The sequence below is a fragment of the Borreliella mayonii genome, assembly GCF_001945665.1.
Classification (GTDB): domain Bacteria; phylum Spirochaetota; class Spirochaetia; order Borreliales; family Borreliaceae; genus Borreliella; species Borreliella mayonii.
Genome location: NZ_CP015795.1, coordinates 1 through 53359 on the forward strand (window position 1 = coordinate 1; position 53359 = coordinate 53359).

The following is a 53359-nucleotide window of genomic DNA, read 5'->3' on the forward strand; positions in this document are numbered from 1 at the left end:
ATAATATAATTTATTAGTATACTAATAAATATTAAAGAATGCTAATGCACACGATATTAATATAATATATAAACTTAAAGCAAGTTACAAGTTAGTCTATATAAATAGCTTTTAGTAAAAGTTTACTGGAAAGCTCTCAAACTTCTATTTTTTATTAAAAAATTCTAAAATTATTTCTTTTTTATTAAAAAATGAAATAATAATATTATTTTGCAATCTTGATATGCAAAATACGACAGTCCTCACTAATCATAATACAATCTTGCTTTTTAATGTGAATTATCTATTAAAAACTTTTGCTTGAAACAAAAAATCATAAAAATAAAAAATACTACATTATCAAAGAACTTTTAAAAAAATAATTTGGTTGTAAGCATTAATTTAAATTAATAATTAAAAATTATATAAACATAAAAACAAATTAGAAAGTTAAAGTCTAAAAACATTATAAAAACTTACTTAATACAATTAAATTTATAAATAATCTTAAAGGATTTTTAGAAGAAAGAAATTAAAGATCAACTCCTTTAAATCATAAAACATAAATAGCACTTTGCTAAAACTTGAACCCAATTTTAAATTAGGTTCAATAATAATAAAAACAATAATCCAGGCTAAACAAGAAATAACTATAATAAAATTCAAAGTTTTAAGACAATAGCCTATTAAACCTGAAATCACGAGACCCTTCTATAATAACTTAACAGCCACTTGCCGCCCTACTTATTAATGCATAATTATATCTAATAAGCTTTTCAGATTTATTAAACTAGAGAGGTTTACTCTTTTATATTTTAACTTCCTGGTCAAAAAAATCTCAAAGGGTGTGGATAACTAGTAGATAGTATTATTCTCAAAAAAAGTTTTAAATTAAAATAGTTACATTTCAGTCTAAAAACTATATTAAGAATTAAATTCAATCATTCCACATTTTCATTCTTTATAGCCTCATTATCACTTATCCGCAAATAATAAGCTTTTAAAAAGACCTTAAAAGACTTTAAAAAACCCCATTAAACATCTAGGAATCTTTCTTTATCCTTTAAAAACTTGCTTTTAAAGCTTAAGAATATAAATTAAAAGTAAAAGAAGACTTTTAATTTATATTCTTAAGCTTTAAAGATTTAAAAAATCCATTACTACAGCATTAAACAAACTCAATCTAAACTTTGTTTGCTTGCAACAAACTGATATTAATTTATTATAAATTGCGCTAATATTTTACTTGTCAAAACTTACTATTAGGAGATAATAAAAATATGAAAAAAATTTTAAAATTAATATTAATTTTTGGGCTGACAATGCAAATCTTTGCTACAAAAGAAAAACAAGACGGAATTAAAAAACAAGATAAAATTGAAAAAAGCATTGAAAGTTTCAATAAATATGATAAAGAGAAAAAAAATCCAATTGGGCCATTCCTTTTAAATTTATTTTTGCCTTTTGGAATAGGATCCTTTGTCCAAGAAGATTATATTGGTGGGGGTTCAGTGCTTGGATTCAATTTATTAGGAGCAATCCTTTGTGTAAATGGAATTATTATTAACCTTAGTGAAAAACAATTAACCGGATACATACTAATAGGGGTAGGAGCAAGCATGCTTTTAACATCCTATACAGTTTCACTTATTATTCCATTTACATTTGCAAATAGGTACAATGAAAATCTTAAAAAAAGACTCAGCGCTGAGCTTGCGGGGTTTGAGCCCAATTTTGATCTTGGAATAAACGGATTTCGATTATCGTTCAAAAAAAATTATTAAATAAATGTAAGATAACAATTTTTAAGATCTAATATTAAAAAAATTAATTTGCCTACAAATAGGGTATTAATACTAATACTCTATTTGTAGGCTTATCAATTATACTTAAAAAATCCTTAAAATCCATTAATATTCAACCCAATTAAGAAATCATCTCAATGCCAAATTGATACAATATTTTTAACAATTATTAATAACAATTATTAATTAAAATGTTCTAAACATAATATTAAAATGCTATAATTACTAATTATTATTAATAATTAAAATACTTTTTAAGGAGACTATTTTGAAAAAAACAATTATTATATTTATAATATTAGCATTTCTGTTGAATTGCAAAAACAAAAATAATTATACCGAGCTAAATAACAATCTAGATGAAAAATCTCAATCCAAATCAAATCTAGTTGATGAGGATAGAATTGAATTTAGCAAAGCAACATCTTTAGAAAAATTAATAAGTAGATTAAACTTAAACAACACTGAAAAAGAAACACTAACATTTTTAACAAATTTATTAAAAGAAAAACTAATAGACCCAAATATTGGATTACATTTTAAAAATACTGGTGGAGATGAAAGCAAAATAGAAGAGTCTGTACAAAAATTTCTATCAGACCTAAAAGAAGATGAAATAAAAGAACTGCTTGCAAAAATTAAAGAAAATAAAGATGCAAAAGAAAAAGACCCTGAAGAGTTAAATACTTATAAAACCATACTTGCTAGTGGATTTGATGGAATTTTCAATCAAGCAGATTCCAAAACCACACTTAACACCCTAAAAGATACCGTATAAACCAAATCAAGTTAAATTTATAATTAATTTTAAAAGCTAGTGGTTTTAAACTGCTAGCTTTTAAAAAAACTTTTTAGTCAATCAATGAATTAAACGCAAAACTTGCGCTTTTTATCTTAGGATATTTTTTAATTATTTTTTTCATAGTAACATTAAAAAGCTGAGAATCAAGTGAGATTCTGTAAACTTTTTCATTTTTTGGATATTGCTTAGACTTAATAATAATCTCAGCAATCATATCGCTCCAAGTTCCATTGCTATAAAGAGAAACAAAAGCTTCAATCACTTTTTTAGCATCACTAGAACCAAAAGGATATGCGGTTACAAGCCCAGATTCAACTGATTTTTCAGACATTGGAAGTCCTCCAAAAAGTCCACCTTTATTTTCATTAAAATTTATATCACTTCCTTTGCTTATCAATTTAAATCCAGAAATAGAATAAAGCGGATCACTCTCACTAGTAGTTTCAAAAATTATCAAAGGCATAGCATAAGAAATGTAGCCTCCATCAATAGGAGAAACAAGATAAGAATACTTAATCCCCTTAAGCTCTTTAATAAAATCTCCGCGCTCGCCAAACAAATCTCTGGCTTTAATTTTTATCCAACGAACAGCAACCGGCCATACAAGCATATTTATTAATTTTGTTCCCTCTAAAAACTCTATTTGGTTGTAATCAATAAATTTATTTTTATTCTCAAACGCTTTTAAAGTCTCATGATTTTTAGAATCAGACGCTAAACCAGAATCATCTGAGAATCTTCTAAAATTCATTACACCCAAAGCTCTTTTTTCTTGAACTAGCATATCTGATCCACCTTCTCCAACAAGCTTACTACCCTCTCTCTTCATTTTTGAATTATCGTCTAAATAACAACCAAGAATCAAAACCACAACAAATACAATGACTATTTTCAAAATGCTCCCCCTTAAAACTTTTATCTAATATTTAAAATTTTTAAATTAAATTATTAGAAGCAAGTGTAGACCAATTAACAAAAAAATCAAAACAAAAACTTAGCGCCTGCTAATCTCTTTTATTAAGCTGTTTAACATGCGATTTATATAATCATAAAGTTTTTTATTTTTGCCAATATTGTTGTAATAAAGTTTAAAAATTTCTAAAAGAGTATTTCTAACTTTAAAAATCAACACTCTTTTGCTTTTATTTCCAATAGAACCTAATGCTTGTTTAAAAGATTTGCGTGATTTATCCATTTCCTTTAAAAACCCGTTAACATCGTAATTTAATGTTATTTCTTCTAGCTTTCTCAATATCAACCTAGAATATTCCTTTCCAAGCCTTTTAAATAAATCATCAAGATTTTCAAAATCTAATTCTCCGCCTAGCAAAACCCTGCAAAATTGCAAAGTCTCTTCTTCTTCGTCTGTTAAATTTCGCTTCCAATTTAAATACCAATCAAGCTCTGACTTTGTAGTAAGAGAAAAATTTTTTAATTCAAGAAGCTCTTTGCTAACACTGCCAATTTGTTGATCGATTGTTTTTTCAAGAGCAACAAGAATATCTGCGCTTGAACCATTAGCATTAATCTTGGTTAGATAAAATTGTTGACACAAATTCATATCTAGAAGAGAAATTTCATCTTCTCTATCACTTTTGTCTGAATAATTTTCAATCAATCGCACTAAAGTACTCATTTTATAAGACAAATCTTCCCATCGGTTTTTCCCTATATCAATCAAAAACTGATTTATATCTTTTTCGCTGTAACTATATTTTGCCAATACTTCATCATTGTTTAAAAGCCATCCACCAAGAGCGTATCTATTCTCATCATTTTGCAAAGATTTCTTGAAAAATTCAAAATTTTTGTCTTCTTCCAAATTTAAATGAGGAATCAAAATCTCATCATGAGCATTTTTCAGCAAAGCTTTACCGTATCTTGACTTACCAATACTGCGCTTTGAAGAAATCTCTTGCAAAGGCTCAGAATTATCTAAATTGTCAAAATCATTGCTCGACTTATCCAGGTCTTTAGGCATTAAATTTTCAGAATTTTTTAAAGTTTGCAAATCCTTTTTAATGACTTTAGATTTTCTTAATGCTTGGCCATTCTTTTTGCCTTTAAAATTACTTAAATTAGAATCTTTGAGCTTATTGTTCCTAGAATCTAAAGATTTTTTTTCATTGCTTATTAAATTTCGCTTATTGTTAGAAGTGGTACTTTTTAAATCTTCTTCTAAAGATTTGCCCTTACAATTAACAAACAACAGAAAGCTAATAATAAATGCAATTCCTATTTTATTCATAAATTAAATTTCCTCTATTTAATTATTGGTTTAAATAAAAATATAGCTCACTTTACATACACTAAATGTATACATTCTTTTATTCCTTATTATAAAAGGAATTGGGCTTTAAGTTGTTTTAATAACTGGTTTTTTAAAACAAAAAAATCAGTTAAAATAACTTAAATAAAACCTTAAGCCTAAATTAATCCAATAATACCCTTTAAAGCAAATAAGTATTAATAATCTAATTTATTTAAAAATCTAAAAATTAGATAGTTAAATTAAAATTATTAATATCAACCCAAATCATAAAAATTTAAACTCTCAAATCTAGAAACATTTGCAACAAAACAAACACAAACATAAATAGATAGATTAACTCTTAACATAAGAGTTAATCTAATAATTGATTAAAATAAAAAAGTTAAAACGAAGCAGATGCATCATAGTTTTTCACAAAATTACAAGCATCTTTAATGCTTTTAGTAGTCATAAAAGATTGTCGCAAATTATCTATGTAAGTTTTTTCAACCTGTAACAACTGCTGCTTAGCATTGGCAACATTTGGATCATTCGAGTTCTCAAGAGCTATTTTAGCTTTTCTTTTAGCCTGTAAACACTTAGCAACAGTAGCAAGCATTTCTTTTATTTTCTCTTCATTTAAATTAAAAATTTGATTAAACTTATCAGGATTGCTATCAAGAACTGCCTGCTCAAGAAAAAATAAAGCTTCTTTTTGATCATCATTTAAAGAGTCTACAAAAGACATTTTAAGTTCTTTATCTACTACGCTATTAGAAGAATTTAAAAGCTTTGAAGACTTTCTTCTAATGTCAGAATAATTAAATTCTTTACAAGAAAAGAATAATAAAATAATAAATAATAAAATATTTTTCATACAGTCTCCCGCACTGCGATTACGCAAATATTTAAATTTAAAAATTAAATAAACTTTTTTAAAAAAAATATAAATTATAATATATCTCAACATTTAAAATAATAAACATTTTGTAAAACTTTATAGTAATATCTAACAAAATATGTTAGAATGACTTTGGTAGTTAAAAATGGAAATTAAAATTGATGAAAAATTTAATATAGTATTTAACAATGGTCTTAAATTAATAGAAAACATTGAAGAACAAAAGGAACGTTTATTTTTTTTACCTTAAGACACCAAAAGGCAGCTTAAAAGAAAATCCAAATTATAGATTTGACTATAACTTTTACTTTAAACTTTGCAAAGCTAATAAACTAGAATCTATTAAAATTTTTTTTAAACCTTTCAAAAGAACTTAAAATAGACCTTATTAAGGTAAAACCAACCATTAAAAACATAACAATAAATTTTTTCTTTTTAGGAAAAGAAACTTTAAAAATGGATTTTAAAATATGAGTATAATTTTTGACAAAAACTTAGGAATATTGGAAAAACAATAGAAGAAATTCAAAATGAAAAAAAACATATTTTGAAAACAAAATACGGCATAAACATTAAAGACAATTCAATTTATGACATAATAAACTTTCCAAGCTCAAGCATTGATAAACAAATATCAGAAGTCTTAAAAGAGCTTTTTTCTAAAATAAAAGAAAATGGAAGCTATTTTAATGCACTCAAAGAAGACTTAAGCACACCCAAAAGCTCAACTTATGAAGCAATAAGAAAAGCCTTGCTAAATGTTGAAGGGGTTAAACACATAAACATTTTAAGTGGGCCTGGAACAATCAACCTATGCTTAATATTGCAAGAAGATTGCTTTAAAGACAAAGAAAAAAATCAAATCAAAATTGAAACTAAACAAAATATTTGGCAAGCAATATACTGTACAGCGCCAAGCGGAACAGTTTTTAAAGGTGACGTTGAGATTGAGTTTTTAAACAAACACAATCAAAAAAAACATACAAATTCAGCTTAGGCAAAAAAAATATGCATATCTTAAAGCAGTCTACAAAACAGAAGCAAAAGACGCAATCTAGAAAGAAATAGATGCTCAAATTAGAGACATTTACAACAAAATATTAACCGAAAAATACATTGAAATGGGAACATCTCTTAGATATCAAGACTTTCTTGCACCAGTTAGCATTATCAGGGGAATAAAAGAAATGAGAATCGGAGTTTGCATTAAAAGTGATGACATAAAAAAAATCACACAACTTAGTGACAGTAATTTTGCATTCAATAAAGACGAAAACACCAGTGAGAATGAAATCATTATTTTTGATACAAACAAAATACTACTATTAACAGGGAATAAAAATGAATAAAGAAATACCAAAATTTTTAGAAAATACCCAAATTGAAAAATTTATTTACAATGAGCTTGATTACAAAAAAGAAATATTAAAAGAACTAAAAGAACTGCTTGAAAACTTTAACACAATTAATGTTAAAAAGAGTATTAACTCTAAATTTATTGCATTACTGATGCTTTCAATATTTAATGCATTTCACTTTAAAAAAGAGCTAGATAAAAATCTTGTTAATTCTTTAGACGCTATTATTTTTGCAATCAAATCCATTGGCACTGACAAGAGTTTTATTGTACTCTTTAAAGCCTTTTTACACGCAAATGTAGAAGTCAGCTCAAACGAAGACGCTCCAGGTGAAATAATAATAAAATTGCTTGGAAACATTAAATCGCCGATTGAATTTAATATTGCAGCAAAAATCAAAACAAACTAAAAAAATAACCGTAAAGCACTCTGGATTTAAAAAGGCTCTAACTTCTAACTATATGCCAAAGATTACAAAAACTCAGTATATGAATTTATTAAAATATTAATTCCTATAGGAAGAATAGTTAAAATCATAGACAAAAAACAAATGGAAATAAAAGGCACAAGAACAAAAAAATTTGGCACAATAGAGCATTTTTTTGATTTACCGCCTACTAGCGTGTAAATAACAATTTAAAACTAAAAGAAATTTAAAAAGGAGAATTTATGAATACCAACGAACCACAAGAGAGTGTACAAATAAAGACTTAAACAGAAAAACAAAGGTTAATCAGAAGCGACCTTATTCCTAGTAGAAGATACTTGCGCAATCACATATAAACATCTCCTAGAACAAATACAAAACGATACATTTTACAACAGTGAATTTGGGTGCTTTAAAAAAGCAATAAAAGACGTAATTAGCAAGGAACTTTTAGAAAATAAAGAATATATAAAAAACATTTACATTAAAGTAATCTCTAAGCTTTTAGAACTAAGCGAACCACTTGAAAACATAGATTTTGACACTGTTTTTTAAAAAAATTAAATCTACGTTTATTTCAAGCTTAAAGCATACAAACACAAAGCCGTCTTCAAACAAAATTTCAATTTACAACTCAAACACAAAAGATATTGAGCTTATTCAATTTGAAATTTTGATTGAAAGTTTAAAAGAGGTTCTTGCAGAAAAATCTGAAATAAATAAACTCAAAAATGATTTAATCGGTTATTTACAAATAAACGATTTTACAGATAAATTCCGAAACTCTTTTAAATCAATACCCAAACAAACTTTTGATACAAAAAATGAACAGCTTGTAAGCTGCTATCAAAACGGAATCCCACAAGTTGTAGACGTTCCTATCTGGTGGCAAGGAAAACCACATGGCTTTGGAGAACTACACACAATAGTTGATGATGCTACAATAATAGAATTTCAATATAAGAACAAAGCTATAACTGTTGTACTTAAAAACAAAAGAAGCACATCAATTGTAATAAACGAATCATACAAAAACAATTACATTTATTTACAAATAAATGCAGAAATTAGATATTCAAGCTCAACAGAAGATCACGATAAACAATTTTATCTTCAATTTGAAAAAAGCTCTGCAAAAATTCTAATAGCTTCATTTTCTTCTCAAAACATGCCCACACTTAAAACACCAATTTACAACGGCTGGTACTACGTTGGATCAGGCAAACTAAGCATGGGAGAAGAAATGCCAATACTAAACAAAGTATAAAAATAAATAAAAGGAGATATTTATGGATACAATACTTATTTTTTTGTCAACAATTGACAACACAAAACTAATTATATTAGGAGGATTTATTGTGCTGGCAATAATACCAATAATTTTGGCAATAAAACCGCCTTTTATAGAAAATTTAAATGTTCTTATTAAAAAATTTTTAAAAAATACAAATAAAAAGGAAACAAAATGAATATCAAATCTGGAATTGAGGCTTTAAATAATTTATATGATTTTCTAAAAAGTAGTGATTCCCCAACAGAAATCAAAGTGGAAAAGGGAATATATTTAGGACTTAACCTTTACAACCTAATAATGAGCATCTACAAAGACAAAATAACAACCCTTGAGAAGGAAGAATCAATAAAAATATTAAATGAAATTGAAAATGTTAATAATAAAATTACTCAACTTATATCAAGCATTAATGATGAGAGAGACGCAAGCATTATTGAACATTTAAGAGAAGAGAGAAATGAACTAATGACAATCAAAACTCAAGCACTCCAATAACAAATAAAAGGGTTCTCAGAAAATCCAAGCACTACTAATAATAAGGCCCAAAACCTAAAAGAAAATAAAGGAGATAAAATTGCAAATTAAAAATTTCCCTTTTTTGTTTTTATTAAACACCCTTATAATCTTTTCATGCTCTACAATAGCAAGCCTTCCAGAAGAACCAGAGCGCCCAAAAGATTCAATATTAAAGGCTTTAAGCTTATATGAAGCGCATCTTTCAAGCTATATTATGTATTTACAAACATTTCTTGTGAAGACTAAACAAAAAGTAAATAATAAAAATTATCCTGAGTTTAAACTTTTTGACACCAGTAAATTAGAAAAAGATCAAACTCTCAAATCAATCAAAACAAACATTGCCAATTTAAAAAATCACATTGATAAAATAAAACCAATTGCAATACAGATTTACAAAAAATATACCCTAACACCTTAAAAAAAGACATTTAATTTTTCTTTTTCCTACAGCCCCACTTATGGGACTTTTTTTAATAAAAGTCTACATTAAAACTAAACTTAATTAAAACTAAACTTAATTAAAACTAAACTTAATTAAAACTAAACTTAATTAAAAGTTATTATCATTTTATTTTTTTTTTAATTTTCTATTTGTTATTTATTAATCTTATACTATAATTATATTTGTATTAAGTTATATTAATATAAAAGGAGAATATATTATGAAAAAATATTTATTGGGAATAGGTCTAATATTAGCCTTAATAGCATGTAAGCAAAATGTTAGCAGCCTTGACGAGAAAAACAGTGTTTCAGTAGATTTACCTGGTGAAATTAAAGTTCTTGTAAGTAAAGAAAAAGACAAAGACGGCAAGTACAGCCTAATGGCAACAGTAGACAAGCTTGAGCTTAAAGGAACTTCTGATAAAAATAATGGATCTGGAGTACTTGAAGGCGTAAAAGCTGACAAAAGTAAAGTAAAATTAACAGTTTCTGACGATCTAAGCAAAACCACACTTGAAGTTTTAAAAGAAGATGGTAAAACATTAGTATCAAGAAAAGTAACTTCTAAAGACAAGTCATCAACAGAAGAAAAATTCAATGAAAAAGGCGAATTAGCTGAAAAAACAATGACAAGAGCTGACGAAACCAGACTTGAATACACAGAAATTAAAAGCGATGGATCCGGAAAAGCTAAAGAAGTTTTAAAAGGCTATGCTCTTGAAGGAACTTTAACTGCCGAAAAAACAACATTGGTGGTTAAAGAAGGAACTGTTACTTTAAGTAAGAACATTTCAAAATCTGGAGAAGTAACAGCTGAGCTTAATGACACTGACAGTGCTGCTGCTACTAAAAAAACTGGAGCTTGGAATTCAGGCACCTCAACTTTAACAATTACTGCTAACAGCAAAAAAACTAAAGACCTTGTGTTTACAAAAGAAAACACAATTACAGTACAAAAATACGACACAGCTGGCATTAAATTGGAAGGATCAGCAGTTGAAATTAAAACACTTGATGAACTTAAAAACGCTTTAAAATAAGGAGAATTTATGAGATTATATTTACTAGGCTTTACTTTAGTATTAGCTTTAATAGGATGTGCACAAAAAGGCACTGAGCCAAAAAATACTTCTGGAAAAAACAATGATCAAGAAATTATAGACTCAAGCAAAGCAGAAAAAGACGATAAACAAACCCTTCCTGCAGCGACAGAAGACTTAGTGTCTTTGTTTAATGGGAATGAAGTTTTCGTAAGCAAAGAAAAAAATAGCTCCGGTAAATATGATTTAAGAGCAATAATTGATCAGGTTGAGCTTAAAGGAACTTCCGATAAAAACAATGGTTCTGGAAACCTTGAAGGTGTAAAACCTGACAAGAGTAAAATAAAGTTAATGGTTTCTGACGATCTAAACACAGTAACCTTAGAGACATATGACGCTAGCAACCAAAAAATTTCAAGTAAAGTTACTAAAAAACAGGGGTCAATAACAGAGGAAACCCTCAAAGCTAATAAATTAGACTCAAAAAAATTAACAAGATCAAACGGAACTACACTTGAATACTCACAAATGACAAATGCTGACAATGCTACAAAAGCAGTAGAAACTCTAAAAAATGGCATTAAGCTTGAAGGAAATCTTGTAGGCGGAAAAACAACAGTGGAAATTAAAGAAGGTACTGTTACTCTAAAAAGAGAAATTGAAAAAGATGAAAAAGTAAAAATCTTTTTAAATGACACTGCATCTGGTTCTAATAAAAAAACAGGTAAATGGGAAGACAGTACTAGCACTTTAACAATTAGTGCTGATAGCAAAAAAACCAAAGACTTGGTGTTCTTAACAGACGGTACAATTACAGTACAAAACTATGACACAGCTGGCACTTCCCTTGAAGGATCACCAAAGGAAATTAAAGATCTTTCAGAACTTAAAGGTGCTTTAAAATAATAATAAGTAACCTCCCCCTACAAAGCATCAGCTAGTGTAGGAAGGGTTTATTACAACCTAAAAATTGAATTTATATGTTTTTCAATTTGTTACTTCTAGAAGAAGTCTCTTAGGAGGCTTCTTCTCTTTTTAAAAGAGAAAACATAACAATAAGCAAGTCAATATCCATTTTAAGTCTTTAACCTTTAAGTCTTTAAAATTAAAATAAAAAGCTTTAATAAACTGAATGCATGGCCAAAATTAAGAAAATCAATAGGGCTAATTCCTTCACTCAAGCCTAACTCTTGAATGAAGAATAAATAGAATAATCTAAATTTTTAATAAAATTAAACCCATCTCTAATAGCTCACTATCTTAAATAAAAAATAACGCGTAAAAATAATTTACTCCTAATATAAGTTTATTATTTATTATATTTTATTACAAAAATTTACTTTTGTAAAGTACATTTAACAAATATGTATTAAATACACTTTTTTTATATTTTTTATATAAAAATACTTTACTTTTTTAAGAAACTGTACTATTAATTAAGTTATAATTAAAGAAACTACTTATATTAGGAGTATAAAATTGAAAACATTAAAACAAAAATCACCAAGCACTACAAAAAGGGCAAAGAACTTCCAACACAACTTGATTGTATTAATCTCTACTCTTAACTTTATCAACTTAAATTTAAAAAAATATACGCAAAAAAACATACTTTATTTTCTAAATAAAAACCTTGAAAGAAATAAACAAAACCCCATAAAACTCAAAACACTGCAAAACTATTTATACACACTAGAGAAAAAATTCAAAGTCACACTAAACTACTGTAAACATTTAGGAAAAAATTCTGGAAGTGAAACTTATTATAAGCTTAAATATGAAAAAGAAAAGTGCTATTTAATAATTAACACATACTTTAAAGAAAAAGTAATCAATAAAATCAACGAATTTACGCAAAGAATAGAAAAATTTAATCAAATAAATAGTAGTGTTAAATGGGAGTGTATTAATAATACTAATAATATATATAAATATAAAGAATATAGAAATATACAAAAAAATTCTAAAAAAACAACAAATGTCGAAATACTAAAAAAATATTTAAGTAAATGTAATTTCAAAACAGAAATTCCATCTATAATAATGAACTTAAAAACTACAACCAGAATTAAAATCTATCATTTAAGAAACCTAAAGCACATTGAAAATGATCTTAAAGAAATAGATCCTAAAAACATTGAAAAACACATATCAGACGCAATAAAAGAAAACGCAAACAATCCAGGGTATCTGTGTAAATTTTTCAAAAACAGTGGATACAAAAAGATAATAGATAAAATAAAAGAAACAGAAAAAAAATATAAAAGCAAAAAAGAAATTTTAAAAAAAATACTTGAATCAAAAATAAAAGAGTTAGAAAATAAACAATATAAAAAAGAAGATCTTGAAAAATTTTTCAGAAAAACATACGAAATTTATAAAATAAAACCACATTTCATAATAGAATACAAAAAATATCCAGATTTATATGAGTTAGTCAAAAGAGCAAAAAAAGAAATTCCCAAAATCCAAAACAAAATGGTAAAGTTAAAAAGTATAAAAAACAACATTTTTAGTATATTATTAGAACAGTTAAGGCATAAAGTAGATAATGATAAATTAATTCCTACTTTAAAAAAATTCATTGAGAATGAGCCTGACCTTAAATATAGCAAGGTATTTGACAATTCCTACTATAATAATTTGATTGAAATAGTGAGCTAGAGAGAAAATGTACAGCTTAGCTTTACTATTAAGGAAAAAGGAAAAAAATGACGGCTTTACTTGAACGATTAAAGCAAAAGCAAAAAGAATTAAAATTAAACACAGAAAATAAACCAAAGTTCAAAAAAGAAAAAAAGGCTAATGTCTTTTCTAAGATTGAGGAGGTTAAGGGCAGAAAGATATACCATACTAAAATCTTTAATGACTTTTATACATTTGGAATAAGTAAAAATGAACCTACAAAATTTTTCATTTCTTTGAGGGGAATCTTTAACATAGAAGACATAAGTATGTTTCATTTATTCTCTTTAAGAGAAGACGATGAATTTATGGGAATTTATTATGGAATAAAAAAGCTTGATAAAGCGTTTATTGTAAAGAATTTCAACAAGAAAGAAACTTATACTCTTAGAAAATGTGAATATATTGAATTTAAGTTTAAAAAAGGTTCTGTTTTTTGTTATTTAAATGGTCTTCATATTTTACTTAAAAAGGATAGGATTAACAGCCCTTATTACAACACACTTTTAAATATTATTTTAGAATTAGAAATCGAACTATACACTTTTTATAGCAAAAAATTGTCAAAAGGGGGAATTATTCCTGAATGGATAAAAAAGAGACAAAAGTAATAACAGTTGCAAGCATAAAAGGTGGTGTTGGCAAGAGCACAACAAGTTTAATTTTTGCCACATTGCTTTCAATCAAATGCAAGGTTCTTTTAATAGATATTGATACTCAAGCTTCAACAACAAGCTATTTTTTCAATAAAATTAAAGACAATAATGTAGATTTAATAAATAAAAATATATATGAAGTCTTAATATCAAATTTGCATATAGATAATGCGTTAATAACAATTAACGAAAATTTGGATTTAATTCCAAGCTATTTAACATTACATAAATTCAATTCAGAATCTATTCCATATAAAGAATTTAAATTAAAAGAGCAGCTAAAGCTACTTAGCAATCATTACGATTATATAATACTTGATACAAATCCCAGCTTAGATTTTACTTTAACAAATGCTCTTGTGTGTAGCGATTACATAATAATACCAATAACAGCAGAGAAATGGGCTGTTGAAAGTTTAGATTTGTTTACTTTTTTTATGAACAAGTTATTATTGGCTTTGCCAATGTATTTAATTAATACTAAATTTAAAAAAAACAACACTCATAGAGAACTTTTGAAAGTTTTAAAGAAAAATAACAATTTTTTAGGCACAATATCTGAGAGAGAAGATTTAAATAAAAGAATAGCAAAAAATCACATATTTGATTTGACGAAGGATTACATAATAGAGTACCAAAATACGCTTACTGCGTTTTTAAATAAATCAAGTTGCGTACACTAAGTGTACTCAATTGTAAAGGAGGAGTATAAGTGTATATAAAGATAAATAAAAGAAATTTATCTGAGAGTGTTAGAGAAGAAGAACAGGCTCTTGTTCATTATAATAAGCTTAAAGAAAAATTAAATATTAATTTTCAAAAAGAAATTTACTGCAAATTAGAAGCAATGAAGGTTTTAAAGGAAATCAAAGATAAAGAATATTATAAGCTTGATAACTATTCTAGTTTTGATGATTTTGCAAAAGACTATAGACTTGCTAGAACCCAAACATATAAGTATCTTAAAATTGCAACAGCAATAGAAGAAGGAGTAATCGAAGAAAAGTATGTGATTAAAAACGGAATTAATGATACAATTTGTCTTCTTAAAACAAAAGAGAGCCCAAGTTTAAAAAAATCTAACCAAAACTCAATAAAACCACTAAGATTTCAGCTTAAAAAGGAAGAATCTTATTTTTTTTATAAAAAAAATTCCAAGCTTACAAGCTTTATTTTGGAAAAAATTTTTTTTGAGGAAAAAAATTTTTTATTAAAAATAATTAAAGAATTTGAAACTTATAGAAATAAACGAAAATGAAATATTTATTTGCAAAACTTGAAAAGTTAGTGTATACTTTATAGGTACAGACTGACACGCAATGTGTCGCTCTTAATATAAGGACCTGTTACCTTAAAGGGTTTATTGAGCATTCTTTTAAAAGAAAGTCCAATAAACCCTTTAACTTTTAATTTAAAGTTTTTATTTTTTTTAATAGTAATTTTGGAAAAATTTAGAAAAGTATTTACAAAACATCAATTTTTTTATACTATAGTATTAGTAAAAACTTATATTAAGGGTTAAGATGAAAAGGCTTAATAAGATCAAAAGGAAAGAATAATACAAATTTTTAATTGAAACCCTTGCCATTAAAAACAATGGGTTTGAGTGGCTTGTTTCTAATAATATTAAAGATTCTTAAACCCGAATGTTTATCTTATTAAGCTTTTAGATTCTAAAGTTTAAATAAAAATTGGTCAGGAATGTTTAATTAATGTTTATTGGAAAAATATTACAAAGCAATTCAGAACTTTTTAAAGACATTCAAAAGTCCGGGTGTTATTTTTTATCTTTGCACTATTGGATATTTGTTTTAACAGGTCTTGATTTTACGGCAAAAGACATTAATTTAAATTATCAGCGGTTTTTGGAATTGGGTTACATTAGAAATGATTGTTATATTTTAAATCCATGCAAAATTCTTGGTTGTTATAAAATATTTTCTAAGGTTAGACATGAGAGTCCGTTTTATTTGCCTAAAGCTGGCAGAGAGTTTGAAATAACAGAGATTAAGCTAAAAGATCGAGCCTTTGTTCATTTTCTTGTAATGGATAATAATAAGGTACTTTACGATAGCCTTGATTTAAAGTCTAAAGGAAAGAAATTACAAATAATATCAAAAAGAATATTTAATTATTTTATTTGAAAATATTGATGTCATTTTATAACTTTTAGTGTTTTCATAGCATTTTTAAATTTTAAACCTTTTGGGTTAATTGCTTTAACTTCTTTTAGTTTTTGAATGCTGGTTAAAGAGCTTAATATTTGTTGTCTGTATTTCAAAACTAACATTTAAATTGTAAGACCAAACAGCCCAACACAGGCGGTTGTTTGGTCTATTGTTTTAAGTTAAGTGTAAAAATAGTGTTTATTTGGTTTTATTATCCTTTTTTTGCTTTGCTTTAACCCTTTGCAATTTTTCTCTCATTTTTTTTGCAATCTCAAGTATTCCTTCAGCTGTAGTTGGAGGATTTTTTTCGGCCTCCTCTGAGATTTTTGTTTTCATGTCTTGTATCCCAATTCTTTCTAATGGTTCTGAGACTTCAAACATTAAGTCATACATTGCTGAGAATTCACCACTATATCCAGTTTCTTTAAGTTTAGCAGCCTCCTCTTCTATTGCTGTTATGAATTTTTCTGCTACGGCAATAGCGCGTAGTTTTGCTTGTTTTATGAAATCCCCGAAATCCCCTGATCCCGCTACCTTACCACCTGTTGCACTGCTTGTGAACGCGTCAAAATTTACACCTTTTGCGGCAGCCTCTTTTTTAATTTCATCTATTTTATCTACAATATCTTTAGCTGATGTTTCTAATCTAATTTTTGTTTCTCCTGATAATCCGCATGATATAAGCAGGTTAACAAGTAAAGTGAGTTTAAGTAAATTTTTAAAGGTTTTATTAGTTTTATTATATTTAGTCATAATGTTATCCTCTTTTTGAATTTTAATAAAAGCAATAAATCAATTAATATTATTAAATTATAAATATTAGGACGAGCTAAAAATTTTATTTTTAGTCCATTCTAATGACAATATTTTTATTTCTTTTTTTTGCTTTTATTATTTTTTTTCTCCTTATTTTCAATATTTTGTTTTACCTTAATTGCTTCAAGTTGGTTTTCTATTTGAACTTTAACCTCAAGCAATCTTTCAGCTGTGTTTATAGGGTTACTTTTGGTGTCTTCCAAAACACGGGTTTTTATGCCTGTTATTCCAACCTCTTCTAGTGATTCTGCAACTTCAAGCATTAAATCAGACATACCCAAGAATTGATCACTGTTTCCAGTCTCTTTAAGTTTTAAAGCTTCTTTTTCTATTGTCTTAAGGAATTTTCCTGTTTCGCCAATGGCTTGTACTTTTGCTTCTCTTAAGGCAGGTCCTCCATTTGTCACTTTAGAGCCGGTTTTACTGTCTGTAAAAGCTGCAAAGCGCACACCTTTTTCGGTGGCTTCTTTTTTTATTTTTAAAATTTTGTTTTTTAAATCCTTCGAGGATGATTCAAGTGCCAGCTTTGTTTTTTTTATTAATTCAATATTACATGCTATAAATAGAGCACAAAACAAAGTCGTGGCTGTTAAATTTAATTTTTTCACCTTGTTACCTCCTTTTATATTAAATTTAATTAAATTTAATCCTAAATTTTAGCCCACTTTATTGAAAATAAAATAAAATAAAAATTAGTCAATAAAGTTGATATAAAAAGTTAATATAATTTTTAAATTTGTACCGAATTGCAAAACTTTTATTTTAAAGCCCTGTAAGTTTAAATTTTATTTTTGTTAAGAGGCATAAATTTGTTTTATGCAAATATAGTAGTAACATTGTTTGGAACTATAAGTTAACTTGTGTAAGCTAGTTTATAATTTTGAGATTTATTTCCAGTTTGTCAAAATATTACAAATTGGTTATTTTGTAAATTAAATCAAAGATCTAAAAGAATTTAGATCTTAAAAATGAAAGAGAAGCCATGCTCCCGCAATTTTTTGGCTTCTCTTTTGAGTATTTTGACTATTTTGACACCCTTTTAATTAAGGAGCAGGAGTAGGATTATCAGGCTTACAAGGTATAATAACGTCTTTTAGGCCTTTAAAAATTGTCCCGTTTTGTTTGCTCCAGAGACCGTTTTTCCCTTTAATTATTATATCTAGTAAATTTTCATTAGTTGTATTGTTTCCAGCAGTTCTATTAAGCGTTTTAATCCTTCATTTTACTCGTTAACAACTATTCCTTTGATTTTTATTTCTCACTCTTGAGTAATACCTTATATCCATATTACAGGATAATATTCCTGCTGGCAATAAAATATATTTTAAACAGTTCTTTTCCCTTTTGCTATTTATTTTTATTAATTTTATTATCTTTAAAAAAGATATCTCGTTAATTAAATTATTCACAATAAAAAACATTAATTTTTCTTGAGTTTTTAAAAGAGCTTAATTAAAATAAGATGAGCTTAATTAAAATAAGATAATGATATTTAAAAATAGAAAAGAAGAATATTTTTTTTTATTTAAAAAAGGTTTAAAAGATTTAGACATTGCTCAAATTTTAGGTGTTAGTGAATCTTTTGTAGCAAAAACCCGAAACAAATATTTTAAATCAGGCGATTCTTTTTGTAAAAAGAACTGTTTTTCTAGCGCTAGCGACTCAGCAGCAGAAAGCATCTCTAAAACATCTTTTAATGAGGATAATTTTAACAACTTGGTACTAATTGCTACAAAAAAGGCTTGTGAGTTGGAAAATGCTAAAAATGAGACTGAAAGGTTATTTTACGAGACAGTTTGTTCTTTTATTGATTCTTATCACAGATATAAAAATCTCAGTTTAGCGCCAATAAAAAAATATGCATTAATCTTGGATTTAAAAATTAGTAAACTTCAAAGCGAGATTAGCGCCAATAAAAAAAGGGGTCTTAAAGGCCAGGAAAGCCTTGAGGCAGAGCTTGCCGATAAGATTAAAAAAGAGAGAGAAGAGGCTGAAAAAAGCTTATTACTATTTGCATGAGAGAGGATTTTGATGCTCTTGTTAAGCTTAAATCTGTTTTAAGTGGTAAGAATTTAAAATTGGAGTAAAATTTGAAATTTTCAAGATCCTTAACATTTCTCAATCTTCAGAAAAAGTTTAAAAATAAGTTTAATATTAACATTTTGGATTATATTAAGCCAAAATCAACCAACATTTGTTTTAAAGATTTTGAAAATAAATACTTGACTGCTAAGCAAAAAGAAGTGCTTTTTGATATAGAAAGTCACAATTATTCAAAAGTAATATTTAGTGGCGGGATTGCAAGTGGAAAGACGTTTTTAGCCTCATATCTGCTTATTAAAAAGCTGATTGAAAAAAAATCTTTTTATGAGTAAGATACTAATAATTTTATTATAGGCAATTCTATTGGCTTGTTAATGACAAATACCATAAAGCAAATAGAGAAAATTTGTGGTTTGTTAGGAATTGATTATCAGAAAAAGAAAAGTGGTCAGTCTTTTTGTAAAATAGCAGGTCTTAAGCTTAGTATTTATGGGGGGGGGGGAAACAGAGATTCTTTTTCTAGGATTCGTGGGGGTAATAGTGCAATAATTTATGTAAATGAAGCAACAGTAATTCACAGAGAAACTTTGCTTGAGGTAATTAAAAGGCTTAGAAAGGGTAAAGAGATTATTATTTTTGATACAAACCCGGAAAGCCCAGCTCACTATTTTAAAACAGACTATATTGAAAATATAGATGTTTTTAAAACATATAATTTTACAACGTACGACAACCCTTTAAATTCAGCAGATTTTATTCAAACTCAAGAGAAACTTTATAAACATTTTCCTGCTTATAAGGCTCGTGTGCTTTACGGAGAGTGGATTTTAAATGAATCTACACTATTTAATGAAATGATTTTCAATCAAGATTATGAATTTAAAAGCCCAATAATGTACATTGATCCTGCATTCTCAGTAGGCGGCGGAGACAATACGGCTGTTTGTGTTTTAGAGCGCACTTTTGAGAAATTTTATGCATATATTTATCAAGATTAAAAACCAGTAAGCGATAGTTTAATGCTTGGTTCTATTCAAGTTTTAATAGAAAATTTTAATGTAAATACTGTTTACATTGAGGAGAGAGATAGTATCAAAGGGGATGGAATTTTAACTAAAGCAATTCTTTTCCTAAGAAACAAGAGTATTAATTATTTTAAAGTTGCCCCAATAAAACCCTTAAGCAATAAATTTAAAAGAATATGTGCTCTTATTCCTTTGTTTGAAAGCCGCAAAATAGAATTTTTAAAAATAATAAGTAAAAATGTAGTATCTGATATTTACAGCTACAAAGGAGACGGCAAAACAAAAGATGATGCACTTGATTCTCTTGCAAATGCTTATCTTCTTTTGAAGCTAAATTATAAAGAAAAATTATTTCATTTAGGCAAGTTTAAATATTTATAATTTGATCTATATTTTTATTTATAAATTTAAGTTTGTTGTGATTAATAATTATTTAAAAAGTTTTTGTTCTGATTTTGCTAAAAATTTCTTTTTACCTTAAATCTAGGCTAAAGCAATATTAAATAAATTTTAAAACAATTAAAATATTATTTTAAAAATACAATAATTTGTAAAAAATAGAAGACCAATATTTAATCTTTTAAAAGTTTTGAAAAAAATTTTTTTAAAGCTTAATTTTTTGGGAAATATTATTGATATGATTTATAATTTACTTTTTATTATTTTTTATTTTAAGGAGTTGCCACGAAAAGCAGATTTTTTTATGCTTGTTATCAAGTCTTAATTTTTTTTAATTGTAATGCTTTTACACAGACTTAATGGTGACTTTAAAAAAAATAGCTAGAATTTAAAATATTTTGAGCAATTTGCTTTTTAAAAAGAGAATTTATTTTGCATCAATTTTGATTAGATTTTATTTTATTAAGTTTGCTAAATCTGTTAGCGCAAGGTATTTTTAAAATTTATTTATTAAATCTATTCAAATGTATTTCAAGGAGAGAGAAATATGAGAATGGCTGGGTTTCTTTTTTTTTTAATGTGTCTTTTAAGTTGCAGTTCTTTTAATAAATTGGGCAATAAAAGCTTATTGTCCAAAAATAAGCAAAAAGTCTCGAATTATAACAAAGAATATTATCAGAAAAACAGAGAAAAACTTAAATTAAGAGCTAGAGAGCGATATCGCAGAAACAGAAAAAGTTAAATTGACTAGAAAGAATTAAACTTATTAAATATTTTAAAATACTTTTAATATTAAGCAATGTATTTAAATTGATTGGTGGATTTATGTAAAAGATGTGTGGTTTTTAGTTATTTGAAATAATTTTTTGCTTTTGAAATAAATTAAATTTTAATTAGGAGAATATACATGAAGAGATATATTTATGTATATATATTTGCAATAATAGTAAATTCTTATTATTTAAATGATTTTTCTAATATGGAAAAAAGCAATTTTAATAAATATGATTTAAATTTTTCTAAGCTTTCTTTATCTGAAAGAGAAAATGCTATTTTAAAAATTCAAAGAAAATTTAAAAGTTTAACTGATAAAATAAGTTCTAGAATATCTAATTATAGCGAGATTAAAGTTAGCAATTTTTTTAGCGAATCTAGTGAACAAAAAATTAATCTTTTAAATAAAATTTTAGAGATTTTAAAAGTACAACACGGGTTGATGGAAAAAAGTAGCAATAGTTTAAGCAAGCTTAGCATGTTAAGTGGAAGCAATTCTGCTATTCTTGATCCACAGCCAGAATTGAAACTTTTAAATCAAAAATATTCAGATATAGATGAAAAACTGAGAGAAATATGTAATTACATTCTTAGTAACAGTATTGACTTTAATAAGGTTTTAAAGGATTTGGTTTATTTAAAAGAGAGCTCTTTAGCACTAATACAAAAATAAGTTTTTTATAAATAGAGTCATTAATTTTTGACTCTATTTATAAAAAAGCATTTATTCTTCTAAAGGTTTTATTTCTGATATGGCAAATCTTTCTGAATTGTTTGTATTCCATCCTGTCCATTTATCATTTTTAAAAAGATAGTTTCCCGCAACACTGTATATTGGAATTATTGGATAATCATTTTCAATAATTATTTCTTCTATTTTTTTTAATATTTCTAATCTGAGTTTTTCATCCACTTCAAGATCAGATTTGCTTATCAGCTCGTCAAGTTCAGGATTTGAATATCCGTAAGATACAAAATGTGAACTTTTAGTTTCAAATAAATTAAAGAATGCCATGGGATCTAAATAATCTCCTTGCCAGGACCTTACTGAGATCTCATATTGGCCTTTTAAAATATTTGATATGTGGTTAGCCCATGTTTCAGGTTCAATTGCTACATCAATATTTAAAACTTTTTTCCATTGGCTTTGAATAAAATTAGCAACTTCTTTTTCAAGATCATCTTTATTGTATTTTATTGTAAGAGTTGGAAAATTTTTCCCATCCGGATATCCAGCTTCAGCTAAAAGTTTTTCTGCTTTTCGTGGGTTGTATGGCTTTAGCCTTTTCCCGTAATTATAGTTGTTAATGTTTGGACTTATTTTTCTTGTTGCTTTAAAGTTGTTATCAAGCACTCTGTAAACCAATGTTTCTCTATCAACTGCAAGAGATAATGCTTCTCTTACTTTTGCATTGTCAAGAGGTTTGACATTTGTGTTTAATGAGAAAAACCCAATTTGGTTAATGTCAGATGAATAAAAATCTTCTCTTAAGATAAGCTCATTAATAAGGTTTAAGGGGATATTATTAAAAATAGCATCAATTTCATTGTGCTCATACATGCTGTAAATTCTGCGAGCGTCATTTATGGTAACAAATATAAGCTCATTAATATCAACGTTTTTAGCATCATAAAATTTTTTATTCTTTTCAAGAGATATTTCTTCGTTTAAGATTCTTCTTTTTAACTTAAAAGGTCCGCTTGTAACCATGTTTTCCGAGTTTGTCCATTTATTTCCAAACTTTTTAACAACGTGAGTAGGAATAGGCATAAATATTGGGTGTGTAAGCATATCAAGAAAATATATTGTTGGGCTAGAGAGAGTTATTTCTAGAGTTTGCTCATTAATCACCTTTACTCCAACTTCATCTGCATTTAATTTTGTTTCGTAAAATTCTTTTGCATTTTTTATCTTTGATATTAATAGGTTAATATTTGGCACATTAAGCTCATTTTCTAAGGCCATTATGTAAGAGTCTCTAATAGTGCTTGCTGTTATTTTAACGCCATCACTCCAATAAATGTCGTCTCTTAAATAGAACGTATAGCAAGTATTGTCATAAGAAATGTCCCAATTTTTTGCAAGTCCTGGCCTGTATCCACCTGTTTTAGGATCACCCCTTAAAAGCCCGATAAATAGTTCGTTTATAATTAAATTGCCCAATCTATCGCTACAAAATTGTGGGTCAAGCGATGTTGGTTCGTTTCCAATTCCAACGCCAAAGACAATATCATCTTTTGCTTTAGAAGTCGTGCACGAGATTACAACAGCAATAATTAATATTAAAATTAATCTCTTATTTTTTATTTTGTTATTCATTTTTCCATCTCCTCATGGCATTTTAGTATTTTATAGCAAATTATATTGCAATATATTTTTTTAAAATACATTTTATACTGTTGGTAAATACTCCAATAAGCCTGTTGTTTTTTGTTTATTTGTGAAATTAAAAGGTTTTAGCTTATTTTTAATGCAATTAAAGCTTTCAATTAAAGCTTGAGATTTAGCAAAGAATATTCTTTATTTAAAGGGAAAAGACGAAAAAAGAGACACATTATTAGCTTTAAAACTACAAATAGAGCCTTAAGGCTCTATTTGTAGTTTTAAAGAAGTTTTCAATGAATTGTTGATTTATAACAATAGAAAAATATATATCTCTCTTTGTTTTTTCCAAATAAAATTTAAATCTTTATTTAGGTGTTGGGACCTTTAAAGTAAATAAAAATTTAAGTTTTAATTTCCTTTTTATTATTAAAGAATAAAAAATTAAAGAGATTGATTTTTTATATATCTTGAAAAATCTAGAAAATGAACTATAATTACGACTTATTTTAGCGGAGGTTTTGATGCAAAGGATAAATATTTTATTAATGTTATTAGCGGTGTTTTCTTGTAAACAGTTTTGCGATGTTAAGTCGCTTACAGAAATTGATTATGGGGATGGCATTCCTATTGTTGTTAGCGATGTAGTTAAAGATTCGTTTGTCAAAGAGATTTCTTTAACTCCCAAGGAAGCTGAAAAGTTAGAGACTTTAAAGGTCTTTTTAAAAGATGCAATGGATTCTAATGGTAGAGAAGACAATTTAAAAGCTGTGTACGAGAAATCTTATAAAGAATTTTTTGATTGGCTTTCTAAGGATGTTAATAAGCAAAAAGAGTTTGTAAGCTTTTTTGACAATATTTCTAGCATTTTATCTAAAGCAGTAGATGCAAGCAAAAAGCAAAGACCTACCGAGCAGCAATCTTTAGGCTTTAAAGAATATGTTTGTTACAAAATCAAAAATAGCAAAGGCGGGGCTTTAAGTTTATTCTTTCAAAAGGTAGCTGATGCATTTGGTGTTGATGAGTACAAAAATGGAAATGATGAGAGTGTTAAAAAACCTGAGAAATGTAATGAAGAGATTTTTAAAGTAATTAAAAGAGTGTTTACCCAAAGCGAGAGTAACAACGAATTGAAAAATTTAGAAAATTGTGCAAATGTTTAAATATTTGAGATATGCTTTTTATAAAGACAGGTTCTAGTGAGAACTTGTCTTTATACTTTTTAAACGACTTTTAAGGACTTTTAAGATTATATCTTTATTAGGGTATGAGTGATAATAGCAACAACGCAAAGATCAATTTTCAAGATTTTAAATTTAATAATGTTGAATTTGCCAAAGAATTATCAATCCGGGTTATTAATTCTGCTTTAGAAGTAGAGACTAATTTAGATGAAATTTTAAAGACAAAGAATTTGCATGATGCTCATTTAAGGGTCCAAAAATCAAAATCAAGACTTATTTCTACGATTAATCTAGCTAAAAAGCTAAACAATTATCTACTCTTAGAATTTGATAAAATTCCTGATCTTGATATTCCTGTAACATTTAGCATTGTTGACAAGATTTTAAAAGTATTTTATTGGACAATAGTCAATTTTGATTCTCATACAGTAAGTGAAATTGAATTAATAGGGCTAAAAGAGATTGATTTTTTAAATGAAGATGAAGAAGGAATAAAATCAGCTGAAGAAGAGATTAGTAGTATTAAAAATTCAAAGAAAAGAGAATTTCTCTGTGAGCTACTTTTAGTTATTAAATCTACATTTCAAGCAGATAGGGCCTTAATAAAAGCAATAAGAGCATCCCTTTTAGCGACAGCTTTTATTGCTCAACGGGGAATAGAAGGCAAGCAAATTTTATTTTTTTATGTTTAGTTTAAGTTAATTGGATTTTCTGTATTTCAATATTAAAAGGTAGAGAAACAGCTCTCTACCTTTTTAATATTTATTGGGATTGGATAAAGTATTAATTTTCTTTTTAATATCATTTTACAATGTCTATCTTTTAACAATGCGAGCAAAAGTAAGCAGAATATTTTGTAAGTTTTACTTACATTCTTTAATTAATATTAGCATAAATACTCTAAAACATATTAGTTTTTTATAAAATTTTAAACGAATTTTAATATTTATATTTTGTATATTATTATTTAATAATAATTATCAAATAATAATAATTTGTATAAAAAACTGTTTTTGATATAATAATGTATAATGATATTTAAAAAAATGATTAACGAATTTAAAATGGAAATAAAAAACAATAAATCTAAAATCAATCCTGTTAATGTTTACAGATATTCAATTTTTTTTAGGAATTACATAGATAGTACAGCAGAAGATGCGCTTAAGAATGGAATTAATTTAAGCTTGCTTGAAATGTCTTGCTTAAAAGAAGGTAGCAGTCTCTTATAAGTTTAAAGGTACAGCTAAAAGAAGCTCTTCTTGAAGCAATGATAAGCTATAGATTTAATGGAGCAGACTATATTTTAGTAAAACCCAAAAGTGAAGATGAAGATTTAAGCAAAAAGGTTAACAGTGAATTACCCACAGGTTTTAAATATTTAGATTTTCAAAAAATTATTAACAAAAGAGATTCTAATTACATAGAATATTTCTCTAGTTCAAAAGATTTAGATGGTTTTGAGAGAGCAAGGGTTGTAAAAATAGATAAAAGCAGAGTAATAATTTATGAAAATTATGATTATGTTTTAGGCACTCACGAACCCGCTTATACGCAAAGCTTACTGCTTAACATTTGTCTTTTAGAGCAAATTTATTTAGAAATAGAAAAAAGAATAAGAAATTATAATTTTTTGTTTTATAAAGATGAACATTTAGTAGGGCTTGTTGAATCATTAGAGATTGTAAAAGAAGAAATTAATATTTTGGCAAACAGTAAAGACAAAATATTTTCTACTTTTTTTAAAGCTCAAGAGCCAAATAAAACTTTTCAAGCATTAAGTAGCGTTTCTGATCAGCTTAGCAGAGAGCTTAGCAAGATTAAAAGCACTCTAAATAATGATGGAATTTTTTATACAGCATCAGAGAATGCGTGCCTTGAAGTAATAAAATATGATTTAGAGTCTTTAAAAGACGCATTTGAACTTGTTAAAGCAAAAATTGGAGCTGATACTAAAGAGCCTTTAACTAGAAGTTTTAATGAGCAAGTAAAAGGACTTGGTAGTAGCGGCAAGGGAGACAAAAGCAATTATTATGATTATTTAAAAGGTGTACAAGAATCTGTTTCTAATGCGTGCAATCTCAAGCTTAACAAATATTACAGATTAAATTTGAAGTTTAATGAGCTTGAAGCTTTAAGCTATGAGCAAAGACTTGAGAGGGATAATTTGCTTCTTGATGTTTATTTTAAATATTTAAAGCTAATTAAAAATGAAAATCTAAGCGACAAGGCAAAAGAAAATCTAAAAGAACAATTAAGTTTAGTTATTTAAAAGGAGTAATTATGAAAAAAATAGCTTCAAGCGCAGACAAAGACAACCAATAAGATTTAAAAGAGTCTAAAATCAAAAACAATGAAATTTTAAGCGATGCTTTGATTGATGAGTTTTTAGAATATAAAAATCTCAAAAGTGCAAGTAATAACTTAACTGATAATTTTTCTCACAATGACTTAAGAGAATCTGTTGAGATAAATAAACTTGCAAATAATAATTTAAGTTTTGAATACAATACAGAAAATCTTTTAGCAAATGGGTATTCTTTTAAAGAGGTTGTCAAAGGACAAGCTGAAGAGCTTATTAGAAAGTATGTAAAATCAGCTCAAATATTAGCAGTAGCTGGAACTGACAACCTTGATAAGATTGACTTACGTTCCCGTGCAATACTAATAAGAGTTGCAAAGACTAACATTAATCAGAACAAAAATTCAGAAAATTCATACAAAGTAATAAATTTTCAAGGAATAAAAGTAGATCAAAAAAATAATTTAAGATCTGAGAATGTTTTTTTTAACACATATCATGATTTAAGAAAAGCAATGTTTAATCAATGGGAAGAGCTTAAGAATGAATTTTTTTGTAATAAAAAAGCATTAGCTTAAATTATAAAAATTTAAGCTTTTAATGAAAAATTTAAATAAAAAATTAATTTAAAAAAAAGGAGATTATTAATGAGTGATTCAATTGATTTTCAAAAAGAGATAGAAAAACTAAAAGCATCAAAAGTAGAACTTGAGAGCCAGCTTGAAAGTTTAAAGAAAAATCAATCTCAAAAAATTGTTTTAGACAAGCTTCAAAGCGTTAATGCTAGCAGCTACCTCGTGTTTGAGAGTAGTCATAAATTTCAAGATGGGGGGCTTTATTTTGCTCAAAAAGGCGGACTTAAAAGCTCTCCTGCTGATAAGTTTGAAAATTACCAAGCGCAAGATTTTTGTTACAAATGTGGGGTTAAGCTTATTGTTAATGGCTCACATTTGCAAATAGCAAGAGGCGGCGGTAATGATCTTTATGGGGTTTGTGTCGACTTTGACGATTTTTCAAGAACCGGTACGGTTGTTACAATCACTTGTAGTTTTGAATGTGTTTTGATTACTAAAGACAAAACTATCAAAGCATCAGACAAATTAGTAATAAACAGCTAAGGGGTTTTAGAAAAATTTGGCAAGAATGCAACAGTTATTCACGCTTTAGCATTAGGTCCTGCTGAAGAATTAAAAGATAGAAGAAATGTTTATGGCGTTAGAGTTCTTTTTTTGGTCAAGCAAATAAAAGATGCAATTTAAAAAAGGAGAATTTAAAATGGATGAGAGCATATTAAATAACGACGAGTATGTAAACACAATAAGGGATGTTTTGGTTAAAGAATGTCCAATCCCTGAATATTATCATTTTCTAAATTCACAGCAAATACAAAGTAGCAATATTTCTCTTGGAATTGATAGAATTATCAAGTGGTATTCTAATTTAACAGACATTCCTACATTAAAGGTTAATGATTTTAACACAGTCTCAACAATAAAGTTCCAAAGACAAGTAGTAAAAATTAATTATTTACCTTTTCAGTATGCATTTACTTACTATGCACTAGATGGAAAAGTTAACGTAGAGGCAAACACAAATATTAACATGAGAGAAGGACTTTTGGGAGCAATAACTGAGATACAAAAGTTAATGAGTGTGCATTATTTAAAAGGTGGACTTACACTCTCAAAAGATAATAAAAGAACTCTTCTTGTTGATGAGTCTAGCAATGAAACTATGTACGGACTTTTAAATCTTCCAAATCAAATAGACAAAACAGTTGAACAGACAAACATATCAGATCAAATAAAATCAATAAATGATGATCTTTTAAAGATTAATTTAGAAGATGAGAGAAAGGTGCCTTTTAAAATACTTACAAGCAGTAAAATCAAAGGTCGTTTGCTTGAAAGGCTTCCAAACAACAATTATTCATACAAAGACATGCTTTTTGATTTTATAAGTGCAATTAATAATGATGCAAATATTGAGCTTGAGACTACAAATTTATTAGACGATGAAATTTTAATATATCCAAGAAGCAGCAAACTACTACTTTTAAAAGACGGTCACCAACCGATATTAAATTCATACACAGAAATTTCAAGTAGCAATTTTAGAACAAGTTTTCTTGACTTTTCTATTGGAACAATTTTGGCAACAAAAAATTCAATTCTTAGAATAAAATTTGAGCTAAAAAATGAATGAAAGCAAAGTAGATACCAATCAGGCTTTAAATGCAAATTTAAAAACTCTAGAAAGCGAGAACCTAGGATCACTGCAAACAGTGTATGAGCAAATACTTAGTCTTTTAATGCTTGATGTTAAGGATCTAAGCACCAAAGAATTTTCTTTATATTTAAATTTACTTGAGAATATTTTAATTCTTAAGAGAATAAGAATTAAAAGTTTAAATGATTTTACAATGTTTGTTCTGATTTATTATTTTATTAACTGCGAGCTAAAAAAAAGAAACAGATTAAAAGGTTTTAATAATCCGGTTAAGTCTGAAAAATTTAAAGAGATATCATTAGGGTATTTTCCCACAACTTTTGACAACAGCAGCAGTTGTGGGGGTGATTTTTGTAAATGTTTAGATAGTTTAATAGAAGATTTAAGAGCAAAAGGTTTTCTAATAGGAGTAGTTAAATGAAATCTTTAGAGATGATTAATGCAAGTTTAAGTGATATTATAAATACATATTCACAAGAGCTTGTTTTCTGTAAATATAAAGCAATCAAAGATCCAATTAATGCATCTTATGAAACTAGATTTAAAAGTTCTGATGCTATTATTTTTAAAGGAATGTTTTTATTAATAAGTCCAGAAGAAGTAGTTGAGATCGAAGGTGTAAATATTTTTGATAAAAATATTTACGCCAAGGTGTATACTCTTGAGAATTTGAAATTTGAGTACGGAGATTTGGTTAAGGTTTTTGATGATTTTTATTCGATCTTGGGCGCGCAAAAGAGCTACAAAGAAGGTCTAAATTATAATACTCTGGTTTTAAGGAGCTCTTGTTGAGTGTAAAAATTAAACTTAAAGACATTTCTTTTAATGCAGAAAATAGCATTAATATCAAATCGGAAGAACTTAAAAGAGAGATTAATTTCAAACTAGCAAAGTTTGCTTACAAAGAGTTTTATTCTAATATTTTTTCAAACAAAGGAATAAAAACAGCTTTTAGGAAATCTATTCAAAAAGGACTTGTTGAAATAAAAGATCAGTTTAGGGTTTTTTGCAATAATTATTTACTTAGCAGACAAACAGGCCTTAGGTCAAAAAGAGCTTTTAAGACCAAAAAGGCCAAAGAGGCTAAAGAATTTAAAAGCTTTTTTAAAAGCATTGAAGCACAGTCTCTTGAAGGTAAAAGAAAAGGACAATCATGATTATAGGACTAAATGAATCTGTACAGTTTTTAATAAAAATACTTACGAATTTTAAAAAATATTTGGATCTCAAAGAAATAGAATTAGAAATCTTAAATACTTATAACCACCCGTATTTGGAAAAGTTTGCTACAAATGCCAGTAATTTACTTGTATTAAAAAGCGAGTCTTTCGAGGGGCTTACTCCTAGAAATCTAGGGGGTAGAAATTCTTGTAAAGAATCTAATGAGTTTAGATTAAGGTTTTCACTTTATTTTTTAAGTTTTATTTTATTTAAAGCTTACAAAGATTCTTATGAGATCATTTGCAAAGTGTATGAACACTTTTTAGAATTTTTACACGAGAATAGATTTAAGTTTGAATTTACAAAAGAGCTTGATGGTTGTTCTTATTTGCTTTTAACTTATTATCTGTGCTCGATTAGCAATTTAAATAATGACGGGCTACTTGGCGTTTCGAATATGCATGCCAATATGTGTTTTAGTTTTAATCAGATTTTTGTTGCAAATATACAGGTTTTAAAACAAGAAAGATAAATTTTAAAAAAAATAAATTTAAAAAAAGAAGGATAAATGCCAAAAGATACAATAAGTGTTAGTTTAGTGCAAAATAGATTAGCTTTAAACAATATCAATTATTACAATCCGCTTTTAATTTACAAAAGCAATGTTTTAGCAAGCAAATGTTTGGCATTAAGTGTTACAAATTTTGAGGAGTTGCTTAAAAAGCTTGAGATACAAAAGACCCAAGAGCTTGATTCTTTTAAGAAGAAAATATCAGAAGAACAGATAAGCTTTTTACAAAAATCAATGGGTGATTTTTGGGGGCAAGACGGACTTAAGTCTGTTGATTTTTATGTTTACAATCAGATTAAAGAGATTAAAGATTTCTTAAAATCCAATTTACATCCGTTTATAGTTTTTGTAAATCAAGCAGAAGATACTATTGGTAGTGATTTTGAAGAGCTTAGAAAAGCTTGCAATTTTATTGTAATTTCTACTAAAGATGGCAACTTTCCAAATTTTTTAAAAGGCAAAGACAAAAGTGAGCTTAAAAATATTATTGCTGTTTACGGAGGCATTCAAAATTTGCACCTTAAGTTTACAGCACTGTATTTGCATCAATCAAGCATTTTCCATGCTGTTAATCCTTATGGTATGATTTTAAATTCTGCTCCTATTTATGATGATTCTCTTATTGATTCTCTTAGAAAATCCAATATTAATTTTTATTCTCTTTTAAATGAAACCGGCAATGATGGCATTTTAGCTTTCAAAGAAGGAGTTAGTCTCTCAGGTGATCCGATTGATGAGGCTTTTACGCTTTTTTATATTAAAAATGAAGCAATCAAAGAGCTTATTCGGATTTGGAATAAAAACAATAGAGCTAACAGTAAGCTTGGTGCCTTAAATTTGGATGGCAATTTGCCAAACGAATATACAGCAGGGCTTGAATGTTTTTTTTCATGAACTTAAACAAAAAGGCCTTATTATTTCTTATAAGCAGATTAGACTTAAAATTAATTCTTCTGAAGGTTTAAGCTTAAGCTTGGAAGTTGCACTTAAGTACAATGACAGCTTCAATAGCGTTAATTTAATAATAACAACACAAGAGATAAACGAATATTTAAGGAGAGCATCATAATGAAGGAATATTATTCACTGGATTTAATATTTTTTAGCTTTAATGACAATTTAATAGACAACAGGTACTCTTTGGTATAGCACAGAGCCTAATGTAATGGCCAAGGTAAGCACAGAAGACAGAAATTTTCCAATTCCAAGCTTTAGAGATCCAAGAACCGTTGTTCATATTTTTGATTTAGAAGTAAGCAAAGGATCTTTTGATTACAAGCTCTTAACAAAGCTAGGCAATGAGCAATTTTACGAGAATGTACCAAAATCTAAAAAGTTAAAAAGACTGGTGTTTAACGATCAGATGGGACTTAAAATTATTTCAAATAGTGCATTTTTTGCAGAAATACCAACTAGAAAGTATTCAGCTGATAATGATACGGTTAAGTTTACAATTCATGCAATCAATTGTGATGTTGAGAAAGCAAGTTAAAAGCAATTTGATTGAACAATAAAAATGTTTTAAAAATGTTTTAATTAAAGGATGCGAATTTAAAATGAGATATAAGTTAAAAATATTAACCAGATCCAAAACACATACATACGTTTTAAAAGATATTCCCATGTATGAGTGGGACAGTGTGTTTTAGGATTTGATGTTGAAAGAGATGAACTGATTGGCAAACTTAATGATCTGCGAACATTAAAAGAAATAACTAAATTAATGATCTCAAGAGGGCTTTTAGATGAATTTTACGAAATTATAAACAAAGAGAGAAGATATTCTGAACTTTACAAGTATGCTTCTTCCCACAATTCTTTTTTCAGTTCAGTATTCACTTTTTGAAACAATAGAAGGTTTTAAAAAGCCCGGTTTGGTTTACATTGAAAGCTTTCAAGATAAAAACGGCGATTACATTAAATATCACTACATTGACGAGCGCTGGAGTTATGATTTTTTAATTACAAGCAATTCTTCAGGCTTAAATCAAGAAGATTCTTTAGAAACTGGTTTTGATTCTTTATTGCAAGAAGGTGGCAATGAATAAGCAAGAGATTGCAACCAATTATTTTAAATACATAGACTATTTGACAAGAGAAGCTAATAAGTATTATTTTCCTGTTGTAATGGGCATTTGCACATACAAAGATGTTAAAAAAATGAGCTACAAAGAGCTTGTAGAGGTTGACCGAGTAGCTAATTTAAAGCTTAACAAGGAAATATATGAGAGGGTTTTGTCCTTTAGTAGCATGTTTTAAAGGTTTTTATGTACGAAGAAAACAATAATGATAAATTCACAATTACATTAGAAGGTATTCTTGACAAAAATGCCACAAAGAGTAATTTAAAAAAAGAGTTTTTAAGTCTAAAAAGGGAAAATTTTTTCAGTCAGATTCTTGGTGGTTTGAGTGGGAAAAGTAGTAAAGATTTTTTATCCTCAAGTTTTGAAAGGCTTAAAGGTCTTAAAACTCCCAAAAGTGACAATCTGCAAAAATCAGCAAGCTTTAGGTCTTTGAATGTTTTGGGCAAAGATAATTCTTTTAAGGATTTTCTAAGCTATGATTCTCATAAAAACAACCCAAAGAGTGTTTTAAAAGATTTGGATTTGGATTTCAATTTTGACTTGAAAGATAAAATCGGCTTGCCCACCAGGCACTTAAATGAGAAAAAAAGCAATCTTAGTTCTTATTTAAAGCCAGGAGTAGATAAATTAGATCCTTTCTCTAGCCAGTATTCATATTTTAAAACTGAAAATATTAAAAATACTTTTAAGCAAAGTTTTATTAATAATTCCGATAAATATCAAAATAATGTCCCAAAAGACTTTAGATTAAATTCTAATTTTGCCAAAATTTTCCCTTTTAAAGATGATTTGCAAGAACCATTAGGCTTGAAAAACAAAAACAGTCAGATTGTTTGGGAAAATTTGATGACTTTTAGAAATCTTTTTAAAGCCTCAAGTCCTGTTGATTTTTTTAATATAAAAAATGGTTTTAATGATTCAAATTTGTCTTTAAAGGAATTTAAAAATTTAAAAGACACAAAGACTCAGCTAAGTCTTGAAAATTTGGTTTACAGAGATTCTCAAAAAGAAAGTGCAAATAAAATTCTAAAAAGCAATAGATCTTTTGAAACAGAGCTTGAGAGAAATGATTTTTTAAGAAAACTTTATGTTCTTCAAAGTTCCCAAAATCCAAATTCAAGTTCAAATGATTTCTCTTTTATGGTTGAGCTTGCACAGAAATTAAAAAACGACGGACATGCAAAAAATGATTCAAAAGCCATTAGCCTGGTAAGTGATTTTTTTAAAGGGTGAGAATAATTTAGAAAAAGTTTTAAGTTTTAAAATGCCAACAATTTCTTTAAAAAATCCAAATGGGGAGCCTGAATTTTTAAACAGCAAAGTAATAAGCAGTGCCTTTGAGCCTGAATTAGGCCCACTCTTAGAAAAACTTTAGAACTTTTAGAATGGGCTAAAAATTACGATTTTACTAGTAGTGTACTGGACCCTTTAAGAAATACTTTTTCAAATCTTGCCAGTATTTTAGCACAAGCGTTTGAAAGCTTACCTTTGGTTGAGTACATGACAAATATGTTAAATAGTAGTGATGAATTTAATTCAAGAGGAATTGATGATGATTCTAGAATGCCTTAAGTATGAAAGAGGTTTTAAGTGATTAAAGAGCAAGCCAGTAGGTTAATAAAAGAGATTGTAAATCAGATCTCAAGTTTAGCAAGCATTTCTAATTTTGTTTTACTGTTCCCAAGGCTTGATTTTAAAGACCTTGGGTACATTCCCCAACTGTTTTTTATTTTTGTAAAGCACGATCTAATAGAAGAAAATCTCTCAAGTGTAATCTCAGACCATGCAGTAATTGATTTTACAAATACAAAAAGCGAATATGTGAACTTCAACATTACTCCAAGGCCTGAGATTGTAACAATTAATAAAGGAATTTTGTCATCTATTTATGACCAAACTTTGCTAAGAGTGTTAAGAGAAACTCCTTTTATGAACAGTGCTTTAGAGTTTAATAGCAATTTTATAAAATGCAGTTTAGGCAAAGGTTTAACCTAGGGGTTTATTACAGTATGTACAGCCCTTCAGTAGGATTTCACGAGGTGGTAAGCATTAGTTCATTAAAGCTTAAAGACACAGTTTATCTAGAAGAGGTGGAAATTAGCTTTCAAGTAAAAATTTGCAAAACGTTTAATATTTTAACCTATAAAGGTTAAAATATTAATTACAAACCTAGATATTAGGAGAATATTAATGAGACAATTTAAGCTTATTTTAATATTTTTTTTATTTATTGTTTCAACAACATATTCAAGTGTGGCAAGACCATTTGATTTTAAAAAATGGAATTTTAAAAAAGACATAGATTTAGCTTATGTATTAATGCATGACATTGACAATGGGGTTTTAACCAAATCTCAAGATAAAGCTGGCAGCATCAAAAGTCAAGAAATACTTGCTAAACTTAATGCACTGAGTGTTTATTCTAATAGTTTGCAAAAAACAATAAAAACAAGACTTTTTAGAGATAGATTTCAAAAAGAGGTGGAATTGCCACTACTTAAGATCTTTAGAAAATATAAATATTTAACAAGAAATTACAAAAATAAAAGCCTTATTGAAAATCCGGAATATACAAAACTTATTGCAGAGAGAATTATTAAAAAAGTTCTTTTTCTGGAAAACTATTTTCAATCTAGGCTTAAGAATGTAAAATCTCGTGAAAATGTTAAAAAAAGAATAGTTGAGAATCAGGACAACTTAAAGCTTTTAAAGGGTAAAACTAATAGATTTGTTGGCTTAAAGCATTCAAGCTTTAAACCTTCTAAAAGATCACAAGTTGTAAAAAAATGTAACAAAAGACGAATCTTAAACAAGGATGATCTTAGCCGTTCAGAAGACGAGTTTTTAAATGAGCTAGAAAGCAAGGATCCAGACGAGCTAGAAAGTGAGGACCCAGACGAGCTAGAAAGCGAGGACCCAGATGAGCTAGAAAGCGAGGACCCAGATGAGCTAGAAAGCGAAGTTGTTGCGCTTAATGAAAGCCAAGATGAAGATGAGTTTTTTGATTCTTTTAAAGATCAGTTTAACTAAATTTTAAATTTGAATATTTTTTTGATTTACTTTAAAAGCTTTTAAGTTTTTAAGCCAGAATAATTTTTATTTGGAGAATATTAATGAGACAATTAATTTTCATTTCTTTTTTGTTTTTAAGCTTGAATTTGTATTCTTATGATCTTCAAGATGATGAAGAGATTGCAGTCAAGTTCTTATACGAAGAAGTAAAAATTAGTGGCAATTTAACCGAAGATCATGCTGTTACTTCTGTTGAAAGGTTAATACAGAATGTAATTAATAAAATAGGATCTGAGAATATTTTAAACATTGAGCATAATATAACTTTTAATGGTTTGTCTGTAATGGTGATCTATAAAGTTAAAAAGCAGAGTTAGTAAAGTATTTGCTTAAGGTAAGTTGGTAGCATTTGTGAGAAAAGTTTTTACAATTTTTATTTTATTTTTTTGTTTATTTTTTAATTTGCATTCTTATTCTGTTGGGAATAATGCAGGGATTAAGGTTAAAATTTTTAATTTTAAACTAAATCAGCAGAGATCTTTTGAGGAATTGGAGAGAGATTTAAGACTTTTTATTCAAAAGATAGGTTTGAAAAATGTGTTAGACATTAATCATAAGATTTTGTTCACTGGGGTAGAGGTTGTAGTGATGGTGATTTATAAATCAAATCAAGAGTAGAAAATTAAATTTTGCTTTTAGGCTAATTTGTTAATCAGTTTGTTAATTAACTTTTAAGCCTATAAGCTTGTTAATTTAAAAAAGGAGTTTTATTTAAAAAAATGTTAATATTTCAATACGATTTTAAAATTGAGTTTTACAATGCAGTTAATTCTAAGAATAGCATTGGCGGGAGACTTGCAGGTTTAAGGCCTAGAGTTGTTATTGTCACTCAAAATGGTGCTCCTGATTTGAATATTTTTATTCAAAATACATATTCTGAGAATAATTTAATAATTGGCAAAAAGACTAAACTTCAAATTTTTAATGTACCTTTAGATTTTTCTTATTTTAAGACCGCAGATATTGTAAAAATTTATTATAAGAAGTTTTCAGATCAGCAAGATTACCAGTTTATTATGGCCGGGTATTTGGGAGCGCCTGTTGAGAGAATTGGTAGGTCTGAAAATTTTAGTTTTGAGTGTGAATTGCATCTTTTGTCCAGAGCTATCTTTTTAGAGAGAAAATTTGAGTATCAAAATTTCAAAGGTAGCACTATTGCTGATGCAATAAAATATGTGTTTAAGGACAAAGCAATCTTTTGTATGAATAAACTTGAAAAAATAAAAGTGATCAAAGAGAGCTTTGCTTGCAACTCGCCAAAAGGATTAATAGAATACTTAAGGCGACAAGGATACGTTGACTGTGTTATTGTTGAGATTGGAAATTCCGGGCAAGATGTTGATTCGAAATTTATTTTTATGAATTTTGGACAATTTGTTTCTGGTGATTACAAAAGGCTTGAAGATTATGGACTTTTGTTTGTGCCTCAAAAGGATGCTTTAGGTTTTAAGTCTGGGTTAAGCTTGTATCAAGCGCAAGTTATGTTTACTCACAACATTAAAATTGGAGACAATCTAAGCTTTAAAGACAGGCATGGAAATACCATTAAATGTAGGGTTATAAAAACACCAGCGCCAGATTAAGCAGTACTAGAGATTGTGTTTTAAATCTTGAGCTTTACTCAGAGAATAAAAAAGGAATGCATTATGCAGAATAATGATTTTCGCTTAGGGCCAAGTAGCTTAAAGAGTTCTTCTGTTGGTGCGTTAAAGCAGTTTCTTTTTGAAAATGTTTTTATTTGTAGAATAGGTGTTATTAAAAGCTTTGACTATGAATCTCAAACGGGTGTTGTTACTATTAAAGAGTACGAAGGGCTAGAGATTAGCGCTTGCAGTATATCTAACTTTAATCTTGATTTAGCAGAAGAAGATGAGGTGGTTTTACTTCAAAGTAATTTTAATATTTTCCAAGAAAGTGACAATAATCATTTTGATAAAAATTATTATTACATTCTAAGTGTTTTTAATCCTAAAAAATTGGCATTAAGCTTGATCAGTTTAAATTGAGCTTGCAAAAGTTTGATACACAAAGTGAGAATATAAAATTTAAAGCTAAAAAATTGATTATTGATGTGGATAATATTGAAATTAAAGGCAATTTAAAGATTAATGGAACTAAATTTGAAAATCATATGCACAGTTCTGGTACTCTAGCTTATGTTAATAGTAGTGGTGCGCCAACAACTACAACTGGAAAAACAGGCCCGATTGCTTGAGTAGTTTTTTGCTTTTTCTTAGTGTAGGCTTGTTGTTGCTAAGGGTTATTGATGATTATTTTCTACCAATAAGATTAAGTTTATTACTTGGTTTGCAAACTCTTTTGTTGCTTTACTTATTTTGTTGATGTTGTTGGTTGTTAATTTGGGTTCAGCTTTTAGTTGTTCTTTTGCGTTTTTATATTCATTTTTTACTTTAGTAAATTTTTCAGCTAAAACTTTATACTCTTGAGCTACTAATTTGTTGTAAAGTTTTGGGTTTGGATGAAATTTTGAGCCTAAGTCCCAGTCTATTTGGCTGTAGTTTTCTTTTTCTCCCCATTTCTTAGCAGCATTTATGACTTCTTTTATTGTGCTTGTTCCTAGGGGATCTTTAGTGTCTTCAAAAACAAGCTCACTTTTTTTTAGTGCTTCGAGTAATTCATTTTTTGTTATTTCTATATTCTTTGTATTAACATTATTAATTTTGCTCTCAATTAAGCTTTTTTTTGTGTTTAGAGAATTTTCTTGGTTATTTGATAAATTCTCAAGTTCCTTAAGGTCTTTAGATGTTTCTAAATTTTTTATTGCATTTAGTGCTTTATCTAGAGATTCTCTAACTTGTTTTGCGTATTCTTTTGTTATGAAGTTGTCATCTGTGCTCAAGTGAGCGTTGTGTTTTTGGAATTGATTTTGTAGATTTTGTGTAAGGGTTTTTGTATTTTCATTAAAAGTGTCATTTTCTTCTTTTTGATCAAAAATTTTGTCTTTGTCATTATTAATTCCTTTTTCTTCAATTGGGGTAAGTATTGCTTCGTTGGTGGTTCTTGAAATTTTAAATTCTATTATAGTTGGATTTAGAGATTTTTTCATATTTTTATCTAATTCTTGTCCTGCGATTTCATCAGAAGCTCCGATTAACAATAATTTTTCTTGTATTTTTGCAATTTCTTCTTCTGATTTTGCCATATTTGCTTCTTCTAGTTCTTCTAGGGGTATTAAGCTTTCGCTGTCAAATTCAGATTTTAGAGAATTATCTTGTTTCCCAGGCTCTATTTTTTCAATTTCCAAAATAGGAGGGGTGTTTTGATTTATTTTTGATTCAAGTTCTTTTTTAAGCCTAGAGTCTGATTCAAGCAGTAAGCTGTTCTTAATAACTTCTGAAATATTTTTTAATTTATATTCGCTTAAGGCTTTGTTTTTATTATTTGTATCCATATTTGCATTACAGCTAATAATCAGTAGCAATGGTGCAAATATTGAAATTTTTAAAGCTTTTCTAAGCTTGCCTTTCAAAGCCTTATGCTCCTTTTAAAACAAGAATATTGAAAAACATTATACCACATTTTTTGAATTTTGATTTTATTTTAAACATAAAAATCCCCTATTAAGGGGATTTAAGGGGGTATCATAGATTTTGTATTATTGTTTTTAAATTTTTATTTTTGCTGTTTTGTATAAATTGAAATTTAATAATTTGCAATGCGTTGCCTTTGGTTTATTTGTAATTTAGTGTTGAAGCGGTGGTGCTGTTTTTAAATTTTCTAAATTTCTCAGCACCATTCTTCTTTATTTTATCTTTATACAAAGGATTTGCTTTGTACTAAGTGTACAGCATACTTTAAATTTTTCAGATTTATTAATAAAGGAGAACATCGGGTGAAATGCGATGTTCCTTTGAATATATTAATATATTGAAATGTAGGCTTATAATTTTAACTATTTAGCTAATAAAATGTTTCCAAAATGTTGAAATGATTTAATTATTCTACTTAATCTCTTCATTTTGATCTTCATCATTTTCTTCTTCAAGGTCGTTGTCAGTATTTTCTTCTACTGTGGATTTTGATTGCAAATTTTTCTTTTCATCTTTTTTTTCTTGTTCTAATTCTTTGTGTATATTATTAAGAATAGAATCTATTAAAATCCCACGACCAATTGCGCTGCAAGACATAATAAATACTGAAAATGAAACAAATATTATTTTTTTAACCATTTAATCATTCCTTTAACCTAAGCAATTTAAGTATAATTATATACCATTAAATTATATTAATCAATTAAATGTAATTTATTTAAAGCTTGATTTAAGCTTTAAATAAATTCTTTTTGAATTACTGATTTTAGATTATTTATGTCTGTTAGTATGTCTAAAATTTGAATGAAATTTTTATTCATTTTAAAGATTTGATTGTGGGGTAGTAAGTCTAATTCTATTGTTTTTTGGCTAACAGTCACTTTGTTGTAATCTATTGAATGATAATCTTTTTTGTTTTTTATTTGAAATCTATAGATAGGATTTAAGTATTTTTCACTCACGTTCTGTTTGATCATGTCTTTAAGGTCTAGTAAAACATAATTTTTAGGTTTTTGATTGTCGTTTGGGGGATTGAGCATAATATTAATAATATTATTATTTTGATTTTTAAGGTTTAAAACAAATAATAAATCTTGATCTTGGAAAAAATTCTCAATATTTTCAATCTCTTTTAGATTTTTTAAATTTGAGTTTTTTTTGTTTTTAAAGTCTAATAATTTTTTATTTATTAATATGCTTAAAGATTCTACTTTTCCTTGCGCAAGTAAGATCTTATCTTCTGTTTGTTGAAATTCTTTTTCTCTGCTGATTTTAAAATCAAGTGTGAATGTTTGAATAGGATAAGGTTGCTTGTAGTAGTCCTGAATGCTTGTTGGGGTTTGATTTGATTGTCTTATTTCTATTGTTTGAATTGATACTACAGGGATTATTTTTGCTGCAGGTTTTTGTTTTTTATTTATAAGTAAAGAGCAAGACAAGATCAAAATTTCTAGTAATATTAAAATTACCTTTTTGTTCATTTATTTCTCCTTATCCTTTTTGATTTGTTTATTATATACTATTAACAATTATTAATAAGCTTTTTTAAGGTTTTTTAATTAAAATTCTTAAAAAAATATCAAAAATTAATTTTTATAAAAAGAAGTTCTCTAATGCAATAAAAGAACTTCTTTGGAGGTAGTTAAAAAGTAGTATTATTTTCTATTGCTAGGCTACCGGCTTTGAGTATGTAGCTACTCTTAAAGTATAGCTCATATTTTAAAATATGAATTTTTGTTTGTTTTTAAAATTTATACAAAGAGGACTCGCATTGAGAACCTCTTTGAAACGTGTGTGGGAAGTGTTTAAAATTTAATTTTAATAAATAAAATTATTTAATGAATTCTTTTAGATTTGAAGCATTAGTTAATATTTTTAGTGTATCGTAAATGTTTTGACTTACTTTAATATAATATTTTTTATTAGAATAAGGAGAGTAAATAAGTTTAATTTTATTTAGGCTTTTTTGAAATTTGGCAAAGCTTAGATATTTCCAGCTATAATTGGTTGATACGTAAAATGAGCTTCCAAATTGCAGATTGCCATCTTTTTCTTTGCTTAGAATTGCTTTGTTGATGCTTAAAAAACTGTGATAATGAAACAAGGGCATTAAATTTATTTCTTTTTTTTGTTTATCTTCGAAATTTAAACAACATCTTATGTAGTTGTTTTCATAAAAATAATTAAAATCTTTGTGATTTTTTAATTGGAGCAGGTTTTTCAAGCCTTTTTTATCCATGTTGTTTTTTTCAGCCAATATGCTAATTGATTTTAGTTTGCCTTTTGTGAGTGTAATTTTATCGTATTGGTCTAAATATTGTGCTTCTGATTTTATTTCAATTGTTGAATTTGAATCTAAATTGTAAGTTCTAATATAAAATTCTGTACAAAGAATAGGATTTAAAGGCTTTAAATATTGACTTTTGTAAATTAGATTATTTTTAACTGCACCCATATTTATCTTTTGTAATATTAAATTTATTTAAATTCTTTTTAAAAATACTCAAAGTTGTGTACATATAAATATTTTATTATTCCTAATTCCAAATTTATTTATATATTATCATTTTATACAGATTTTATCAATAGTTTGTGAACTATTTAATACTTTTTTTATTTTAAATAAATAATCAATTAATATTGATTATTTTAAGATTATATTTTAATATAATCTTAATTCTAAAAAAGGAGAATAAATAATGACAAAATTAATGTACGCTATATTTTTAAGTGCAATATTATTTGTTGCTTGCGAAACTACAAGAATTTCAGATGAGATGGAAGAAAATACTAGTAGTGAAGGTTCAAAAGTTACAGCTCCAATGTCAGACAAAAATATGAAACCAATGAAACATCCTATGATGAAGCCAATGAAAAAGTAATAAGGTTTACTTTTAGATAATTTAAATACAACACTAATAACTATTTAAAAAACTTTTTTGATAAATTTTATTAAAAAAGTTTTTAATTTTCAATAATATTAAAATTAAATATAAAAAAGGGGAGAGAGGCTTTAAACCCCTTTCCCCTTTTAAACTTAAAACCAATATTACTGAATTGGAGCAAGAATGCTAGCAGTTGTGTTTACTAAATTCAAAATTGTGTCGTGAATGTCTGCAAATTGAGCTCTTGAATTTTTTAATCTTAAAGTATCATTTAATTTTGAAACATTAGTTTGTAAGTCGGGATTAGCGTTGTACTCATTAATAAGGTCATCTGTGTCTTTTAGCCATTTTTCTTTAAGTGTTGTAAGTTTTTCAAAGTTGTAGTAGAGTGTTTTTAAATTAGGTTTGTTTAGCTGTTGTAGCTTGTCTTTTACATTTAGTATTTTTGCACTGATTTCTTCCATTGCTAATTGAATGCTAAATCCTCTGTTTACAAGGGTTTCTTTAACTAAGTTTCTGTAGTTTGAGTCTTTGCTGAGTTTTGATAAAATTTTTCCAAGATCTAAAATTTTTCCTTCGTTGAAGTTTAAAGATGTGTAAAGCATTCTTCTTTCACTTGTATATTCGTTTTCGTCAAAATGTACAGTTGAGTTTGCATTGAAAAATATTTTGCTAAATATTTCTGCTTTCATCCCAAATTGATCATCAGGTTCGCCCTTGTAAGAATCAATCTCGCCTATTTGAATAATATTCTCAGATCTATCTGATATTTTTTGTATTAGCTCTGCAACCTCAGGATCTAATATTTGTTTTGGAGCATTATTAGCACCAGCATTAGGATTGGCATTATTCTGTTGATGAAAAGCTGCTGAATTTGGTTTGTTTTTAATCTTGCTAGCTGCGATTTTTGGTGGATTTTTTAAAGTATTAATGGCAACAAGCAGATTGTCTATTTTTGATTTACCATTTTTAGATACTTTTTTAATTTTTGATGAATTATTTTCGTTTTTTGTTATTTTTGTCTTTTCTTTTTTGTGCTGTTTATTTTCATGATTATCTTTGACCTCTAACGAGCAAGAAAGCAAAATTAACACAGTTAATGTATGCAATAAAAATATTGCGATTAATTTATTATTTTTCAAAATGTTATCCTTCAATAAAAATTTTAAGTAATTTGCATTAATTAATAATTTTAATTACCCAATTAATAACTTTAATTCAAAATTGTTATTGTACAAGAAGAATTCGAAAAAAAAGAGAGCAAAAGCTCTCTTTGGGTGCAAGGTTCTATTTTTTATTGATAATTTTTTAATTATTATTAAATTTAAATAATTCGTCTAAGTGAATTAATGTTTGCTCGGATTTCAAGCAAAGAGAAATCATCTTGTCTTTATATAGTTGATCGACGTGGTCGTTTAGCTTTTCTGTATTGTATTGTAGCTCTAAGGTAGCATTTGAACTTTTAATCAATGTTTCTATTGTGCTAAGCCATTCTTTTTTTATTAAGGTTAAATCAACAATTAAAGTATAAATTTCTTCTAAAGTATTTTTATTAAAAGTATTTTCTTTTAGCCTGTCCATGTTAATTGCTAAATCTTCAAGCGCAACCTCAAATCCTTGTTGAATTCGTATGCCCCCTGATATTTTTTTTATTGTATCATGGGCTTTTGGGTCTTTGTAAAGCTTGTTTACAATCTCTGCTAAATTGAAAATATCAGTAGTGTTATAGCTTAGTGATGAATAAAATTGTCTTCTCATTTTTTGAGATTCTTCAAGGTTTGAGTTCATTTTTTCTTTGAGCTTTGTGCCATTTTTGGGATCTGTTTTGTAAACATTGATTAGTTCAAACATGCTATTTTTTAATCCAAATTGGCTAGATATTTCTGTTTGAAGTTTTTCTTTTTTTATTATTGCCATTTCTCTTGCTAAAATCTCAAAGAGCTTGTCAATTAGACTCGTTTCTTTTTTATTTGAAACTTTTAATTCTTTTGTTGATCTTTGATGTTCTTGCGTTTTTGTATCTTTTTTTGTGTCTTTTTGAAGATTTAATTCATCGTATTTTGTTTCTGTAAAACTTGCCACTTTGCTCTTGTTGTCTTTATTGTTTAGATTGCAAGAAAAAAGTGCCATTATTCCCAATGTTATTAATATTGATAATTTTGTTTTATTCAAAATTTAGTCCTTTAATAAAAATTTTAATTAATTTTAATTATTTAAAATCAATACTTAATGATTTAAATTTAGTTCAAATTTGAAATTGAACAATAAAAAAAGAAGAGAACTGGTCTCCTCTTTTGATTAAATAGTTGTAAAATAGTTTATTTTCGTTTTTTTAAATAAACTATTTGAGTTCTGTTATTCTAATGTATGTGTCAAGAACAGATTGGCGAGCATTTTGCATGTTGTCTAGATATCTGTTTTGAATGTACTCTGCTAAAAAGTTTGAATCTCTTAAGTTTGAGTTAGCGTTTGCATCAGCAATAAGCGCATCAACTTGACTTGACCATTCTTTTCTTTCATCTAATATTTGATTTAGCTTTGATTTAAGATCTTTTAGCTTGTTTGTGAAATCAAAGCTGTTAATTTTAGTGTTTAAGTAATTCTGGTTAAAGATTTCAATTTTTTTATCTATTTCTTCTAGTGCAAGCTCAAAAGAAATTTGTATTCCAAGTCCTGATATTATTAATGATTTGATTAATCCGTGATTTTGATTCTCTTTGTAAAGAGTTTCCATTATTGATCCAAATTGTTCGATTTTGTGTTGATCAAAATCCATAATTGCATAGAATTTATTTCTTTCATTTTCTGCTTCTTGTGTGTTGGAGTTAAGCTGCGGTGCGTAACTTCTGTCGTAAACTTGCGCATTTGAAATAACATCTAGTAGATCAAATGCAGAATCTTTCATTTTAAATTGATCGTAAGTTTCTCTAAGTCCAAAGTTGTTTTGTGTTTTATTTCTCTCTTCAGAAATTGTTCTAATAAGCTCATTTTTTAATGTTTGCAATTTACTGATCCTGCCAGAAGATGTTTGCGTTTGTACAACGCTTGAATTTGGTTGACTAAAGTTGTAATTTAAGTTAAATGTTGGAAGTCCATTGCTTTTTGTGTTAAAAGTGTTTGTACTCTTAGGTGCATTTGTAACTGCTTGAATAGTTGATATTTGTTTTGGAGCTAGTGCAACTCTTGTTGCTGATGTTTGATTGTTTTTATTTGGTAGATTTGATAAATCTGCTTTAAAATTTAAAGCTTGTATTTGTGGATTTTGTGCTGCTTGTGGTTGATTTTGCAACCCTTTATTTGCTGCTGCTTTTGATTGTTTTTGCAGCTCTGCTGCTACTTTATCAGCTATTGGTAAATTTTGTTTATCATTTGAGCTTGTATCAACATTTGCTGTTTCTTGATTGTCTTTTACGCTATTAAGCATTCCTTTTACTTTGTTTTTATAATCTTCATTTAGATTAGCATCAATTGTACAGGAAAATAAAAACAACGTCATGAGTTTTACATGTAATAATGATTTAATTTTCAAAATATTATTCCTCGATTTCTTTTTAATGAATTTTAATAATCAAAATTAATTAAAAATTAAAATTAATTATTAATTATTAAAAACTTAGTTCAAATTGAAGAATAATCAATAAATATAAATATAAAAGAGCAAAAACTTTGCTCTTTTATATTTATATTTATTGATTATTCTTCAATTTCTATCATTAAATCGTAAATTTAGTCTGAGTCTGGCTTAATATATTTTTATATGTTGTTCTCAGATAAGCTTCTAATTTTTTAATATTGTTTTAAAGGTTTTTATTGTCATTGTAAGCGACAACATCTTTTCTTTTATTTTTTTTATAAAAATTGAAAGACATTTTTTTAGTTTGGATTTATTTGGATTTGGATTATGAGCGTAAAAAAAAAAGAGAAGAATTAACTTCTCTTTTTAAAAATATCAAGTGCAACATATTATTTTTCTTGTATTAGTAAAAGATGGGTTTTAAAGAATCAGAGTATTTGTAATATTTATTCACGTGTTCTGCTAGTATTCCTATATCATTTTTAATGTTTTGAGCATTTTGGCTGTAAGCTTCAAGAGTTTCGTTTAAGGTTTTTTTAAACCTTTCTTTTAGTTGTAAGTTAGATTTTGCTCGCATTAGCAACGATTCGGATTTTTCTTGGTCTAGATTGTCTACTCCATTTTGTATTGTTTCGAAATTATCATCTATTTTGAATTGAATGCTCCATGATAGATTAGCTAATCTTCCAGCTATGTATTGGTGTTCGGGATTATTTTTAAGTGTTTCAAGAATTTCTTTTAATGTCTCTATTTTTTCTTTTTTGTAATTTAAAGATGAATAAATTATTCTTTTCATTTTCATTTGTTGATTTTCCTCGATAATATCGTAGGGACCAACTTTAAAAGTGCCTAGGAAATCAAATTTTTCATCAACAATTTTAGCTATTTGTATATTTTCTTCTTTTCTTTGATCTTCTAGATTCTTGCCAATTACTTTTAATTCTTTTATTGTAGCTTCTAGAAGTTTCTGATTATAAGATCTTGGGTTTTCGGATTCATTTTCAAAATTTTGGGTATTTTTTTCCAGATTGGTGTTTTTTTTCGTATTGATGTTGTTTTTTGGCTTAATGTTTCCATTTGCTTTTGGATCAATTGGATTAGCAGTGCATGAAATGCAAATCAAAGCTAATATCGCTGTAATAATGTTAAGCCTAATTACATCTAGTTTAAATTTTGTCAAAATACTCTCCTTATAAATTAGAACTAATATTAATTAATTCTAATACAAAATAATAATATAACTATATTGCAACAATTGTCAAATAACAATATTATTATTTAATATTTAAATAATAATATTGTTATTTCTAGTTTAGATTTACTTGGATTTAGATTATGAGCGTAAAAAAAAGAGAAGTTAATTCTTCTCTTTCCCAAAATATCAAGTGCAATATATTATTTTTTGTTTAGATTATTTTGCCTTTAATTCATTTAATTTGTTTTGTTTAGATTCAGTACTGTGAGTAGAGTAATCAAATATTTGGTAATTTTTAGTTATGTGGCTTATTATGTAATCTTTCTTTACATTGTCTTTAATTTTTTTCATGTCTGAGTCAATAAAATGATATTCTTTAATTTTTGGGTGAACTTCGTTAACGGTTTTTTCCAAAGTTTCTTTAAACTTTTCTTTTAGTGTTAAGTCAAACTCTACATGTATTAGTAGTTCTTGTAATTCTTTTAAGTTAAGAGTGTTTAATTTATCTTCTTGTTTTATTAATTCTAAATAGTAGTCTAGGTGTTCTTGAATGTCTAGTGTTGCGTAAAGTAGTGATATAGCTATATTTTCGTGCTCATCTTTTCCTTTAAGTGTTTCAAGAATTTCTTTTAATTTATTTATTTTGTCTGTTTCGTAATTTAAAGAAGAATAAATCATTCTTTCTATTTGTAGTTTTTCATTTTTTTGAATTTCTTCACTTACTACAGTAAATTTAGTTTCTGGGTCTTTTTCAGGCTCTTCAATTTTTTCATCTTTTTTATTTTTCCCATAATACATAGGGTAGATTTTAAGAGTATCTACCAAATTAGTTTCAGTAAGGTTAGGTATTTTTTCAACTTCTTGTTTTTTTTGAGCTTCCAGTTTTTTGCCAAATTCTTTTAATTTTGCGATTGCATCTTTTCGATGTTTTTGATTTAAAGAATTAAGATCTCCAGATGCATTTTCAGAATTTTCGGTGTTTTCTTTTGAATTTGCGTTTTCATTTACTTTTGGATCAATTGGATTAGCAGTGCATGAAATGCAAATCAAAGCTAATATCGCTGTAATAATATTAAGCCTAATTACATCTAGTTTAAATTTTGTCAAAATACTCTCCTTATAAATTAGAACTAATATTAATTAATTCTAATACAAAATAATAATATAACTATATTGCAACAATTGTCAAATAACAATATTATTATTTAATATTTAAATAATAATATTGTTATTTTTAGTTTAGATTTACTTGGATTTAGATTATGAGCGTAAAAAAAAGAGAAGAATTAACTTCTCTTTTTTTCTTGGAAAAAAATTTCAAGTGCAATAATTATTATTTTTCTTTAAATTATTGCTTTTAATTCATTTAATTTGTTTTGTTTAAATTCAATACTTTGAGTAGAATGATTAAATATTTGGTAATTTTCAGTTATGTGGCTTATTATGTAATCTTTCTTTACAGCATCTTCAATTTCTGTAATTTTTGAATTATCCAGAAGACCTCTAATTTTTTGTTCTAAGTAATAATCTTTGATTTCTTGAATTGTTTTAGAAACTTCATTAACAGTTTTTGCCAAAGTTTTTTTAAACTTTTCTTTTAGTGTTAAATCAAACTCTACATTTATTAGTAGTTCTTGTAATTCTTTTTCGCTTAGAGTGTTTAAGTTATCTTGTTTTATTAATTCTAAATAGTCGTCTAGTTGCTCTTGAATGTCTAGTGTTGTGTAAAGTAGTGATATAGCTATATTTTCGTGCTCATCTTTTCCTTTAAGTGTTTCAAGAATTTCTTTTAATTTATTTATTTTGTCTGTTTCGTAATTTAAAGATGAATAAATCATTCTTTCTATTTGTAGTTTTTCATTTTTTTGAATTTCTTCACTTACTACAGTAAATTTAGTTTCTGAGTCTTTTTCAGGCTCTTCAGCTTTTTCATCTTTTTTATTTTTCCCATAATACATAGGATAGATTCCAAGATTATCTATTAAATTAACCCCAGTAAGTTTAGCTATTTCTGCATTTTCTTCATTTTTTTGAGCTTCCATTTTCTTGCCAAGTGCTTTTAATTTTGAGATTGTAGTTTCTTCTTGAGATTTCTGTTTTAAAGGCTCCAGGTCTCCAGATTCATTTTCAAAATTCTCTGTATTTTCTTTTATATCGGTTCGGCTGTTGACTTTGGAGCCAATTGGATTAACAGCACATGAAATGCAAATTAAAGTTAATATTGCTGCAATGATATTAAGTTTGATTTTATTTAGTTTATTTTTTGCCAAAATAATCTCCTTATACATATTCATAAGTTAAAATTAATGTTTGTTGATTTTAATACAAAATAATATACTGTATTGTAAGATTTGCTTAATAACAATATTATTATTTAATATTAAAAAATTAAATTTTTATTTTATGTTTTTAATATTTTAAGTTTCTTTTAATATTTTTAACCTCCTTTAATTCATACACCACCACACATACACCACCAATTAGTAGTGTATGTGGTCACAACAGGTTTTTAGCGGTGCTTCAATGTTTGTTAAAATTTGCATACTTTCATTTGAGTTTAATTTATATTGGTGTCTGGCCCTTATTACTTCTCCTAGAATTTTTCCATCAGCTTTGCATCCCGCTATGTTTTTGTCATATTCGTCAATAATGTTGTCTACGGCTTTTATCCATGAATTTCTTTCTTGTATTAGTTTTTCAAAATTTTCTTGAATTTCTTTTACTGTTTTTGTTCTATAATTGAATATTAGGCGTCTTTGCTCGTTTTTAGTTAAAAGATTAACGGTGTTTTCAAATGCTTCTTGGATTTTAAATCCTGTCCAAAAAATTGAACCAATAAGTTCGTAATGGTAGCCATTTGAGCTTGATGTTTGTGCGAGTATTGTTGCTAATTTTTTGATTTTATTTTCATCATAATTTAAAGATGAGTAAAATAATCTTCTAAACCGATTGTCTTTTAACATGAAATCAATATACATGTCTTGATTTTCTGGGAATGTGGTTTTGTTTACTCCAAATTTATCAATAGGTTCGATTTTTTGAATATCTGTATTTATGTTTTGAGCAAACATTTCGATATTTGGTCCTATTTTGTTAATTAATTTTTCATTCTCATCAAATTCTTGTGCAATTTTTTTAATTATTTCTTCTTTTTCATTTTTCAAGAGCTGGCTTTGTTGTAAGTTTTGAATATTTTTCTTAATTCCAGAGTTTTTAACTTCAATAGGGTTTGTTTGTAATTCTCTTGTTGCTTCTGTGTTGTTTGATTTAGAATAAAAAGAGCATGAGAACAGTAAAGTTACTTGAAACAGTTTCAATATTTTCCAAATTGTGTTTTTTTTCAAAACGTAATCCTTAAAAAAATAATCATTAGTTTTATTTGGCAAGCTCAATATTTTTGATTTCTAATATAAATGTAATTCAATTTCTTTAATTTTCAATGTTTGTTTTATTATTAAAATAATTTTTTAATAAATTAATCGTTTTAAATATTTTTAAAAGCTTGAAATGTTTCATTTGGTTTTTTAGCCTGTTAGTAATGTATTTGATATTGAGGTTATACTTTCTAGGTTATATTAATTTTAAAAATTTTTACCGTCAGGCTTGTTTTTGCTGATGATTGAAGTATATTTTTCATGTGTTATTTTATAATAATAAATCTAACTATTATAAAATAACACCGTTCTCCCCATTTTAATGTAAAATCCGAGTGTTTAATATTTATTAAAAGCCTTTAGTTTTAAAAGGTATTCTTAATTAAAAAAGTTAATTATATGTTTTTATATAAATATGTATTGATTCTAATTTAGTTATGTTTTAAAATAATAAAAATAAATGTTTAAATAAGGAGAATTAACAATGACTAAAATATTTAGTAATTTAATAATTAATGGATTATTGTTTGGATTTGTAAATTTAAATGTGTTTGCAGATTCTAACAATGTAAATATTCTTAAGTCTCAATCCAATGTTTCAGAACAGCCAGATCAAAAAGATGACGAAAAATTAGATCAAAAAGATGGCGAAAAATTAGATCAAAAAGATGGCGAAAAATTAGATCAAAAAGATCAGGTTAATCAAGCTCTAGATACTATTAATAAAGTAGCAGAAGATGTTTCTAATAAATTAGAGGTAGTTAGAGAATCATCTCTTGAGTTAGTAGAATCAAATGATGCAGAGATGGTTAAAAAGTTTTTGGGTTCAATATCTTTGATCTCAGATGTTGCTAAAGGGGCTGTTGTTGCATCACAAGAAGCAACGCTTGTGGCAAAGTGTTCAGGAATGGTTGCTGAGGATGCAAATAAGGTTGTTGAAATGTCTAAAAAAGCTGTTCAAGAAACCCAAAAAGCTGTTTCTGTTGCTAGTGAAGCAACATTTTTAATAGAAAAGCAAATAATGTCAAATAAATCTCCAAATAATAAAGAATTGGAGCTAACAAAAGAAGAATTTGCTAAAGTAGAGCAAGTTAAAGAAATTTTAATAGCTTCTGAAAGGGCTTTGGATGAAACAGTTCAAGAGGCCCAAAAAGTTTTAAATATGGTTAATGGTTTAAATCCGTCAAATAAGGATCAAGCAGTAGCAAAAAAAGATGTTACAAATGCTATTTCTAATGTTGTTAAGGTAGCTCAAGGCGCAAGAGATCTTGCAAAAGTAATGACTATTTCTTTATATATGAGATAGTTAGATTATAAAGATTTATAAATAATTAGAGGTTAAAGCAAAAAGGTTTGAAGCTAATTATATTAGTTTCTGCCTTTTTTTATTTTGCTAAGATCAATATTAACTCCCTATTAAGGCTGTTCTTGTGATATAATATTTTCATTCTGAATATTTACATTTTTAAAAAGTTAATAAATTTGTTTTAAGTAAGGAGAGCAATTTTTGAATAAAGAATATAAAATTTTGGATAATGGATTTTTAAAGCTTATTGATTTTATGGGAGATGATAAGAGAATAGTTAAGGCTGCAAGAATTTCTTATCGAGGAGAGAGTGTTAAAAGAAGAGATGAAGAACTTATTGACTATTTAATAAGAAATGGGCACACAAGCCCATTGGAGCAGGTAGTTTTTACATTTCATGTTAAAGCCCCAATATTTATTGCAAGGCAATGGATGAGGCATAGAACGGCAAGGATCAATGAAGTTTCTGGATGCTACAGCTTAGCAAGAGATGAATTTTATGTTCCTTTAGAAGAAGACCTAAAGTGTCAAATTTCTAGTAATAAATCTAACAGAGAGTTTAATTCTTTGGAAAAAGGTTTATCAGACAAAATAAAGCATCATCAAAAACATTCTTATGAGCTTTATCAAGATATGATCAATTCTAATATCCCAAAAGAACTCTCAAGAATAGTTTTGCCCTTAAGTTTATATACTGAATGGTATTGGCAAATTGATTTAAATAATCTTTTTCATTTTATTAAATTGCGATTAGCTTTAGACAGTCCAAAAGAAATTAAAGAGAATTCACCAAAAGAAATGCGAGAATATGCTAAAGCATTGATAAGCATAGTAAAAGAAATTGTACCCATCGCTTTTAGTAGTTTTGAAAATCATTTTTTAAGAGGAAAGAGATTTTCTCGTGAAGAGATAATAGCAATTGTTAATGCTTTGGATTTAAATAAGCTTAGTATGGATGCTAAAAAATTAGATTTATTGAAAGATAAGCTAAGAATTGATTGATTTTTATGCGGTTATTACCTTTTGTTATAAAAATTTAGATTTACGTCCAAAAATTAATTTTTCAGCCGAAAATGTAATTTTAAAAAGATAATAAGGATAACATTTAATTATAAAGAGTATTAAAATAAGAGTTTATTAGTATACTAATAAACTCTTATTA

General features: G+C 27.1%; 63 protein-coding genes and 5 pseudogenes. 50 read left to right on the forward strand and 18 right to left on the reverse strand.

All coding sequences use genetic code 11. The features are described 5' to 3' along the window. Positions 1-1259: 1259 nt before the first annotated feature. Together Bmayo_RS06185 and Bmayo_RS06190 are read left to right on the forward strand one after the other, a co-directional pair. On the forward strand, positions 1260-1763 hold the full coding sequence (locus Bmayo_RS06185; RefSeq protein WP_075552748.1) for a P13 family porin: 504 nt from the start codon (positions 1260-1262) through the stop codon (positions 1761-1763). Between the two features lie 289 nt (positions 1764-2052). Next, positions 2053-2562, forward strand: coding sequence for a BBA03 family outer surface lipoprotein (locus tag Bmayo_RS06190; protein ID WP_075552749.1), 510 nt, complete (start codon positions 2053-2055; stop codon positions 2560-2562). Between the two features lie 73 nt (positions 2563-2635). Here the strand turns inward: Bmayo_RS06190 and Bmayo_RS06195 are convergent, their stop codons facing one another. The 3 genes from Bmayo_RS06195 to Bmayo_RS06205 all read right to left on the reverse strand — a co-directional run bounded on the left by Bmayo_RS06195 (position 2636) and on the right by Bmayo_RS06205 (position 5714). Next, a complete protein-coding gene (locus Bmayo_RS06195; RefSeq protein WP_075552750.1) occupies positions 2636-3481 on the reverse strand; it encodes a S2/P23 family protein in 846 nt (281 codons plus the stop codon). Between the two features lie 99 nt (positions 3482-3580). Continuing rightward, positions 3581-4834 (reverse strand): hypothetical protein, encoded by a 1254-nt coding sequence (locus tag Bmayo_RS06200; protein WP_075552751.1) that lies wholly within the window; start codon positions 4832-4834, stop codon positions 3581-3583. 406 nt (positions 4835-5240) lie between these two features. After that, complete coding sequence (locus tag Bmayo_RS06205) at positions 5241-5714, reverse strand: BBA07 family lipoprotein (protein WP_075552752.1); 474 nt, start codon at positions 5712-5714, stop codon at positions 5241-5243. A gap of 571 nt (positions 5715-6285) precedes the next feature. On the opposite strand from Bmayo_RS06205, the gene Bmayo_RS07400 reads away from it, so the two are divergent. The 15 genes and pseudogenes from Bmayo_RS07400 to Bmayo_RS06275 all read left to right on the forward strand — a co-directional run bounded on the left by Bmayo_RS07400 (position 6286) and on the right by Bmayo_RS06275 (position 16305). Then, entirely contained in the window at positions 6286-6735 is a 450-nt protein-coding gene (locus Bmayo_RS07400; protein WP_250637816.1) for a DUF276 domain-containing protein, read from the forward strand. Positions 6736-6802: 67 nt separating this feature from the next. Then, on the forward strand, positions 6803-7087 hold the full coding sequence (locus Bmayo_RS07405; RefSeq protein WP_256381241.1) for a DUF276 domain-containing protein: 285 nt from the start codon (positions 6803-6805) through the stop codon (positions 7085-7087). Next, positions 7080-7724, forward strand: a pseudogene (locus Bmayo_RS06220) (DUF735 family protein). The gene Bmayo_RS07405 and the pseudogene Bmayo_RS06220 overlap by 8 nt, the downstream one beginning before the upstream one ends. 171 nt (positions 7725-7895) lie before the next feature. After that, positions 7896-8078, forward strand: coding sequence for a DUF685 domain-containing protein (locus Bmayo_RS07375; RefSeq protein WP_235633229.1), 183 nt, complete (start codon positions 7896-7898; stop codon positions 8076-8078). Next, complete coding sequence (locus Bmayo_RS06225) at positions 8062-8790, forward strand: DUF685 domain-containing protein (RefSeq protein WP_235633219.1); 729 nt, start codon at positions 8062-8064, stop codon at positions 8788-8790. The genes Bmayo_RS07375 and Bmayo_RS06225 overlap by 17 nt, the downstream gene beginning before the upstream one ends. A gap of 22 nt (positions 8791-8812) precedes the next feature. Then, the gene (locus Bmayo_RS06230; RefSeq protein ID WP_075552753.1) at positions 8813-8992 is read left to right on the forward strand and encodes a BlyA family holin; all 180 of its coding nucleotides are present in this window, start codon (positions 8813-8815) and stop codon (positions 8990-8992) included. Beyond that, positions 8989-9312 (forward strand): BlyB family putative holin accessory protein, encoded by a 324-nt coding sequence (locus tag Bmayo_RS06235; RefSeq protein ID WP_235633220.1) that lies wholly within the window; start codon positions 8989-8991, stop codon positions 9310-9312. The genes Bmayo_RS06230 and Bmayo_RS06235 overlap by 4 nt, the downstream gene beginning before the upstream one ends. Before the next feature lie 79 nt (positions 9313-9391). Continuing rightward, a complete protein-coding gene (locus Bmayo_RS06240; RefSeq protein WP_075552754.1) occupies positions 9392-9754 on the forward strand; it encodes a BBA14 family lipoprotein in 363 nt (120 codons plus the stop codon). Between the two features lie 244 nt (positions 9755-9998). Further along, entirely contained in the window at positions 9999-10820 is an 822-nt protein-coding gene (gene ospA, locus Bmayo_RS06245; protein ID WP_075552755.1) for an outer surface lipoprotein OspA, read from the forward strand. 9 nt (positions 10821-10829) lie between these two features. Continuing rightward, a complete protein-coding gene (gene ospB / locus Bmayo_RS06250; protein ID WP_075552756.1) occupies positions 10830-11726 on the forward strand; it encodes an outer surface lipoprotein OspB in 897 nt (298 codons plus the stop codon). Positions 11727-12299: 573 nt separating this feature from the next. Next, the gene (locus Bmayo_RS06255) at positions 12300-13484 is read left to right on the forward strand and encodes a plasmid maintenance protein (RefSeq protein ID WP_075552757.1); all 1185 of its coding nucleotides are present in this window, start codon (positions 12300-12302) and stop codon (positions 13482-13484) included. 47 nt (positions 13485-13531) lie between these two features. Beyond that, positions 13532-14116 (forward strand): DUF226 domain-containing protein, encoded by a 585-nt coding sequence (locus Bmayo_RS06260; RefSeq protein ID WP_075552758.1) that lies wholly within the window; start codon positions 13532-13534, stop codon positions 14114-14116. After that, complete coding sequence (locus Bmayo_RS06265; RefSeq protein ID WP_075552759.1) at positions 14092-14844, forward strand: ParA family protein; 753 nt, start codon at positions 14092-14094, stop codon at positions 14842-14844. The genes Bmayo_RS06260 and Bmayo_RS06265 overlap by 25 nt, the downstream gene beginning before the upstream one ends. 29 nt (positions 14845-14873) lie before the next feature. Further along, complete coding sequence (locus Bmayo_RS06270) at positions 14874-15419, forward strand: chromosome replication/partitioning protein (RefSeq protein WP_075552760.1); 546 nt, start codon at positions 14874-14876, stop codon at positions 15417-15419. 454 nt (positions 15420-15873) lie between these two features. Then, positions 15874-16305, forward strand: a complete 432-nt coding sequence (locus Bmayo_RS06275; RefSeq protein WP_075552761.1) for a DUF261 domain-containing protein — start codon at positions 15874-15876, stop codon at positions 16303-16305. An 11-nt stretch (positions 16306-16316) separates the two neighbouring features. On the opposite strand, the gene Bmayo_RS07480 is transcribed toward Bmayo_RS06275, so the two are convergent. The 3 genes from Bmayo_RS07480 to dbpB all read right to left on the reverse strand — a co-directional run bounded on the left by Bmayo_RS07480 (position 16317) and on the right by dbpB (position 17753). Beyond that, complete coding sequence (locus Bmayo_RS07480) at positions 16317-16451, reverse strand: hypothetical protein (RefSeq protein ID WP_256381240.1); 135 nt, start codon at positions 16449-16451, stop codon at positions 16317-16319. Between the two features lie 76 nt (positions 16452-16527). Further along, on the reverse strand, positions 16528-17082 hold the full coding sequence (gene dbpA / locus Bmayo_RS06280; protein WP_075552762.1) for a decorin-binding protein DbpA: 555 nt from the start codon (positions 17080-17082) through the stop codon (positions 16528-16530). 116 nt (positions 17083-17198) lie between these two features. Next, a complete protein-coding gene (gene dbpB, locus Bmayo_RS06285; protein ID WP_075552763.1) occupies positions 17199-17753 on the reverse strand; it encodes a decorin-binding protein DbpB in 555 nt (184 codons plus the stop codon). A gap of 877 nt (positions 17754-18630) precedes the next feature. Between dbpB and Bmayo_RS06295 the strand changes: the two genes are divergently transcribed. The 4 genes and pseudogenes from Bmayo_RS06295 (at position 18631) to Bmayo_RS06315 (ending at position 22059) form a co-directional block, all read left to right on the forward strand. Further along, the gene (locus Bmayo_RS06295) at positions 18631-19164 is read left to right on the forward strand and encodes a helix-turn-helix domain-containing protein (RefSeq protein WP_235633221.1); all 534 of its coding nucleotides are present in this window, start codon (positions 18631-18633) and stop codon (positions 19162-19164) included. Between the two features lie 71 nt (positions 19165-19235). Next, a pseudogene (locus Bmayo_RS06300) lies at positions 19236-20594 on the forward strand (PBSX family phage terminase large subunit). Between the two features lie 565 nt (positions 20595-21159). Beyond that, positions 21160-21354: a hypothetical protein gene (locus tag Bmayo_RS06310; protein WP_075552765.1), complete on the forward strand. Its 195-nt coding sequence runs from the start codon at positions 21160-21162 to the stop codon at positions 21352-21354. A gap of 165 nt (positions 21355-21519) precedes the next feature. Further along, the gene (locus Bmayo_RS06315) at positions 21520-22059 is read left to right on the forward strand and encodes a hypothetical protein (RefSeq protein ID WP_075552766.1); all 540 of its coding nucleotides are present in this window, start codon (positions 21520-21522) and stop codon (positions 22057-22059) included. 51 nt (positions 22060-22110) lie between these two features. Here Bmayo_RS06315 and Bmayo_RS06320 read toward each other — a convergent pair whose 3' ends face one another. Then, positions 22111-23706: a peptide ABC transporter substrate-binding protein gene (locus tag Bmayo_RS06320; protein ID WP_083651426.1), complete on the reverse strand. Its 1596-nt coding sequence runs from the start codon at positions 23704-23706 to the stop codon at positions 22111-22113. Between the two features lie 527 nt (positions 23707-24233). Here Bmayo_RS06320 and Bmayo_RS06325 point away from each other — a divergent pair. The 26 genes and pseudogenes from Bmayo_RS06325 to Bmayo_RS07390 all read left to right on the forward strand — a co-directional run bounded on the left by Bmayo_RS06325 (position 24234) and on the right by Bmayo_RS07390 (position 38527). Beyond that, the gene (locus Bmayo_RS06325; RefSeq protein ID WP_075552767.1) at positions 24234-24872 is read left to right on the forward strand and encodes a hypothetical protein; all 639 of its coding nucleotides are present in this window, start codon (positions 24234-24236) and stop codon (positions 24870-24872) included. Positions 24873-24976: 104 nt separating this feature from the next. Continuing rightward, positions 24977-25585: a hypothetical protein gene (locus Bmayo_RS06330; protein WP_075552768.1), complete on the forward strand. Its 609-nt coding sequence runs from the start codon at positions 24977-24979 to the stop codon at positions 25583-25585. A 354-nt stretch (positions 25586-25939) separates the two neighbouring features. Then, positions 25940-27165: pseudogene (locus Bmayo_RS06335) on the forward strand (anti-CBASS protein Acb1 family protein). Positions 27166-27266: 101 nt separating this feature from the next. Continuing rightward, on the forward strand, positions 27267-27773 hold the full coding sequence (locus tag Bmayo_RS06340; RefSeq protein WP_235633222.1) for a DUF1357 family protein: 507 nt from the start codon (positions 27267-27269) through the stop codon (positions 27771-27773). A 69-nt stretch (positions 27774-27842) separates the two neighbouring features. Continuing rightward, positions 27843-28454 (forward strand): annotated as a pseudogene (locus Bmayo_RS06345) (DUF228 domain-containing protein). Between the two features lie 16 nt (positions 28455-28470). Further along, a complete protein-coding gene (locus Bmayo_RS06350; RefSeq protein WP_075552790.1) occupies positions 28471-29400 on the forward strand; it encodes a hypothetical protein in 930 nt (309 codons plus the stop codon). After that, on the forward strand, positions 29393-29845 hold the full coding sequence (locus tag Bmayo_RS06355) for a DUF3890 domain-containing protein (RefSeq protein ID WP_075552769.1): 453 nt from the start codon (positions 29393-29395) through the stop codon (positions 29843-29845). Before Bmayo_RS06350 ends, Bmayo_RS06355 begins: the two co-directional genes overlap by 8 nt. Further along, complete coding sequence (locus tag Bmayo_RS06360) at positions 29842-30216, forward strand: DUF1506 family protein (protein ID WP_075552770.1); 375 nt, start codon at positions 29842-29844, stop codon at positions 30214-30216. Before Bmayo_RS06355 ends, Bmayo_RS06360 begins: the two co-directional genes overlap by 4 nt. Continuing rightward, positions 30213-30581: a hypothetical protein gene (locus tag Bmayo_RS06365; protein WP_075552771.1), complete on the forward strand. Its 369-nt coding sequence runs from the start codon at positions 30213-30215 to the stop codon at positions 30579-30581. Before Bmayo_RS06360 ends, Bmayo_RS06365 begins: the two co-directional genes overlap by 4 nt. Continuing rightward, on the forward strand, positions 30578-31117 hold the full coding sequence (locus Bmayo_RS06370) for a DUF764 family protein (protein WP_075552772.1): 540 nt from the start codon (positions 30578-30580) through the stop codon (positions 31115-31117). Before Bmayo_RS06365 ends, Bmayo_RS06370 begins: the two co-directional genes overlap by 4 nt. A 36-nt stretch (positions 31118-31153) precedes the next feature. Further along, positions 31154-32050: a DUF787 family protein gene (locus Bmayo_RS06375; RefSeq protein ID WP_250637818.1), complete on the forward strand. Its 897-nt coding sequence runs from the start codon at positions 31154-31156 to the stop codon at positions 32048-32050. Continuing rightward, positions 32031-32225, forward strand: a complete 195-nt coding sequence (locus Bmayo_RS07410; protein ID WP_250637819.1) for a DUF787 family protein — start codon at positions 32031-32033, stop codon at positions 32223-32225. The genes Bmayo_RS06375 and Bmayo_RS07410 overlap by 20 nt, the downstream gene beginning before the upstream one ends. 96 nt (positions 32226-32321) lie before the next feature. Next, positions 32322-32648 (forward strand): DUF1463 family protein, encoded by a 327-nt coding sequence (locus tag Bmayo_RS06380; protein WP_235633223.1) that lies wholly within the window; start codon positions 32322-32324, stop codon positions 32646-32648. Between the two features lie 64 nt (positions 32649-32712). Beyond that, positions 32713-32805, forward strand: coding sequence for a DUF1473 family protein (locus Bmayo_RS07415; protein WP_250637820.1), 93 nt, complete (start codon positions 32713-32715; stop codon positions 32803-32805). Continuing rightward, the gene (locus Bmayo_RS07420; protein WP_250637821.1) at positions 32787-33002 is read left to right on the forward strand and encodes a DUF1473 family protein; all 216 of its coding nucleotides are present in this window, start codon (positions 32787-32789) and stop codon (positions 33000-33002) included. The genes Bmayo_RS07415 and Bmayo_RS07420 overlap by 19 nt, the downstream gene beginning before the upstream one ends. Then, on the forward strand, positions 32956-33204 hold the full coding sequence (locus Bmayo_RS07425) for a DUF1473 family protein (RefSeq protein WP_250637822.1): 249 nt from the start codon (positions 32956-32958) through the stop codon (positions 33202-33204). Before Bmayo_RS07420 ends, Bmayo_RS07425 begins: the two co-directional genes overlap by 47 nt. Next, complete coding sequence (locus Bmayo_RS06390; protein ID WP_075552773.1) at positions 33197-33415, forward strand: DUF1322 family protein; 219 nt, start codon at positions 33197-33199, stop codon at positions 33413-33415. The genes Bmayo_RS07425 and Bmayo_RS06390 overlap by 8 nt, the downstream gene beginning before the upstream one ends. An 8-nt stretch (positions 33416-33423) precedes the next feature. Then, complete coding sequence (locus Bmayo_RS06395) at positions 33424-34473, forward strand: hypothetical protein (protein ID WP_235633224.1); 1050 nt, start codon at positions 33424-33426, stop codon at positions 34471-34473. Further along, positions 34454-34615 carry a hypothetical protein gene (locus Bmayo_RS07380; protein WP_235633502.1) on the forward strand — a complete coding sequence of 54 codons (162 nt, stop codon included), beginning with the start codon at positions 34454-34456 and terminating at the stop codon, positions 34613-34615. Before Bmayo_RS06395 ends, Bmayo_RS07380 begins: the two co-directional genes overlap by 20 nt. Positions 34616-34830: 215 nt before the next feature. Next, positions 34831-35393, forward strand: a pseudogene (locus Bmayo_RS06400) (DUF792 family protein). Between the two features lie 37 nt (positions 35394-35430). After that, entirely contained in the window at positions 35431-36270 is an 840-nt protein-coding gene (locus Bmayo_RS06405) for a hypothetical protein (protein ID WP_075552774.1), read from the forward strand. Positions 36271-36353: 83 nt separating this feature from the next. Then, entirely contained in the window at positions 36354-36629 is a 276-nt protein-coding gene (locus Bmayo_RS06410) for a hypothetical protein (protein ID WP_075552775.1), read from the forward strand. A gap of 34 nt (positions 36630-36663) precedes the next feature. After that, positions 36664-36930, forward strand: coding sequence for a hypothetical protein (locus tag Bmayo_RS06415; RefSeq protein WP_075552791.1), 267 nt, complete (start codon positions 36664-36666; stop codon positions 36928-36930). Between the two features lie 101 nt (positions 36931-37031). Beyond that, positions 37032-37895, forward strand: a complete 864-nt coding sequence (locus Bmayo_RS06420; protein WP_235633225.1) for a DUF693 family protein — start codon at positions 37032-37034, stop codon at positions 37893-37895. A 63-nt stretch (positions 37896-37958) separates the two neighbouring features. Further along, the gene (locus Bmayo_RS07385; protein WP_235633226.1) at positions 37959-38318 is read left to right on the forward strand and encodes a DUF777 family protein; all 360 of its coding nucleotides are present in this window, start codon (positions 37959-37961) and stop codon (positions 38316-38318) included. Positions 38319-38383: 65 nt separating this feature from the next. Beyond that, positions 38384-38527 (forward strand): hypothetical protein, encoded by a 144-nt coding sequence (locus Bmayo_RS07390; protein WP_235633503.1) that lies wholly within the window; start codon positions 38384-38386, stop codon positions 38525-38527. Between the two features lie 45 nt (positions 38528-38572). On the opposite strand, the gene Bmayo_RS06430 is transcribed toward Bmayo_RS07390, so the two are convergent. The 4 genes from Bmayo_RS06430 to Bmayo_RS06445 all read right to left on the reverse strand — a co-directional run bounded on the left by Bmayo_RS06430 (position 38573) and on the right by Bmayo_RS06445 (position 42318). After that, complete coding sequence (locus Bmayo_RS06430; RefSeq protein WP_075552776.1) at positions 38573-39802, reverse strand: hypothetical protein; 1230 nt, start codon at positions 39800-39802, stop codon at positions 38573-38575. 472 nt (positions 39803-40274) lie between these two features. After that, positions 40275-40502, reverse strand: a complete 228-nt coding sequence (locus tag Bmayo_RS06435) for a hypothetical protein (RefSeq protein WP_075552777.1) — start codon at positions 40500-40502, stop codon at positions 40275-40277. 98 nt (positions 40503-40600) lie between these two features. Beyond that, positions 40601-41344 (reverse strand): hypothetical protein, encoded by a 744-nt coding sequence (locus tag Bmayo_RS06440; protein WP_075552778.1) that lies wholly within the window; start codon positions 41342-41344, stop codon positions 40601-40603. Positions 41345-41694: 350 nt separating this feature from the next. After that, positions 41695-42318 carry a hypothetical protein gene (locus Bmayo_RS06445; RefSeq protein ID WP_075552779.1) on the reverse strand — a complete coding sequence of 208 codons (624 nt, stop codon included), beginning with the start codon at positions 42316-42318 and terminating at the stop codon, positions 41695-41697. 244 nt (positions 42319-42562) lie between these two features. Here Bmayo_RS06445 and Bmayo_RS06450 point away from each other — a divergent pair, with 244 nt between their 5' ends. Continuing rightward, positions 42563-42745 (forward strand): Lp6.6 family lipoprotein, encoded by a 183-nt coding sequence (locus Bmayo_RS06450; protein WP_075552780.1) that lies wholly within the window; start codon positions 42563-42565, stop codon positions 42743-42745. 167 nt (positions 42746-42912) lie between these two features. On the opposite strand, the gene Bmayo_RS06455 is transcribed toward Bmayo_RS06450, so the two are convergent. The 7 genes from Bmayo_RS06455 to Bmayo_RS06485 form a co-directional block, all read right to left on the reverse strand. After that, a complete protein-coding gene (locus Bmayo_RS06455) occupies positions 42913-43890 on the reverse strand; it encodes a complement regulator-acquiring protein (RefSeq protein ID WP_075552781.1) in 978 nt (325 codons plus the stop codon). 166 nt (positions 43891-44056) lie between these two features. Beyond that, positions 44057-44920, reverse strand: a complete 864-nt coding sequence (locus tag Bmayo_RS06460; RefSeq protein ID WP_075552782.1) for a complement regulator-acquiring protein — start codon at positions 44918-44920, stop codon at positions 44057-44059. A gap of 169 nt (positions 44921-45089) precedes the next feature. Next, entirely contained in the window at positions 45090-46277 is a 1188-nt protein-coding gene (locus Bmayo_RS06465) for a complement regulator-acquiring protein (protein WP_075552783.1), read from the reverse strand. A 448-nt stretch (positions 46278-46725) separates the two neighbouring features. Beyond that, a complete protein-coding gene (locus Bmayo_RS06470; protein WP_075552784.1) occupies positions 46726-47502 on the reverse strand; it encodes a complement regulator-acquiring protein in 777 nt (258 codons plus the stop codon). Positions 47503-47733: 231 nt separating this feature from the next. Next, on the reverse strand, positions 47734-48624 hold the full coding sequence (locus tag Bmayo_RS06840) for a complement regulator-acquiring protein (protein WP_075552785.1): 891 nt from the start codon (positions 48622-48624) through the stop codon (positions 47734-47736). Between the two features lie 236 nt (positions 48625-48860). Next, positions 48861-49787: a complement regulator-acquiring protein gene (locus Bmayo_RS06845; protein WP_235633228.1), complete on the reverse strand. Its 927-nt coding sequence runs from the start codon at positions 49785-49787 to the stop codon at positions 48861-48863. Between the two features lie 210 nt (positions 49788-49997). Continuing rightward, a complete protein-coding gene (locus Bmayo_RS06485) occupies positions 49998-50861 on the reverse strand; it encodes a complement regulator-acquiring protein (RefSeq protein WP_075552792.1) in 864 nt (287 codons plus the stop codon). A gap of 514 nt (positions 50862-51375) precedes the next feature. Here Bmayo_RS06485 and Bmayo_RS06490 point away from each other — a divergent pair. Next, positions 51376-52197 carry an OMS28 family porin gene (locus Bmayo_RS06490; RefSeq protein ID WP_075552787.1) on the forward strand — a complete coding sequence of 274 codons (822 nt, stop codon included), beginning with the start codon at positions 51376-51378 and terminating at the stop codon, positions 52195-52197. Between the two features lie 201 nt (positions 52198-52398). Further along, on the forward strand, positions 52399-53199 hold the full coding sequence (gene thyX, locus Bmayo_RS06495) for an FAD-dependent thymidylate synthase (RefSeq protein WP_075552788.1): 801 nt from the start codon (positions 52399-52401) through the stop codon (positions 53197-53199). Positions 53200-53359 lie beyond the last annotated feature (160 nt).

Coding starts and splice junctions, on each gene's coding strand:
- Bmayo_RS06185 (WP_075552748.1), top strand. CDS start 1,260: ATGAAAAAAATTTTAAAATTAATATTAATTTTTGGGCTGACAATGCAA.
- Bmayo_RS06200 (WP_075552751.1), bottom strand. CDS start 4,834: ATGAATAAAATAGGAATTGCATTTATTATTAGCTTTCTGTTGTTTGTT.
- Bmayo_RS06205 (WP_075552752.1), bottom strand. CDS start 5,714: ATGAAAAATATTTTATTATTTATTATTTTATTATTCTTTTCTTGTAAA.
- Bmayo_RS06230 (WP_075552753.1), top strand. CDS start 8,813: ATGGATACAATACTTATTTTTTTGTCAACAATTGACAACACAAAACTA.
- Bmayo_RS06235 (WP_235633220.1), top strand. CDS start 8,989: ATGAATATCAAATCTGGAATTGAGGCTTTAAATAATTTATATGATTTT.
- ospA (WP_075552755.1), top strand. CDS start 9,999: ATGAAAAAATATTTATTGGGAATAGGTCTAATATTAGCCTTAATAGCA.
- ospB (WP_075552756.1), top strand. CDS start 10,830: ATGAGATTATATTTACTAGGCTTTACTTTAGTATTAGCTTTAATAGGA.
- Bmayo_RS06260 (WP_075552758.1), top strand. CDS start 13,532: ATGACGGCTTTACTTGAACGATTAAAGCAAAAGCAAAAAGAATTAAAA.
- Bmayo_RS06265 (WP_075552759.1), top strand. CDS start 14,092: ATGGATAAAAAAGAGACAAAAGTAATAACAGTTGCAAGCATAAAAGGT.
- Bmayo_RS06275 (WP_075552761.1), top strand. CDS start 15,874: ATGTTTATTGGAAAAATATTACAAAGCAATTCAGAACTTTTTAAAGAC.
- Bmayo_RS07480 (WP_256381240.1), bottom strand. CDS start 16,451: ATGTTAGTTTTGAAATACAGACAACAAATATTAAGCTCTTTAACCAGC.
- dbpA (WP_075552762.1), bottom strand. CDS start 17,082: ATGACTAAATATAATAAAACTAATAAAACCTTTAAAAATTTACTTAAA.
- Bmayo_RS06295 (WP_235633221.1), top strand. CDS start 18,631: ATGATATTTAAAAATAGAAAAGAAGAATATTTTTTTTTATTTAAAAAA.
- Bmayo_RS06310 (WP_075552765.1), top strand. CDS start 21,160: ATGAGAATGGCTGGGTTTCTTTTTTTTTTAATGTGTCTTTTAAGTTGC.
- Bmayo_RS06315 (WP_075552766.1), top strand. CDS start 21,520: ATGAAGAGATATATTTATGTATATATATTTGCAATAATAGTAAATTCT.
- Bmayo_RS06320 (WP_083651426.1), bottom strand. CDS start 23,706: ATGAATAACAAAATAAAAAATAAGAGATTAATTTTAATATTAATTATT.
- Bmayo_RS06325 (WP_075552767.1), top strand. CDS start 24,234: ATGCAAAGGATAAATATTTTATTAATGTTATTAGCGGTGTTTTCTTGT.
- Bmayo_RS06330 (WP_075552768.1), top strand. CDS start 24,977: ATGAGTGATAATAGCAACAACGCAAAGATCAATTTTCAAGATTTTAAA.
- Bmayo_RS06350 (WP_075552790.1), top strand. CDS start 28,471: ATGGATGAGAGCATATTAAATAACGACGAGTATGTAAACACAATAAGG.
- Bmayo_RS06355 (WP_075552769.1), top strand. CDS start 29,393: ATGAATGAAAGCAAAGTAGATACCAATCAGGCTTTAAATGCAAATTTA.
- Bmayo_RS06360 (WP_075552770.1), top strand. CDS start 29,842: ATGAAATCTTTAGAGATGATTAATGCAAGTTTAAGTGATATTATAAAT.
- Bmayo_RS06370 (WP_075552772.1), top strand. CDS start 30,578: ATGATTATAGGACTAAATGAATCTGTACAGTTTTTAATAAAAATACTT.
- Bmayo_RS06375 (WP_250637818.1), top strand. CDS start 31,154: ATGCCAAAAGATACAATAAGTGTTAGTTTAGTGCAAAATAGATTAGCT.
- Bmayo_RS06380 (WP_235633223.1), top strand. CDS start 32,322: ATGGCCAAGGTAAGCACAGAAGACAGAAATTTTCCAATTCCAAGCTTT.
- Bmayo_RS07415 (WP_250637820.1), top strand. CDS start 32,713: ATGAGATATAAGTTAAAAATATTAACCAGATCCAAAACACATACATAC.
- Bmayo_RS07425 (WP_250637822.1), top strand. CDS start 32,956: ATGCTTCTTCCCACAATTCTTTTTTCAGTTCAGTATTCACTTTTTGAA.
- Bmayo_RS06390 (WP_075552773.1), top strand. CDS start 33,197: ATGAATAAGCAAGAGATTGCAACCAATTATTTTAAATACATAGACTAT.
- Bmayo_RS06395 (WP_235633224.1), top strand. CDS start 33,424: ATGTACGAAGAAAACAATAATGATAAATTCACAATTACATTAGAAGGT.
- Bmayo_RS06405 (WP_075552774.1), top strand. CDS start 35,431: ATGAGACAATTTAAGCTTATTTTAATATTTTTTTTATTTATTGTTTCA.
- Bmayo_RS06410 (WP_075552775.1), top strand. CDS start 36,354: ATGAGACAATTAATTTTCATTTCTTTTTTGTTTTTAAGCTTGAATTTG.
- Bmayo_RS06420 (WP_235633225.1), top strand. CDS start 37,032: ATGTTAATATTTCAATACGATTTTAAAATTGAGTTTTACAATGCAGTT.
- Bmayo_RS07385 (WP_235633226.1), top strand. CDS start 37,959: ATGCAGAATAATGATTTTCGCTTAGGGCCAAGTAGCTTAAAGAGTTCT.
- Bmayo_RS06435 (WP_075552777.1), bottom strand. CDS start 40,502: ATGGTTAAAAAAATAATATTTGTTTCATTTTCAGTATTTATTATGTCT.
- Bmayo_RS06440 (WP_075552778.1), bottom strand. CDS start 41,344: ATGAACAAAAAGGTAATTTTAATATTACTAGAAATTTTGATCTTGTCT.
- Bmayo_RS06445 (WP_075552779.1), bottom strand. CDS start 42,318: ATGGGTGCAGTTAAAAATAATCTAATTTACAAAAGTCAATATTTAAAG.
- Bmayo_RS06450 (WP_075552780.1), top strand. CDS start 42,563: ATGACAAAATTAATGTACGCTATATTTTTAAGTGCAATATTATTTGTT.
- Bmayo_RS06490 (WP_075552787.1), top strand. CDS start 51,376: ATGACTAAAATATTTAGTAATTTAATAATTAATGGATTATTGTTTGGA.